The sequence below is a fragment of the Enterobacter quasihormaechei genome (genome assembly GCF_004331385.1).
GTDB classification, from domain to species: Bacteria; Pseudomonadota; Gammaproteobacteria; order Enterobacterales; family Enterobacteriaceae; genus Enterobacter; species Enterobacter quasihormaechei.
Window position 1 is genome coordinate 56073 of record NZ_SJON01000008.1, and the last position, 57671, is coordinate 113743.

The 57671-nt window shown below is 58.3% G+C and carries 47 protein-coding genes (2 of these 47 cut by a window edge); 15 read left to right on the top strand and 32 right to left on the bottom strand.

The features are described 5' to 3' along the window. A protein-coding gene (gene pckA, locus E0L16_RS12325; RefSeq protein ID WP_131637022.1) for a phosphoenolpyruvate carboxykinase (ATP) crosses the window boundary here: on the top strand, positions 1-1253 show its 3' portion. 367 nt of this gene lie to the left of the window's left edge; the window shows 1253 of its 1620 coding nt (coding positions 368-1620); the start codon falls outside the window, past its left edge; it ends in the stop codon at positions 1251-1253. Between the two features lie 108 nt (positions 1254-1361). Here pckA and envZ read toward each other — a convergent pair whose 3' ends face one another. Both envZ and ompR read right to left on the bottom strand, forming a co-directional pair. Then, the gene (gene envZ / locus E0L16_RS12330) at positions 1362-2708 is read right to left on the bottom strand and encodes a two-component system sensor histidine kinase EnvZ (RefSeq protein WP_003861615.1); all 1347 of its coding nucleotides are present in this window, start codon (positions 2706-2708) and stop codon (positions 1362-1364) included. Then, a complete protein-coding gene (gene ompR / locus E0L16_RS12335; RefSeq protein WP_001157751.1) occupies positions 2705-3424 on the bottom strand; it encodes an osmolarity response regulator transcription factor OmpR in 720 nt (239 codons plus the stop codon). Before ompR ends, envZ begins: the two co-directional genes overlap by 4 nt. Positions 3425-3652: 228 nt before the next feature. Between ompR and greB the strand changes: the two genes are divergently transcribed. From greB to feoC, 5 genes are all read left to right on the top strand, one after another. Next, a complete protein-coding gene (greB, locus tag E0L16_RS12340) occupies positions 3653-4126 on the top strand; it encodes a transcription elongation factor GreB (RefSeq protein WP_014072116.1) in 474 nt (157 codons plus the stop codon). An 87-nt stretch (positions 4127-4213) separates the two neighbouring features. After that, positions 4214-6544, top strand: a complete 2331-nt coding sequence (locus tag E0L16_RS12345) for a Tex family protein (protein ID WP_131637069.1) — start codon at positions 4214-4216, stop codon at positions 6542-6544. A gap of 319 nt (positions 6545-6863) precedes the next feature. Next, positions 6864-7091, top strand: coding sequence for a ferrous iron transporter A (gene feoA / locus E0L16_RS12350; RefSeq protein WP_006812243.1), 228 nt, complete (start codon positions 6864-6866; stop codon positions 7089-7091). A 30-nt stretch (positions 7092-7121) separates the two neighbouring features. Next, the gene (feoB, locus tag E0L16_RS12355; protein WP_131637023.1) at positions 7122-9440 is read left to right on the top strand and encodes a Fe(2+) transporter permease subunit FeoB; all 2319 of its coding nucleotides are present in this window, start codon (positions 7122-7124) and stop codon (positions 9438-9440) included. A gap of 11 nt (positions 9441-9451) precedes the next feature. After that, positions 9452-9688: a [Fe-S]-dependent transcriptional repressor FeoC gene (gene feoC, locus E0L16_RS12360; protein ID WP_107534079.1), complete on the top strand. Its 237-nt coding sequence runs from the start codon at positions 9452-9454 to the stop codon at positions 9686-9688. Here feoC and bioH read toward each other — a convergent pair. Beyond that, complete coding sequence (gene bioH / locus E0L16_RS12365; RefSeq protein WP_131637024.1) at positions 9663-10445, bottom strand: pimeloyl-ACP methyl ester esterase BioH; 783 nt, start codon at positions 10443-10445, stop codon at positions 9663-9665. The two genes, feoC and bioH, sit on opposite strands and share 26 nt — an antisense overlap. Positions 10446-10481: 36 nt before the next feature. Here bioH and gntX point away from each other — a divergent pair, with 36 nt between their 5' ends. The 3 genes from gntX (at position 10482) to gntT (ending at position 13479) form a co-directional block, all read left to right on the top strand. After that, positions 10482-11162: a DNA utilization protein GntX gene (gene gntX / locus E0L16_RS12370; RefSeq protein WP_131637025.1), complete on the top strand. Its 681-nt coding sequence runs from the start codon at positions 10482-10484 to the stop codon at positions 11160-11162. Positions 11163-11223: 61 nt separating this feature from the next. Continuing rightward, positions 11224-11799, top strand: coding sequence for a Fe-S biogenesis protein NfuA (nfuA, locus tag E0L16_RS12375; protein ID WP_063449522.1), 576 nt, complete (start codon positions 11224-11226; stop codon positions 11797-11799). A gap of 363 nt (positions 11800-12162) precedes the next feature. Beyond that, on the top strand, positions 12163-13479 hold the full coding sequence (gntT, locus tag E0L16_RS12385; protein WP_063449523.1) for a gluconate transporter: 1317 nt from the start codon (positions 12163-12165) through the stop codon (positions 13477-13479). 87 nt (positions 13480-13566) lie between these two features. Here the strand turns inward: gntT and malQ are convergent, their stop codons facing one another. Both malQ and malP read right to left on the bottom strand, forming a co-directional pair. Then, positions 13567-15645, bottom strand: a complete 2079-nt coding sequence (gene malQ / locus E0L16_RS12390) for a 4-alpha-glucanotransferase (protein ID WP_131637027.1) — start codon at positions 15643-15645, stop codon at positions 13567-13569. A 9-nt stretch (positions 15646-15654) separates the two neighbouring features. Beyond that, positions 15655-18048, bottom strand: a complete 2394-nt coding sequence (malP, locus tag E0L16_RS12395; protein ID WP_063865395.1) for a maltodextrin phosphorylase — start codon at positions 18046-18048, stop codon at positions 15655-15657. 573 nt (positions 18049-18621) lie between these two features. Here malP and malT point away from each other — a divergent pair. Beyond that, on the top strand, positions 18622-21327 hold the full coding sequence (malT, locus tag E0L16_RS12400; protein WP_131637028.1) for an HTH-type transcriptional regulator MalT: 2706 nt from the start codon (positions 18622-18624) through the stop codon (positions 21325-21327). An 81-nt stretch (positions 21328-21408) separates the two neighbouring features. Here malT and E0L16_RS12405 read toward each other — a convergent pair whose 3' ends face one another. The 3 genes from E0L16_RS12405 to glpE are packed head-to-tail and all read right to left on the bottom strand — an operon-like array spanning position 21409 to position 23394. Continuing rightward, positions 21409-22167, bottom strand: a complete 759-nt coding sequence (locus tag E0L16_RS12405) for a DeoR/GlpR family transcriptional regulator (protein ID WP_063865393.1) — start codon at positions 22165-22167, stop codon at positions 21409-21411. A gap of 16 nt (positions 22168-22183) precedes the next feature. Then, positions 22184-23014, bottom strand: coding sequence for a rhomboid family intramembrane serine protease GlpG (glpG, locus tag E0L16_RS12410; protein WP_107534085.1), 831 nt, complete (start codon positions 23012-23014; stop codon positions 22184-22186). 47 nt (positions 23015-23061) lie between these two features. Further along, complete coding sequence (glpE, locus tag E0L16_RS12415) at positions 23062-23394, bottom strand: thiosulfate sulfurtransferase GlpE (protein ID WP_063865391.1); 333 nt, start codon at positions 23392-23394, stop codon at positions 23062-23064. Positions 23395-23582: 188 nt separating this feature from the next. Here glpE and glpD point away from each other — a divergent pair, with 188 nt between their 5' ends. Further along, a complete protein-coding gene (gene glpD, locus E0L16_RS12420; RefSeq protein WP_131637029.1) occupies positions 23583-25091 on the top strand; it encodes a glycerol-3-phosphate dehydrogenase in 1509 nt (502 codons plus the stop codon). Positions 25092-25177: 86 nt separating this feature from the next. On the opposite strand, the gene glgP is transcribed toward glpD, so the two are convergent. The 6 genes from glgP to asd all read right to left on the bottom strand — a co-directional run bounded on the left by glgP (position 25178) and on the right by asd (position 35889). Then, positions 25178-27625 carry a glycogen phosphorylase gene (gene glgP, locus E0L16_RS12425; RefSeq protein ID WP_063865388.1) on the bottom strand — a complete coding sequence of 816 codons (2448 nt, stop codon included), beginning with the start codon at positions 27623-27625 and terminating at the stop codon, positions 25178-25180. An 18-nt stretch (positions 27626-27643) separates the two neighbouring features. Further along, entirely contained in the window at positions 27644-29077 is a 1434-nt protein-coding gene (gene glgA / locus E0L16_RS12430; RefSeq protein WP_063865387.1) for a glycogen synthase GlgA, read from the bottom strand. After that, positions 29077-30372, bottom strand: coding sequence for a glucose-1-phosphate adenylyltransferase (glgC, locus tag E0L16_RS12435; RefSeq protein WP_063449532.1), 1296 nt, complete (start codon positions 30370-30372; stop codon positions 29077-29079). The genes glgA and glgC overlap by 1 nt, the downstream gene beginning before the upstream one ends. 17 nt (positions 30373-30389) lie before the next feature. Then, positions 30390-32363: a glycogen debranching protein GlgX gene (glgX, locus tag E0L16_RS12440; RefSeq protein WP_131637030.1), complete on the bottom strand. Its 1974-nt coding sequence runs from the start codon at positions 32361-32363 to the stop codon at positions 30390-30392. Next, positions 32360-34546: a 1,4-alpha-glucan branching enzyme gene (gene glgB, locus E0L16_RS12445; protein ID WP_131637031.1), complete on the bottom strand. Its 2187-nt coding sequence runs from the start codon at positions 34544-34546 to the stop codon at positions 32360-32362. Before glgB ends, glgX begins: the two co-directional genes overlap by 4 nt. Before the next feature lie 239 nt (positions 34547-34785). After that, a complete protein-coding gene (asd, locus tag E0L16_RS12450; RefSeq protein WP_107534097.1) occupies positions 34786-35889 on the bottom strand; it encodes an aspartate-semialdehyde dehydrogenase in 1104 nt (367 codons plus the stop codon). Positions 35890-36067: 178 nt separating this feature from the next. On the opposite strand from asd, the gene yhgN reads away from it, so the two are divergent. After that, positions 36068-36661: an NAAT family transporter YhgN gene (gene yhgN, locus E0L16_RS12455; protein WP_003861574.1), complete on the top strand. Its 594-nt coding sequence runs from the start codon at positions 36068-36070 to the stop codon at positions 36659-36661. Between the two features lie 105 nt (positions 36662-36766). Here the strand turns inward: yhgN and gntU are convergent, their stop codons facing one another. From gntU to E0L16_RS12480, 5 genes are all read right to left on the bottom strand, one after another. Then, positions 36767-38107 carry a gluconate transporter gene (gntU, locus tag E0L16_RS12460; RefSeq protein ID WP_023295539.1) on the bottom strand — a complete coding sequence of 447 codons (1341 nt, stop codon included), beginning with the start codon at positions 38105-38107 and terminating at the stop codon, positions 36767-36769. Positions 38108-38110: 3 nt separating this feature from the next. Then, complete coding sequence (gntK, locus tag E0L16_RS12465) at positions 38111-38638, bottom strand: gluconokinase (protein WP_003861569.1); 528 nt, start codon at positions 38636-38638, stop codon at positions 38111-38113. A gap of 126 nt (positions 38639-38764) precedes the next feature. Then, positions 38765-39760 (bottom strand): gluconate operon transcriptional repressor GntR, encoded by a 996-nt coding sequence (gene gntR, locus E0L16_RS12470; RefSeq protein WP_063865382.1) that lies wholly within the window; start codon positions 39758-39760, stop codon positions 38765-38767. A 91-nt stretch (positions 39761-39851) separates the two neighbouring features. Further along, positions 39852-40547, bottom strand: a complete 696-nt coding sequence (locus E0L16_RS12475) for a pirin family protein (protein WP_000639796.1) — start codon at positions 40545-40547, stop codon at positions 39852-39854. Positions 40548-40670: 123 nt separating this feature from the next. Beyond that, complete coding sequence (locus E0L16_RS12480; protein WP_131637032.1) at positions 40671-41708, bottom strand: oxidoreductase; 1038 nt, start codon at positions 41706-41708, stop codon at positions 40671-40673. Between the two features lie 256 nt (positions 41709-41964). Between E0L16_RS12480 and yhhY the strand changes: the two genes are divergently transcribed. Beyond that, complete coding sequence (gene yhhY / locus E0L16_RS12485; protein WP_107534103.1) at positions 41965-42453, top strand: N-acetyltransferase; 489 nt, start codon at positions 41965-41967, stop codon at positions 42451-42453. Positions 42454-42493: 40 nt separating this feature from the next. Here the strand turns inward: yhhY and ggt are convergent, their stop codons facing one another. Further along, a complete protein-coding gene (ggt, locus tag E0L16_RS12490; RefSeq protein ID WP_173937192.1) occupies positions 42494-44239 on the bottom strand; it encodes a gamma-glutamyltransferase in 1746 nt (581 codons plus the stop codon). A gap of 122 nt (positions 44240-44361) precedes the next feature. Between ggt and E0L16_RS12495 the strand changes: the two genes are divergently transcribed. Next, a complete protein-coding gene (locus E0L16_RS12495) occupies positions 44362-44733 on the top strand; it encodes a DUF2756 family protein (protein ID WP_063449537.1) in 372 nt (123 codons plus the stop codon). Here the strand turns inward: E0L16_RS12495 and ugpQ are convergent. The 10 genes from ugpQ to livK all read right to left on the bottom strand — a co-directional run bounded on the left by ugpQ (position 44723) and on the right by livK (position 54765). Continuing rightward, positions 44723-45463, bottom strand: a complete 741-nt coding sequence (gene ugpQ, locus E0L16_RS12500; protein WP_131637033.1) for a glycerophosphodiester phosphodiesterase — start codon at positions 45461-45463, stop codon at positions 44723-44725. The genes E0L16_RS12495 and ugpQ overlap by 11 nt on opposite strands. Continuing rightward, on the bottom strand, positions 45460-46530 hold the full coding sequence (locus tag E0L16_RS12505; protein WP_131637034.1) for a sn-glycerol-3-phosphate import ATP-binding protein UgpC: 1071 nt from the start codon (positions 46528-46530) through the stop codon (positions 45460-45462). The genes ugpQ and E0L16_RS12505 overlap by 4 nt, the downstream gene beginning before the upstream one ends. A 1-nt stretch (position 46531) precedes the next feature. Continuing rightward, positions 46532-47377, bottom strand: coding sequence for a sn-glycerol-3-phosphate ABC transporter permease UgpE (ugpE, locus tag E0L16_RS12510; RefSeq protein WP_131637035.1), 846 nt, complete (start codon positions 47375-47377; stop codon positions 46532-46534). Further along, entirely contained in the window at positions 47374-48261 is an 888-nt protein-coding gene (ugpA, locus tag E0L16_RS12515; protein ID WP_131637036.1) for a sn-glycerol-3-phosphate ABC transporter permease UgpA, read from the bottom strand. Before ugpA ends, ugpE begins: the two co-directional genes overlap by 4 nt. 106 nt (positions 48262-48367) lie before the next feature. Then, positions 48368-49684, bottom strand: coding sequence for a sn-glycerol-3-phosphate ABC transporter substrate-binding protein UgpB (gene ugpB / locus E0L16_RS12520; RefSeq protein WP_063449542.1), 1317 nt, complete (start codon positions 49682-49684; stop codon positions 48368-48370). A 245-nt stretch (positions 49685-49929) separates the two neighbouring features. Then, complete coding sequence (gene livF / locus E0L16_RS12525) at positions 49930-50643, bottom strand: high-affinity branched-chain amino acid ABC transporter ATP-binding protein LivF (protein WP_074177582.1); 714 nt, start codon at positions 50641-50643, stop codon at positions 49930-49932. Between the two features lies 1 nt (position 50644). Further along, positions 50645-51412 carry a high-affinity branched-chain amino acid ABC transporter ATP-binding protein LivG gene (gene livG / locus E0L16_RS12530; RefSeq protein WP_006812274.1) on the bottom strand — a complete coding sequence of 256 codons (768 nt, stop codon included), beginning with the start codon at positions 51410-51412 and terminating at the stop codon, positions 50645-50647. After that, entirely contained in the window at positions 51409-52686 is a 1278-nt protein-coding gene (locus E0L16_RS12535) for a high-affinity branched-chain amino acid ABC transporter permease LivM (protein ID WP_063865377.1), read from the bottom strand. Before E0L16_RS12535 ends, livG begins: the two co-directional genes overlap by 4 nt. After that, entirely contained in the window at positions 52683-53609 is a 927-nt protein-coding gene (gene livH, locus E0L16_RS12540) for a high-affinity branched-chain amino acid ABC transporter permease LivH (protein WP_131637037.1), read from the bottom strand. The genes E0L16_RS12535 and livH overlap by 4 nt, the downstream gene beginning before the upstream one ends. 46 nt (positions 53610-53655) lie before the next feature. Further along, on the bottom strand, positions 53656-54765 hold the full coding sequence (gene livK / locus E0L16_RS12545) for a high-affinity branched-chain amino acid ABC transporter substrate-binding protein LivK (protein ID WP_131637038.1): 1110 nt from the start codon (positions 54763-54765) through the stop codon (positions 53656-53658). A gap of 424 nt (positions 54766-55189) precedes the next feature. On the opposite strand from livK, the gene panM reads away from it, so the two are divergent. Further along, on the top strand, positions 55190-55573 hold the full coding sequence (gene panM, locus E0L16_RS12555; RefSeq protein ID WP_063449547.1) for an aspartate 1-decarboxylase autocleavage activator PanM: 384 nt from the start codon (positions 55190-55192) through the stop codon (positions 55571-55573). Between the two features lie 38 nt (positions 55574-55611). Here panM and E0L16_RS12560 read toward each other — a convergent pair whose 3' ends face one another. Both E0L16_RS12560 and E0L16_RS12565 read right to left on the bottom strand, forming a co-directional pair. Continuing rightward, a complete protein-coding gene (locus E0L16_RS12560) occupies positions 55612-57150 on the bottom strand; it encodes a 2-isopropylmalate synthase (protein WP_112792213.1) in 1539 nt (512 codons plus the stop codon). Next, on the bottom strand, positions 57147-57671 hold the 3' end of the coding sequence (locus E0L16_RS12565) for an MFS transporter (RefSeq protein WP_107534115.1). It continues 747 nt past the right edge of the window; the window shows 525 of its 1272 coding nt (coding positions 748-1272); its start codon lies beyond the right edge, outside the window; the stop codon is at positions 57147-57149. Before E0L16_RS12565 ends, E0L16_RS12560 begins: the two co-directional genes overlap by 4 nt.

Below are 57671 nucleotides of genomic sequence, written 5' to 3' on the forward strand. Positions count from 1 at the left end.
TCTGCGGCGCTAACGCCGACACCCGTCTCTCCGTTCGGTTTATCACTGAAGTGGCCTGGCAGGCGCATTTCGTGAAGAACATGTTCATTCGTCCGACCGATGAAGAACTGCAAAACTTCACCCCTGACTTTATCGTGATGAACGGCGCGAAATGCACCAACCCGCAGTGGAAAGAGCAGGGTCTGAACTCCGAAAACTTCATCGCCTTCAACCTGACCGAGCGTATCCAGCTGATCGGCGGTACCTGGTACGGCGGCGAAATGAAGAAAGGGATGTTCTCGGTCATGAACTACCTGCTGCCGCTGCGCGGTATCGCCTCCATGCACTGCTCGGCGAACGTCGGTGAAAAAGGTGACGTGGCGGTGTTCTTCGGCCTTTCCGGCACCGGTAAAACGACGCTGTCCACCGATCCAAAACGTCGTCTGATTGGCGACGACGAGCACGGCTGGGACGACGACGGCGTGTTTAACTTTGAAGGCGGCTGCTACGCGAAGACCATTCGCCTGTCTGAAGAGGCAGAGCCGGATATCTACCACGCGATTCGTCGCGATGCGCTGCTGGAAAACGTCACCGTGCGTGCCGATGGCTCTGTCGACTTCGACGATGCGTCCAAAACCGAAAACACCCGCGTGTCTTACCCGATTTACCACATCGACAACATCGTGAAGCCGGTGTCGAAGGCGGGCCACGCCACGAAGGTGATTTTCCTGACCGCGGACGCGTTCGGCGTGCTGCCGCCAGTTTCCCGCCTGACCGCCAGCCAGACGCAGTACCACTTCCTCTCTGGCTTTACCGCTAAGCTGGCGGGTACCGAGCGCGGCGTGACCGAGCCAACTCCAACCTTCTCCGCCTGCTTCGGCGCGGCGTTCCTGTCGCTGCACCCGACGCAGTACGCGGAAGTGCTGGTGAAACGCATGCAGGCGTCCGGCGCGCAGGCCTATCTGGTGAACACCGGCTGGAACGGTACCGGCAAGCGTATCTCCATCAAAGATACCCGCGCCATCATCGACGCCATCCTGGACGGTTCGCTGGACAACGCCGAGACCTTTACGCTGCCGATGTTCGATCTGGCGATCCCAACCGAGCTGCCGGGCGTGGATACGCGTATCCTTGACCCGCGCAACACCTACGGTTCACCGGAACAGTGGCGCGAGAAGGCAGAATCGCTGGCGAAACTGTTTATCGAAAACTTTGAGAAGTATACCGATACCCCGGCAGGTGAAGCGCTGGTGAGTGCGGGTCCGAAGCTGTAGTCCTTGAGAGGGTCGGGGTGAGGGCATCAGGCCGCAGAGACTGAACCTTGTCGGGTGGCGGCTTCGCCTTACCCGACCTACGAAAAGGGTGGCTAAAGCCACCCTTTTTTAACTCTCTTTTACCTGCCCCCGTAAAACCGGCACCGGTAACCATGCGCGAATACTCAATCCACCCCGTTCGCTGGTGCCAATTTCCAGCAGTCCGTTATGGTTATCAACAATACGTTGCACAATCGCCAGGCCTAAGCCCGTGCCGCTGGTGCTGCGCGCGCTGTCGCCGCGCACGAACGGCTGGAACAGGTGCTTACGCTGCTCAGGCTTGATGCCCGGACCATCGTCTTCCACCTGGAACCAGGCGCGGTTGAGTTCCGTACCGCTGCTGACTTTGATCCAGCCGTTGCCGTAGCGCGCCGCGTTGACCACCATATTCGCCACCGCGCGTTTGATGGAAAGCGGGTGCATACGTACCTGAATCTCACCCGCCTGAAGGTCGGTCGCAATTTCACGTTCATAGCCGCTTTCCGCGGCGACCACTTCTCCCAGCACCGCGTTCAGATCCGCCATCTCCATCGGCATTTCCTGCCCGGTGCGCAGATAATCGATAAACTGCTCGATGATGGCGTTACACTCTTCTATATCTTTATTAATAGATTCAGCGAGATAACCGTCCTGCTCGCCCATCATCTCTGTCGCCAGCCGGATGCGCGTCAGCGGGGTGCGAAGGTCATGGCTGACCCCGGCCATCAGCAGCGTACGGTCGTCCGCCAGCTGTTTAACGCCTGCCGCCATGTGGTTAAACGCACGCGTCACCGAGCGCACTTCCGACGCGCCATACTCGCGCAGCGGCGGTGGGATAATCCCTTTACCGACCTGCAACGCCGCATGCTCCAGGTCGACCAGCGGTCGGTTCTGGATACGAATAAACAGCCACGCGCCGCCGATGGCCAGCAGCATGATCGCCAGGGTGTAACGGAACAGCGGCGAGAAGTCGCCCTGATGGATTTCAGTGAGCGGAACACGCACCCAGATGTTGGGTGACAGCCAGGTTTTCAGCCAGACAACCGGCGAGCTTTTATTGACCTCAACGCGCACTTCCGTCGGGCCGCCAAGCTGCTGCGCCATCTGCTGGCTGAGGAATTCATAATGCTGCGCCCAGCGCAGGCCAGCGTCTTCCGCCGCTTCGTTGGAGTAGAGCGAAATACCCAGCTCACGGTAGATTTCCCGACGGAACGCCGGGGGAACAACCAACTGCGTGCCGTCCTCCAGTTGCAGTTTGTCGGTCATCAGCATACGCACTTCGTATGCCAGCACCTTATTAAACTGCTGAAGGCTCGGCAGGATCGCAAAGTTCAGCACCACCAGGTAGGTCGTCACCAGGCTGACGAACAGCAGGGTGACGATCAATAACAGCGTGCGGGCAAACGAACTTCGCGGCGAGAAGCGCATTCGCCTCATGCTTTAGAGCCGTCCGGGACAAACACGTAGCCCAGACCCCACACGGTCTGAATGTAACGAGGATGCGCCGGATCTTCTTCCACCATGCGGCGTAGACGAGAGATCTGCACGTCGATAGAACGCTCCATCGCCGAGTATTCACGACCACGCGCCAGATTCATCAGCTTGTCACGGGAGAGCGGCTCACGCGGGTGGCTGACCAGCGCTTTCAGCACCGCGAACTCGCCGCTGGTGAGCGGCATTGGCTCATCTTCACGGAACATCTCTCGGGTGCCGAGGTTCAGCTTGAACTTACCGAATGCAATGACTGCCTCTTCCTGAGACGGCGCGCCCGGCAGCTCGTTCGCCTGACGACGCAGCACGGCGCGAATACGCGCCAGCAGTTCACGCGGGTTGAACGGCTTAGGAATGTAGTCATCAGCGCCAATCTCAAGGCCGACGATACGGTCAACTTCTTCACCCTTCGCCGTCACCATGATGATCGGCATCGGGTTGCTCTGGCTGCGCAGGCGGCGGCAGATAGAGAGCCCGTCTTCGCCAGGCAGCATCAGGTCCAACACCATCAGGTGGAAGGATTCACGCGTCAGCAGACGATCCATCTGTTCCGCGTTCGCGACGCTACGAACCTGGAAGCCCTGCTCAGTCAGATAACGTTCCAGCAGCGCACGCAGGCGCATGTCGTCATCCACGACCAGAATTTTGTAGTTCTCTTGCATTGTGTGTACTCCCAAAGGTTCGGATAGGCCTGGAACAGCGTATTCTAAAAAAGTGCACGTGTTCGACCAGCAAATTCTGGTATAAATTCTAGACGAAATTGTTACAAAGCATATTTAACAGCAGCTTATCTGTTCATTTCATCACATAAATCATTATTAATCTTGTCTGTTACACTGTGCGCTACGTATTGTGCGCAAAGACAGTTAACCGGCATTAAAGGCTGCACCATGAAAACGCCTCTGATCACCCGTGAAGGGTACGAAAAACTCAAAAAAGAGATGGATTACCTGTGGCGCGAAGAGCGTCCGGAAGTGACCAAAAAAGTTACCTGGGCGGCAAGCCTGGGCGATCGCAGCGAGAATGCGGACTACCAGTACAATAAAAAGCGTCTGCGCGAAATCGATCGCCGGGTACGCTACCTGACGAAGTGCCTCGAGAATCTCAAAATCGTCGATTACTCCCCGCAGCAGGAAGGTAAAGTCTTCTTCGGCGCCTGGGTGGAGATCGAAAACGACGACGGCAACACCCTGCGTTTTCGCATCGTCGGTTACGATGAAATTTTCGGTCGTAAGGATTACATCTCTATCGACTCCCCGATGGCCCGAGCCCTGCTGAAAAAAGAGGTGGGCGATTTAGCCGTTGTCCAGACGCCCGCGGGTGAAGCAAGCTGGTACGTCAACGAAATCGAGTATGTTAAATAGTCCGAGAGCGCCCTCCCCGGCTGGCATTTTTTGGTGTCAGCCCGTATAACTATCCCCCTGATTTTCGATCCACAAGATGAACTGACCATGATGAAAGAGTCGCTCTGCCGCATTATTGCGGGTGATATTCAGGCCAGAGCCGAACAGGTAGAAGCTGCCGTTCGCCTGCTTGATGAAGGGAACACCGTGCCGTTTATTGCACGTTATCGTAAGGAAGTCACCGGCGGTCTGGATGACACGCAGCTGCGTAACCTGGAGACGCGTCTGGGCTATCTGCGCGAACTGGAAGACCGACGTCAGGCGATCCTCAAATCTATCGGCGAGCAGGGCAAGCTGACCAGTGACCTGGAAAAAGCCATTAACGGCACCCTGAGCAAAACCGAACTTGAAGATCTCTATCTGCCGTACAAACCAAAGCGCCGCACGCGCGGGCAGATTGCGATCGAGGCTGGCCTTGAGCCGCTGGCCGACCTGCTGTGGAACGAGCCGTCTCACGACCCGGAAACCGAAGCCGCCAAATTTATCGACGCCGACAAAGGCGTAGCGGACACCAAAGCCGCGCTGGACGGCGCTCGCTACATTCTGATGGAGCGTTTTGCCGAAGACGCGGCGCTGCTCGCCAAAGTGCGTGATTACCTGTGGAAGAACGCGCATATCGTCTCCACCGTGGTGACCGGCAAAGAGGAAGAAGGCGCGAAATTCCGCGACTATTTCGATCACCACGAACCGATTTCTACCGCGCCGTCCCACCGCGCGCTGGCGATGTTCCGCGGCCGTAACGAAGGCGTGCTGCAACTCTCCCTGAATGCCGATCCGCAGTTTGACGAGCCGCCAAAAGAGAGCCACTGCGAGCAGATCATTATCGATCATCTCGGCCTGCGCCTGAACAACGCCCCGGCGGACAGCTGGCGCAAAGGCGTGGTGAGCTGGACCTGGCGCATTAAGGTGCTGATGCACCTCGAAACCGAGCTGATGGGCACCGTGCGCGAGCGCGCCGAAGACGAAGCGATCAACGTCTTCGCCCGTAACCTGCACGACCTGCTGATGGCCGCCCCCGCTGGCCTGCGCGCTACCATGGGGCTCGATCCGGGTCTGCGTACCGGCGTGAAGGTGGCGGTCGTTGACGGCACCGGCAAGCTGGTCGCCACCGACACCATTTACCCGCACACCGGCCAGGCGGCTAAGGCGGCGACGGTCGTGGCCGCGCTGTGTGAAAAATATAACGTCGAGCTGGTCGCCATCGGTAACGGTACGGCATCCCGCGAAACCGAGCGTTTCTACCTTGACGTGCAGAAGCAGTTCCCGAAAGTGACGGCGCAGAAGGTGATTGTCAGCGAGGCGGGGGCATCGGTCTATTCCGCCTCAGAGCTGGCGGCGCAGGAGTTCCCGGACCTGGACGTTTCCCTGCGCGGCGCGGTCTCTATCGCCCGTCGTTTGCAGGATCCGCTGGCGGAACTGGTGAAGATCGACCCGAAATCCATTGGCGTGGGCCAGTATCAGCACGACGTGAGCCAGACGCAGCTGGCGCGCAAGCTGGATGCGGTGGTGGAAGACTGCGTTAACGCCGTCGGCGTGGACCTGAACACCGCTTCCGTACCCCTGCTGACCCGCGTGGCAGGCCTGACCCGCATGATGGCGCAGAATATCGTCGCCTGGCGCGATGAGAACGGTCAGTTCCAGAACCGCCAGCAGTTGCTGAAGGTGAGCCGCCTCGGGCCGAAAGCGTTTGAGCAGTGCGCGGGCTTCCTGCGCATCAACCACGGCGATAACCCGCTGGATGCCTCCACCGTTCACCCGGAAGCGTACCCGGTCGTTGAGCGTATTCTGGCCGCCACCCAGCAGGCGCTGAAAGACCTGATGGGCGACAGCAGCGCGCTGCGTAACCTGAAGGCGGTGGATTTCACCGACGAACAGTTCGGCGTGCCGACGGTGACCGACATCATCAAAGAGCTGGAAAAACCGGGCCGCGATCCGCGTCCTGAGTTCAAAACCGCGACCTTTGCTGACGGCGTGGAAACCATGAATGACCTGCTCCCGGGCATGGTGCTGGAAGGTGCGGTGACCAACGTGACCAACTTCGGCGCGTTTGTGGATATCGGCGTGCATCAGGATGGTCTGGTGCATATCTCTTCCCTCGCCGATAAGTTCGTTGAAGATCCGCACACCGTGGTCAAAGCGGGCGACATCGTGAAGGTGAAAGTGCTGGAAGTGGATCTCCAGCGCAAGCGTATCGCCCTGACCATGCGTCTGGACGAGCAGCCGGGCGACACCAGCGCGCGCCGTGGCGGTAATGGCGGTGGCCGTGAACAGCAGCGCCCGGCAGCGAAAGCCGCGAAGCCACGCGGACGCGACGCACAGCCGGCGGGCAACAGCGCGATGATGGATGCGCTGGCAGCGGCAATGGGTAAGAAACGCTAAATCTGTAATTGCCCGGTGGCGCTACGCTTACCGGGCCTACGATTTTGTAGGCCGGGCAAATGCAGTGCCGCCCGGCAAGCAGGCCGCAGGAAATTAAAATAAATATGGTGTATCCATATTTAAACCACTATTTATCACTCCGTTAACAAAATACATTTATTCTTCCCTTTCGGTACTTCCGCAAATATTGAGCAAGGTCAATCCGACCGCAAAATAATACGCTTAACAACATCCCGTCACATTTTTATTATTGCTGATAAAAACTATTCTCATTATCATCGCAGTGTAGATTATTTAACCTCTCGTGGAATCAGGCGCTATGCAATTCACTCCAGACAGTGCGTGGAAAATTATCGGTTTTACCCGTGAGATAAGCCCGGCCTATCGGCAGAAGCTGCTGTCACTGGGTATGCTACCCGGCTCATCATTCCAGGTGGTGCGCGTCGCGCCGTTGGGCGACCCCATTCATATCGAAACCCGACGCGTTAATCTGGTTCTGCGAAAAAAAGATCTCGCATTAATTGAAGTTGAATCTTTATCCCGTTAACAAGCCAGCGGTTTCAGTGAGTCTACTACAATGAAAAAATTAACTATTGGCTTAATTGGCAATCCTAATTCCGGCAAGACAACCTTATTTAATCAGCTAACCGGCGCGCGCCAGCGCGTGGGAAATTGGGCAGGCGTAACGGTTGAACGCAAAGAAGGCCAGTTCACCACGACGGATAACCAGGTCACGCTGGTTGATTTACCGGGAACTTATTCCCTCACTACGATTTCCTCCCAGACCTCTCTCGATGAGCAAATTGCATGCCACTATATTCTGAGCGGCGACGCGGATATGCTCATCAACGTGGTGGATGCTTCCAACCTCGAGCGCAATCTGTATCTCACGTTACAGCTGCTGGAGCTGGGTATTCCCTGCATCGTGGCGCTCAACATGCTCGACATCGCGGAAAAGCAAAAGCTGCGCATCGACGTCGACGCCCTCTCCGCCCGTCTGGGCTGCCCGGTGGTACCGCTGGTTTCTACCCGCGCGCGCGGCATTGACGCCCTGAAGCTGGCGATTGACCGCCACGCGGGCAATGCCGACGTCGAGCTGGTGCACTACGCCCAGCCGCTGCTGCGCGAAGCCAGACAGCTGGCGCAGGAGATGGACAACACCATGCCCGCCAGACAGCGCCTGTGGCTTGGCCTGCAAATGCTGGAAGGCGATATCTACAGCCGCGCCTACGCAGGCGATGCGGCGGATAAGCTGGACGTTGCGCTGGCTCGCCTGAGCGACGAGCTGGATGACCCGGCCCTGCACATTGCCGATGCGCGCTATCAGGCCATCGCCGCGTTCTGTGACGTGGTCAGTAATGCCTTAACCGCTGAACCGAGCCGCTTCACCGCCGCCGTGGATAAGATTGTGCTCAACCGCTTCCTCGGTTTGCCGATCTTTCTACTGGTGATGTACGTGATGTTCCTGCTCGCCATTAACATCGGCGGCGCATTACAACCTATCTTTGATGGCGGCTCTGTCGCTATCTTCGTGCACGGTATTCAGTGGCTGGGCTATACCCTCCACTTCCCGGAATGGCTGACTATCTTCCTTGCGCAGGGGATCGGCGGCGGGATCAACACCGTCCTCCCGCTGGTGCCGCAAATCGGCATGATGTACCTGTTCCTCTCCTTCCTGGAGGATTCCGGCTACATGGCGCGCGCGGCCTTCGTGATGGACCGCCTGATGCAGGCGCTGGGGCTGCCGGGCAAATCGTTCGTGCCGCTGATTGTCGGCTTCGGCTGTAACGTGCCGTCCGTGATGGGCGCGCGTACGCTGGATGCACCGCGCGAACGCCTGATGACCATCATGATGGCGCCGTTCATGTCCTGCGGCGCGCGTCTGGCGATCTTCGCGGTCTTTGCCGCGGCGTTCTTTGGTCAGGAAGGGGCGCTTGCCGTCTTCTCCCTGTATGTGCTGGGTATTGTGATGGCGATCCTCACCGGCCTGATGCTGAAGCACACCATCATGCGCGGCGAAGCGTCGCCGTTCGTGATGGAGCTGCCGGTGTATCACGTTCCGCACCTGAAAAGTCTGGTCATTCAGACATGGCAGCGCCTCAAGGGCTTCGTTCTGCGCGCCGGTAAGGTGATTGTTATCGTCAGCATTTTCCTGAGCGCCCTGAACAGCTTCACCCTGAGCGGCCAGGCGGCGGACAACATTAACGATTCCGCCCTCGCCTCCGTCAGCCGGATCATTACGCCGGTCTTCAAACCGATTGGCGTTCAGGAAGACAACTGGCAGGCAACCGTGGGCCTGTTCACCGGCGCGATGGCGAAAGAGGTGGTGGTCGGCACCCTGAACACGCTCTACACCGCTGAGAATATCCAGGAAGAGGAGTTTAATCCGGCGGCGTTCCACCTCGGCGATGAACTGCTCGGCGCGGTGGAAGAGACCTGGCAGAGCCTGAAAGATACCTTCAGCCTGAGCGTGCTGGCGAACCCGATTGAAGCCAGCAAAGGCGACGGCGAAATGGCGACCGGAGCAATGGGCGTGATGGGCCAGAAATTTGGCAGCGCGTCAGCGGCCTACAGCTACCTGATCTTCGTCCTGCTCTATATTCCGTGCATCTCGGTGATGGGCGCCATTGCCCGCGAGTCCAGCCGCGGCTGGATGGGCTTCTCCATCATCTGGGGGCTGAACATTGCCTACTCGCTGGCGACCGTGTTTTATCAGACCGTCAATTACAGTCAGCATCCGCGCTACAGCCTGGTCTGCATTCTGGCGGTGATCCTGTTCAACGTGCTGGTGATTGGCCTGCTGCGCCGGGCGCGTAGCCGCGTTGACATTAATCTGCTGGCGACGCGCAAAACCCCAACCACCTGCTGTAGCAGCCCTGCGGGCGACTGTCACTGAGGAGGAAAGCGATGGCATCGTTGATTCAGGTCCGGGACTTACTGGCGTTGCAGGGGCGAATGGAGGCGAAGCAGCTCAGCCTCAGCCTGCATACGCCGCAGCCGATGATCGATGCCATGCTGGAAAGGCTGGAGGCCATGGGAAAAGTCGTGCGCATTCAGGAAGAGCCGGACGGTTGTCTGTCCGGCAGCTGTAAACATTGCCCGGAAGGTAAAGCCTGCCTCAGGGAGTGGTGGACGCTTCGCTAATAAAACCGGACAGCGCCGAACAAAACTCAGCAGGATGAGAGATGAAAGGCGCATGTGCCGCTTTGGCAACCACCCGTGACTGACTCTCCGGCCACAGCGCATCCAGCAGCGGAACCACCTTGCGCGGGACCAGCCCATCAAGATAGCCATAAATACGCAGATGCGGCACCGCCAGCGACGCCAGCGGCTCGCGCAGATCGACCGTTTTCAGGATTTCCAGCCCACCGTTAAGTACCTCAACGTCCGGCATCGGCAGGGAAAGCACCGCCTGCTTCAGCGTCCGTGCGTCCTGACGGGCGGTTTCTGTCCCCACGGTTTGTAGTGCCAGAAAACGCTCCACCGTCCGCTGGAAGTCTTCGCTCAGCTGGTGCTGGAAACCGGCGAGCACCTCGGGTTTAATGCCCGGCCACGCCTCGCGGGCGCTGAAGCAGGGTGATGAGGCCACGGTCACCAGCGCCTGCACCCGCTCAGGATGGCTCAGCGCAATCTGGCTTGCCACCAGCCCGCCCAGGCTCCAGCCGAGCCAGACGGCTTTTTGCGGCGCGGCATCCAGAACCTGCTTCGCCATGTCGTCGAGCGTCATCACACCATAGCCGCGACTGCGGCCATACCCCGGCAGATCGACCAGGTGCACCGTAAATTGCGAGGCCAGTTCCTCACTTATGCAACGCCACACTTCGGCGTTCAGTCCCCATCCGTGCAGCAGCACAAGATGACAATTTCCCGTTCCAACGGTCTGCCACCACAGCGTCTTCATCAGCTATCGTTCTCTTTTTTTACATGGAGGTTGCGTATGCTAACAGTGCCCGGCTTGTGCTGGCTATGCCGAATGCCGCTTGCGCTGAGTAAGTGGGGCGTCTGTTCCGTTTGTACGCGCGCGCTGGGCTGGCTGAAGGGCTGCCCGCAATGCGGCTTGCCTGCCGTCAGCCAGACGCTCCCCTGCGGGCGATGCCTGAAAAAAGCGCCGCCGTGGCACGCGCTGGTGGCGGTGGATGATTACGTTTTGCCGCTGAGCCGTCTGGTTCATCAGTTTAAGTTTTCCAGCCAGACCCGCCTGGCGAAGCCGCTGGCGCGTCTGCTATTACTGGCGGTCTTGCAGGCGCGGCGAACGCGGGGGTTGCCGAAGATCGACCTGATTATGAACGTGCCCCTCTTTCGGCGTCGCCACTGGCAGCGGGGATATAATCAAAGCGACCTGCTGTGCCGTCCGCTCGCCCGCTGGCTGGGTTGTCGGTACGCTGCCTGCGCGCTGAAGCGCGTACATGCCACTGCGGTTCAGCACCGCCTCAATGCCCGGCTGCGCAAAAGGAACCTGAAAAACGCCTTTCGCCTTGAATTGCCGGTCAACGGTCTCCATATCGCGATTGTGGATGATGTCGTCACCACGGGCAGTACCGTCGCTGAACTTTCCCGACTGCTTTTGCAAAGCGGCGCCGCGTCAGTTCAGGTATGGTGTCTGTGCCGTACCTTGTAGCCCTTCTCCAATGGGCGTATGATTATACCCAGGTAATTTAGTCAACTATTAGGCCAAAGCTATGATCCGTATTTCCGATTCTGCACAAGCGCACTTTGCCAAACTGCTGGCAAATCAGGAAGAAGGGACGCAGATCCGCGTGTTTGTGATCAATCCAGGCACTCCGAATGCAGAATGTGGTGTCTCTTATTGTCCTCCGGATGCCGTGGAAGCAACTGACACTGCCCTTAAATTTGAACAGCTCACCGCGTACGTTGATGAGCTGAGCGCGCCGTATCTTGAAGATGCGGAGATTGATTTCGTTACCGACCAGCTGGGCTCTCAGCTGACGCTGAAAGCGCCAAACGCGAAGATGCGTAAAGTCTCTGACGATGCTCCGCTGATGGAGCGCGTGGAATATCTGCTGCAATCGCAGATCAACCCACAGCTGGCTGGCCACGGTGGACGTGTTTCCCTGATGGAAATCACCGAAGAGGGTCTGGCGATCCTGCAATTCGGCGGCGGCTGTAACGGCTGCTCCATGGTCGATGTAACCCTGAAAGAAGGGATCGAGAAGCAGCTGCTGAACGAATTCCCTGAACTGAAAGGCGTGCGCGATCTGACCGAGCACCAGCGCGGCGAGCACTCTTACTACTAATTCAGTACCCGTCTGTATTGCCCGGTGGCGCTGCGCTTACCGGGCCTACAAACACAGTCTGCAAGGCTCGTAGGCCGGGTAAGGCGAAGCCGCCACCCGGCTTTTGTTTTCCCGCCGATCTCACTCCATATGTTGACCTGCATCTCATAATTCACATTTTGCCTCCCTGGGTGATTCTCAATCACAGCATGTTACCCGTATCATTCCCATGGGCACTCAACACCCCTATAACAGCCGACTAAACTTAACGTTTTCGCAGGCATCAGTATGAGTGCCGTTAACGCTCTGTTCCCAGTTGGGACAACCGGAATTTGTCGTTGAAACAATGACGTTACCCATAACAATTCAAAGGCCAGGTCAATCATGCCATTAGTCATCGTCGCTATCGGTGTTGTGTTATTACTGCTCTTGATGATCCGCTTCAAAATGAACGGATTTATCGCTCTGGTTCTGGTGGCACTTGCAGTCGGTCTGATGCAGGGAATGCCGCTGGTTAAAGTTATCAGCTCCATCAAAGCCGGTGTCGGCGGTACGCTCGGCAGCCTGGCGCTGATCATGGGCTTCGGCGCCATGCTGGGTAAAATGCTCGCGGACTGCGGTGGCGCGCAGCGTATTGCCACCACGCTTATCGATAAATTTGGCAAGCAGCATATCCAGTGGGCGGTGGTATTAACCGGTTTTACCGTCGGTTTCGCGCTGTTCTATGAAGTGGGCTTCGTGCTGATGCTGCCGCTGGTGTTCACCATCGCCGCTGCCGCCAACATCCCGCTGCTGTTCGTGGGCGTGCCGATGGCTGCGGCGCTGTCCGTCACTCACGGCTTCCTGCCGCCGCACCCGGGCCCAACCGCTATCGCCACCATCTTTCACGCCGATATGGGTAAAACCCTGCTGTTCGGTACGATTCTGGCGATCCCAACGGTTATCCTGGCGGGCCCTGTTTATGCGCGCTTCCTGAAAGGCATTGATAAGCCCATCCCGGAAGGCCTGTACAGCGCCAAAACCTTCTCAGAAGAAGAGATGCCGGGCTTTGGCGTCAGCGTCTGGACCTCACTGGTGCCGGTGATCCTGATGGCGATGCGTGCCGTAGCAGAGATGGTTCTGCCGAAAGGTCACGCGTTCCTGTCCGTTGCAGAGTTCCTGGGCGACCCGGTAATGGCAACGCTGATTGCGGTATTGATTGCGATGTTCACCTTCGGTCTTAACCGCGGTCGCTCCATGGATCAGATCAACGATACGCTGACCTCTTCCATCAAAATCATCGCCATGATGCTGCTGATCATCGGCGGCGGCGGCGCGTTCAAGCAGGTGCTGGTCGACAGCGGCGTGGATAAATACATCGCTGCCATGATGCACGAAACCAACGTCTCCCCGCTGCTGATGGCGTGGTCTATCGCCGCCGTTCTGCGTATTGCGCTGGGTTCTGCAACCGTTGCGGCGATCACCGCGGGCGGCATCGTTGCACCGCTGATTGCCACGACGGGCGTCAGCCCTGAGCTGATGGTTATCGCGGTCGGTTCCGGTAGCGTGATTTTCTCCCACGTGAACGATCCGGGCTTCTGGCTGTTCAAGGAGTACTTCAACCTGACCATCGGTGAAACCATTAAGTCCTGGTCCGCGCTGGAGACTATTATTTCGGTGTGTGGCCTGGTCGGGGTGCTGCTGTTGAATATGGTGGTTTAATGCCAAAAGTCGGGTGGCGGCTACGCCTTACCCGACCTACATGAGCACGACCTGATAACAAAAAACCCGCCACTGGCGGGTTTTTTATCACTTCTTCCCGGCTGCTTTTCGCCGCTTATCCAAATCCTTAATAAGCCTGTTCACGCCGTCATCCGCAAACATCTTCTCAAGCGTAGTGGAGAGCTTGCGACGCCAGTTTTTGTACTGATAGCTGGTGCCGGGAACGTTCACCGGCTCCGCCATATCAATCCAGTCTTCGGGTTGCAGGCCGAGCAACGCGCTGTTGCTGTCGGCAATATAGCGCTTTAAGCCACGGTTAAGCGTTGGCGTCATCGACATCAGCGACGCCTTATGCCCGGCGCGCTTCGGCAGACAGCCATGCTTATGCAGCGCGTCCAGCAGCCCCTGCTTCGCCAGCTCGCGGTCCTGATACAGTCCATGCAGAACCTCTTCATCTGGATAGAGGCCCAGCGTTTTGCCGAGGGTCAGATCGCCGCTTTCCCAGTAGCCTCTGAGCGTAGGAAGATCATGCGTCGTCGCGACTGCCATTGACTGTTCAGGGTACGCTTTCGGCGCGCGGAAGGTTTTCTCATGGTCGTTTTCAAAATAGAGCACTTTGTAGGAATAAACCCCGCTGTCGCGGAGCTTGCTGACAATTTCCACCGGTACGGTACCGAGATCTTCACCGATCACCATGCACTGATGACGTTTACTCTCCAGGGCCAGGATCGACAGCAGATCGTCCACAGGATACTGCACGTACGCCCCGTGATCGGCCGTTTCACCGTACGGGATCCACCACAGGCGCAGCACGGACATCACGTGGTCGATGCGCAGCGCCCCGCAGTTCTGCATGTTCGCGCGCAGCAGGTCGATAAACGGCTCGTAGGCACGCGCCGCCATCACGTGCGGATCCATCGGCGGCAGGCCCCAGTTCTGGCCGAGCGGGCCCAGGATATCCGGCGGCGCACCCACGGAAGCCTTCAGGCAGTAAAGCTCACGGTCACACCAGGTTTCCGCGCCGCCTTCCGCCACGCCGACGGCCAAATCGCGATACAGCCCGATCGGCATGTTATAGCCCTGGCTCACCTGCCAGCAGGCGGCAAACTGGCTGTACGCCAGCCACTGCAACCAGAGATAGAAATCCACCTCGTCGGCATGCGTCTTACAGAACGCTTTCACTTCCGGGGTATCCACGGACTGATACGCTTCCGGCCACACCGGCCAGCCCCAGCGCATCTCGTCCTCTTGCACCTGATACGCGTGCAGCGCATCAAACGCCGCCTGCCAGTACAGGCTTTCACCTTCCTGCATCACGAACTGGCGGAAGGCTGCCATCTGCGCGTCGTCACGCTTCGCAAAGCCCTTCCATGCCAGACGCAGCGCCGCGATTTTCAGCGCGGTCACGGTGGCATAGTCCACCCACTCCGCATCGCGAGCCTGTTGCAGCATCTGCTGCGTGGTGTCCAGCTTCCACCAGGCCTGCGCCTCTTTGCTGTTTTTGAAATCGTCTAACGCGTTAACGTCGATGTAAATCACGTTCAGCCAGCGGCGGGAAGACGGGCTGTACGGGCTCGCGCTTTCCGGGTTAGCCGGATAGAGGGCGTGGATCGGGTTGAGGCCGATAAACGCCCCGCCGCGCTCCCCCACGGATACCAGCATATTCTTCAGGTCGCCAAAATCGCCGATGCCCCAGTTGCTGTCGGAACGCAGGGTGTAAAGCTGTACGCAGGCGCCCCACAGCTTTTTGCCTTCGAGCAGCGCCTGCGGCTCATAGCAGCGCTTCGGCGCGACGATCACCCGACAGTGGAAGCGGCTGTCATTCTGGGTGAGCGTCAGGCTGTGGTAGCCCTCCGGCAGCTTCGCCGGAAGGTTGAACGTTTTGCCGCCGGTGGCGTGGCCTTTGTGCTGGTGCCCCTCTTCGGTAGTGAGCAGCCAGCTGAATTCGCCGCGCCCTTCCACCGTCAGCGGCATCTTTTTGCCTGCGGTAAAGACCTTCACGTTCGGCACTGGCGTACCCGACGCTTTCGCCTCGGTTTTATGCATGGCATCCAGCAAACGTCTTTTGGTGTCCGCACCAATAGACTGCGGTTTGCCGTGCGCATTGATGTAACTGAGGCTAATTCCCGCCGCCTGCGCGGCACTGTCCAGACGTTTACTCTCCATCGCGCTTCCTTAGCGTTTTGCCTGCCAGATACGGGCCTGATAATCACGGATTGAGCGGTCAGAGCTGAACATGCCGCAGCGCGCGGTGTTCAGGATACACGCACGGGTCCAGGCGTCCTGGTCGCGGTACAGCACGTCGACCTGCTTCTGCGCTTCAACATAAGCCGTGAAGTCAGCCATCACCAGATACGGGTCGCCGCCCTGTTTGTCCATGCTGTGCAGCATCTGGTCAAACGCGTGCTTGTCGCCGTCGCTGTACTTACCGCTTTCCAGCTCTTTCAGCACCGCATCCAGCACTTTGTCTTTTTTACGCCATTTCACCGGGTCGTACCCTTTGGCTTTGATGGCTTTCACTTCTTCAACAGTATGGCCGAAGATAAAGATGTTCTCTTCACCGACCTTCTCCGCAATTTCGACGTTCGCGCCGTCCAGCGTGCCGACGGTCAGCGCGCCGTTCAGGGCCAGCTTCATGTTGCCTGTACCGGACGCTTCTTTACCGGCGGTCGAGATCTGCTCGGAGATATCCGCCGCCGGGATCAGCATTTCAGCCGCAGAGACGCAGTAGTCCGGCAGGAACACCACCTTCAGCTTGTCGCCCACCTTCGGATCGCTGTTGATCGCCGCCGCTACTTTATTAATGGCGAGGATAATGTTTTTCGCCAGGTAGTAACCCGGCGCCGCTTTCGCACCGAACAGGAACACGCGCGGCACGCGGTCGGCCTGCGGGTTCTCGCGGATCTCTTTGTACAGCGCCAGAATGTGCAGCAGGTTCAGGTGCTGACGCTTGTACTCGTGCAGACGTTTGATCTGAATATCGAAAATCGCGTTCGGGTTGATTTCAATCCCGGTGCGCATTTTCACGAACGCCGCCAGGCGAACTTTGTTCTCCAGCTTGATCGCGCGGTACTGCTCGCGGAACTTCGCGTCGTCGGCATATTTTTCCAGGTTGATGAGCTGGTCCAGGTCGTTGGCCCACTCTTTCTTCAGGGTCTTATCCAGCAGGCCGGCCAGCAGCGGGTTGCACTGCTTGATCCAGCGGCGCGGCGTGATGCCGTTGGTCACGTTGTGGAATTTGGTCGGCCACAGCTGGTGGTATTCCGGGAACAGGTCTTTCACCACCAGGTCAGAGTGCAGCGCCGCCACGCCGTTGACCGCAAAACCGCTGACTACGCACATGTTCGCCATGCGCACCTGCTTGTCGTGCACCACGGCCAGCTTCGCCCAGACGGCCTTATCGCCCGGCCAGGTTTTCTCCACCAGCGTTTTGAACTGGTCGTTAATCTTATTGATGATCTGCATATGGCGCGGCAGCAGCGTTTTCACCAGCTTCTCATCCCAGCACTCCAGCGCTTCCGGCATCAGGGTGTGGTTGGTGTAGGCGAAGGTGCGGCTGGTGATGGCCCAGGCGTCGTCCCAGCTCAGCTGATGCTCGTCAATCAGCACGCGCAGCAGTTCCGGGATGGCAATGGTCGGGTGCGTGTCGTTGAGCTGAATGACTTCGAAGTCCGGCAGCTGCGCCAGCTTGCGGCCCGCCAGGTGATGGCGACGCAGAATGTCCGCCACGGAGCAGGCGCACTGGAAGTACTGCTGCATCAGGCGCAGCTTTTTACCCGCCAGATGGTTGTCGTTCGGGTAGAGCACTTTCGTCAGCTTCTCGGCGTCGATACCCTGCTGCTCGGCGCGCAGGAAATCACCGTCGTTGAATTTGGTCAGGTTGAACGGATGCGTGTGCTTCGCCTGCCACAGGCGCAGCGGCTGCGCCACGCCGTTACGGTAGCCGAGCACCGGCAGGTCCCAGGCTTCACCGGTAATGGTGAACGCCGGCTCCCAGAGCCCTTGCTTCGTCACTTTCCCACCAATCCCGACCTGCACGTCCAGCTGCGCGTTGTGGCGGAACCACGGATAGGTATTACGGTGCCAGTCGTCCGGCGCTTCCATCTGGTGGCCGTCAGCGAACGACTGACGGAACAGGCCGTACTGGTAGTTCAGACCATAGCCAATCGCCGACTGGCCAACCGTTGCCATGGAATCCAGGAAGCAGGCGGCCAGACGTCCCAGTCCGCCGTTACCCAGCGCCGGGTCCGTCTCTTCTTCCAGCAAATCGGTCAGGTTGATGTCGTGTTCTTTCAGCACGTCACCCACTTCCTGATACCAGCCAAGGTTCAGCAGATTGTTGCCTGTCAGACGGCCAATCAGGAACTCCATCGAAATGTAGTTGACGTGACGCTGGCCCTTAACAGGCTTCGTCACGGGCTGAGCGTCCAGCTGCTCCGCGAGCGCCCCGCTCACCGCCTGCCACCACTGGTGAGGCGTCATCTCGTTTGCAGCATGAAGGCCAAAACGCTGCCACTGACGCGTCAGGGCAGCCTGAAATTGAGCTTTGTTGAAAGTAGGCTGTGACATAGGGAATCGGCATCCTGTAGAGAGAAAACACATTTGGCGCTAGTGTGCCTGGCTCACTGCGCCTCTTCCTCCTCCTGTCGGGGATTAGGCAGGGAGGAGTAGCGGGGATGAGCATAAAAGTGTGATCGAGGCCACTGTGTGAGTGCGCGCTTCGCAAAAAAAAGATATACCGGAAGCGTGTCAAAGAAGTGAAATACCGTTTCGGAGGAAATTAATTATCGCTTAAATGATTACTTACGAAGAATATGATTTCCGGGCGCCCGGAATATTCAGCACCACTATTAAGCCCACGCAACCTTTGCCAAAGTTTATTAACTTCAGCGTCATTATCTCCTCCTGAAACCAGTTTCAGCGCAACCGTACACCTTGCAGACAAGCCAGCAGCAGCGCGGCATCCAGCCATTTAACAAAAGTTCCAACATAGATGAGAATGTTTTGTGACAGAGTGCAAATTCAGAGCCTCCAAACCCAGACATAACTTGCAATAGTTCCTGTATTGGCCGAACTTATAGGTATTAATTACGAAGCGCAAAAAAAATAAATTTTCTCGTTCCCCACAGTGAAGTGAAAACTATGTTGATTCCGTCCAAATTAAGTCGCCCGGTTCGTCTTGACCATACTGTGGTCCGCGAGCGCCTGCTGGCTAAACTTTCCGGTGCGCATAATTTCCGACTGGCGCTGGTTACGAGTCCTGCGGGTTATGGAAAAACAACGCTCATTTCACAGTGGGCGGCAGGCAAAAGCGATCTTGGCTGGTACTCCCTGGATGAAGGGGATAACCAGCAGGAGCGTTTTGCCAGCTATTTAATTGCCGCTATTCAGCAGGCAACCAACGGGCACTGCGTCACCAGCGAGGTGATGGTGCAAAAGCGCCAGTACGCCAGCCTGTCCTCTCTTTTCTCACAGCTGTTTATCGAGCTGGCCGAATGGCATCGCCCGCTGTACGTGGTGATTGATGATTATCATCTGATCACGAACCCGGTCATTCACGAGTCGATGCGTTTCTTCCTGCGCCATCAGCCGGAAAACCTGACGCTGGTGGTCCTGTCGCGCAACCTTCCGCAGCTGGGCATTGCTAACCTGCGCGTGCGCGATCAACTGCTGGAAATCGGCAGCCAGCAGCTGGCCTTTACCCATCAGGAAGCGAAACAGTTCTTTGACTGCCGTCTGACGTCTCCGATCGAGGCGTCTGAAAGCAGCCGCCTGTGTGATGACGTTGCAGGCTGGGCCACGGCGCTTCAGCTGATTGCCCTCTCCGCGCGGCAAAACAACAGCCCGACGCACCAGTCGGCACGCCGCCTGGCGGGCATCAACGCCAGCCACCTGTCGGATTATCTGGTGGATGAGGTACTCGACAGCGTTGACCTTTCCACCCGCCATTTCCTGCTGAAAAGCTCCCTGCTGCGTTCGATGAACGATGCGCTGATCGTGCGCGTCACCGGCATCGAAAACGGGCAGCTTCAGCTCGAAGAGATTGAACGTCAGGGTTTGTTCCTGACGCGCATGGACGATCCCGGCGAATGGTTTAGCTACCATCCGCTGTTTGGCAGCTTCCTGCGCCAGCGCTGTCAGTGGGAGCTGGCCGCAGAGCTGCCTGACATTCACCGCGCCGCCGCCGAAAGCTGGATGGCGCAAGGTTTCCCGAGCGAGGCTATTCACCACGCGCTGGCCGCCGGGGATGCCGGTATGCTGCGCGATATTCTGCTCAATCACGCGTGGGGACTGTTCAACCACAGCGAACTGTCGCTGCTGGAAGAGTCGTTAAAAGCGCTGCCGTGGGAGAGCCTGCTGGAGAATCCGCGTCTGGTGCTGCTCCAGGCCTGGCTGATGCAGAGCCAGCATCGCTACAGCGAAGTGAACACCCTGCTGGCGCGCGCCGAGCAGGAGATGGAAAGCGAGATGGATACCATCCTGCACGGCGAGTTTAACGCCCTGCGCGCGCAGGTAGCGATTAACGACGGCGACCCGGATGAGGCCGAACGGCTGGCGATGGTCGCGCTGGATGAGCTGTCGCTGGCGAATTTTTACAGCCGCATTGTGGCCACCTCAGTGCACGGCGAAGTGCTGCACTGCAAGGGCGACCTCACGCGTTCGCTTTCGCTCATGCAGCAAACCGAACAGATGGCGCGCCGCCACGATGTCTGGCATTACGCCCTGTGGAGCCTGATCCAGCAAAGCGAGATTTTATTTGCTCAGGGGTTCCTGCAAGCTGCCTGGGAAAACCAGGAGAAAGCGTTCCAGCTGATCCGTGAACAGCATCTGGAACAGCTGCCGATGCACGAGTTCCTGTTGCGTATTCGCGCTCAGCTGCTGTGGGCATGGTCGCGTCTGGATGAAGCAGAAAGCTGCGCCCGCCAGGGGCTGAACGTGCTTTCGAGCTTCCAGCCTCAACAGCAACTCCAGTGTCTGGCCCTGCTGGTACAGTGCTCGCTGGCGCGCGGTGACCTGGATAATGCCCGCAACCACCTTAATCGCCTGGAAAACCTGCTCGGCAACGGGCAGTACCATAGCGACTGGGTGTCCAACGCCGATAAGGTTCGGGTAATTTACTGGCAGATGACCGGCGATAAAAAGTCCGCCGCCCACTGGCTGCGTCAGACGCCTAAGCCAGAATTTGCCAATAACCACTTCCTGCAAAGCCAGTGGCGCAATATTGCCCGCGTGCAGATCCTGCTGGGTGACTTCGAGCCTGCCGAGATCGTGCTGGAAGAGTTAAATGAAAACGCCCGCAGCCTGCGTCTGATGAGCGATTTGAACCGCAACCTGCTGCTGTTAAACCAGCTTTACTGGCAGGCGGGACGTAAAAACGATGCCCAGCGCGTGCTGCTGGAAGCGTTGCAGCTGGCGAACCGCACCGGGTTTATCAGCCACTTTGTGATTGAAGGTGAAGTGATGGCCCAGCAGTTGCGCCAGCTGATTCAGCTCAACACGCTGCCGGAACTCGACCAGCATCGCGCCCAGCGCATTCTGCGCGAGATCAACCAGCATCACCGCCACAAGTTTGCGCACTTCGATGAGAACTTCGTGGAGCGTCTGCTGAACCATCCGGAAGTGCCGGAACTTATCCGCACCAGCCCGCTCACCCAGCGTGAATGGCAGGTGCTGGGGCTGATCTACTCCGGTTACAGCAATGACCAGATAGCCGGTGAGCTGGCCGTCGCGGCGACCACCATCAAAACGCACATTCGTAATCTGTATCAGAAGCTGGGCGTGGCGCACCGTCAGGACGCGGTACAGCATGCGCAGCAGCTATTGAAGATGATGGGGTACGGTGTGTAATTTATTGCCCGGCGGCGCTACGCTTGCACGGGCCTACGGGTTTTGTAGGTCGGGTAAGCGCCGCGCCACCCGACAAAACGGCTAGCACAGCTCTAACTGCACATTATTATCCTTAATCACCTGCATCACCCCCGCCGGCGGCATTACGTCGGTATAGACCGCATTCACCAGGCCAATGCTGCCCATGTTCACCATCGCGTTACGGCCAAACTTCGAGTGGTCCACCACCAGCATCACGTGGCGCGAGTTCTCAATAATCGCGCGCTTGGTGCGCACCTCGTGATAATCAAACTCCAGCAGCGAGCCGTCAGTGTCGATGCCGCTGATCCCCAGAATGCCGAAATCGAGGCGGAACTGGGAGATAAAATCGAGCGTCGCTTCACCGATAATGCCCCCGTCGCGGCTGCGTAGCTCGCCGCCCGCGAGAATGATGCGGAAATCATCTTTCTGCATCAGGGTGTTGGCCACGTTCAGGTTGTTAGTGACCACGCGCAGGTTCTCGTGATCCAGCAGCGCGTGGGCGACCGCTTCCGGCGTGGTGCCGATATCAATAAACAGCGTCGCGCCGTTCGGGATCTGGCTCGCTACCTTACGGGCGATACGCTCTTTCTCTGCCGTTTGCGTCGCCTTACGGTCATGCCACGAGGTGTTCACCGAGCTGGACGGCAGGGCGGCGCCGCCGTGATGCCGCAGAATACGGTTCTGATCGGCAAGGTCATTCAGGTCACGGCGGATGGTTTGCGGGCTAACGGCAAACTGCTCCACCAGCTCTTCCGTACTGACGTATCCCTGTTTTTTGACCAGTTCGATAATGGCGTCATGACGTTGTGTTTGTTTCATCAATTATCCCTGAGAATTATGTTCGTTTTCGCGCATGGAGCGTATCGGCAAGCGCCATCGCCAGCCCGACCGCCAGGCCGGTAACGTGCGCACCATTGGCGATAGACATACCAAACAGATCAAACCATCCGGCAATAAGCCATATTAACGCAAAGGTTATTAATCCACGTTGTAAATAGATGCCGCTTTCAGGGTCGCGCTCGCCTCTGAGCCAGGCGTAGCCCATCAGGGCGTAAACCACGCCGGATAACCCGCCAAACCACGGGCCGCTGAATTTATGCTGCACATAGCCGCTCAACAGGGCGCTGATCACCGTGATGACAATCAGCTTGCCGCTGCCGAGTCGCTTCTCCACCGCCCCGCCGAGATACCACCACCACAGCAGGTTAAAGAGGATATGCATCACCGAGAAGTGCATCAGCGCATGCGTGAAGTAGCGCCAGACGTCAAATTGCAGGGAGGGATCGTACGGCCATGCCAGGGCAATCATCACGCTCTGGTCGCCCACCACGCTCATAATGATAAAGACGATGATGCAGGCCGCCATCAGCAGCAGGGTAAACGGCCCTGCGCGCTCGCGGAGGGTGGCGAGAAAAGGAAAACGTTGATAGTGCAGGCCACTGCCCGTCTGTCCGGACTGCCAGCTTGCCGCCAGATAGCGCGGGTCGCCCGGGTTTTCCAGAAAACGCGCCAGCTCGGCGTTCACGCGCTCGGCCTGGCTTTCGTCCGCCAGCCAGACGTCCGTCTGCGTATGCTGCTGAATAGTCAGGATTATGCCCTGCGTCGCCATATAGTCGACAAACGCCTGGGCGACGCGTGGGTTGCTAAAAGAGGTGATCATCAACATGGGCAGCGGTCGCTTATTTCCACACAAAAGGGGACAGTATAGCGGGATCAGCGCTCAAACGCGTATTCTACTTCTGCCGGGAAATGACGGTGCCAGGCATCAAAGCCGCCGTCGACGCTGTACACCGCATCGTAGCCCTGCTGGATCAGATACTGCGCTGCGCCTTTACTGCTGTTGCCGTGGTAACACATCACCATCACCGGGGTTTCGAAGTCGTTATCGCGCATAAACGCGCCCAGCGTGTCGTTGGTCAAATGGAACGCGCCCGGCGTGTGGCCCATGGCAAAGCTCTGCGGATCGCGGATGTCCACCAGCACCGCGGTTTTCTGGTGCATCTTCTGATGGGCTTCTTCTACGTTAATACATTCAAACTGATCCATGGTGTTCTCTTTACAGTGGTCAACGACAAGATTTTACCCCGTAGTGTACGTCCTGGCGGCGGGTAAACGCCATTATGTTATCCATATCACTCTAAATTGTTTTTTTGATGTTACCAAAAGCGCGTTCCTTTGCTATTATGAGCGATATCGAACATTTCTGAGCTTTAACGAAAGTGCATGAGGGTGTTATGGAAACCAAAGATCTGATTGTGATAGGCGGTGGCATCAACGGTGCCGGTATTGCGGTTGATGCCGCAGGACGCGGTTTATCCGTGCTGATGCTGGAAGCTAACGATCTCGCCTGCGCGACGTCGTCCGCCAGCTCCAAGCTGATCCACGGTGGCCTGCGCTACCTGGAACACTACGAATTCCGCCTGGTCAGCGAAGCGCTGGCCGAACGCGAAGTGCTGCTGAAAATGGCCCCGCATCTGGCGATCCCGATGCGCTTCCGCCTGCCTCACCGCCCGCACCTGCGCCCGGCGTGGATGATCCGCATCGGCCTGTTTATGTACGATCATCTCGGCAAACGCACCAGCCTGCCGGGTTCGAACGGTTTGCGTTTTGGCTCAGAATCGGTCCTTAAGCCTGAAATCGTGCGCGGTTTCGAATATTCCGACTGCTGGGTGGACGATGCACGTCTGGTGCTGGCTAACGCCCAGATGGTCGAGAAGAAAGGCGGCGAGGTGAAAACCCGCACCCGCGCGACCGCCGCCCGCCGCGAAAACGGCCTGTGGATTGTGGAAGCAGAAGACGTGGATACCGGCGAGAAGTTCAGCTGGAAAGCACGCGGCCTGGTGAACGCCACCGGCCCGTGGGTGAAGCAGTTCTTCGACGATGGAATGCACCTGCCTTCACCGTACGGCATTCGCCTGATCAAGGGCAGCCACATTGTGGTGCCGCGCGTACATACTCAGAAGCAGGCCTACATCCTGCAAAACGAAGATAAACGCATCGTGTTTGTGATCCCGTGGATGGACGAGTTCTCCATCATCGGCACCACCGACGTGGAGTACAAAGGCGATCCGAAAAACGTTGAGATCGACGAGAGTGAAGTCAGCTACCTGCTGAAGGTGTACAACGCGCACTTTAAGAAACAGCTGGCGTGCGATGACGTGGTCTGGACCTACTCCGGCGTGCGTCCGCTGTGCGATGACGAATCTGACTCACCGCAGGCCATCACCCGCGATTATACGCTCGATATTCACGACGTAGACGGTCAGGCGCCGCTGCTGTCAGTGTTTGGCGGCAAGCTTACCACCTACCGCAAGCTGGCCGAGCACGCGCTGGAAAAACTGGCGCCGTACTATAAAGGCATCGGCCCCGCGTGGACCAAAGAGGCGGTACTGCCGGGCGGGGATATCGGCGACAACCGCGACGATTACGCCGCGAAGCTGCGTCGCCGCTTCCCGTTCATCACCGAAGGGATGGCGCGCCACTATGCCCGCACCTACGGCAGCAATACCGAGCTGTTCCTCGGCGACGCGAAAGAGATTGGCGACCTGGGCGAACATTTCGGTCATGAGCTGTATGAAGCGGAGCTGCGCTACCTGGTTGAACACGAGTGGGTGCGTCGCCTGGACGATGCCATCTGGCGTCGTACTAAAGAAGGGATGTGGCTGAATGCCGAGCAGCAGTCTCGCGTCGCGCAGTGGCTGGCGCAACATGCGGGAAAGCGTGAATTGTCGCTGGCGTCGTAAATGAAAAAAGCCGGGTGGCGGCTCCGCCTTACCCGGCCTACTCGATCCTGTAGGCCCGGTAAGCGAAGCGCCACCGGGCTAAATTTTTACAACCGCACCGGATCAATATGCCAGATGTTCTCGGCATACTCCTTGATGGTTCTGTCTGACGAGAAGTACCCCATGTTGGCGATGTTGTGCATCGCGGCGCTGGTCCACTTCTCCTGCTGACGGTACAGCTCGTCTACCCTGTCCTGACAGTCCACGTAGCTGCGGTAATCCGCCAGCACCTGATAGTGATCGCCGAAGTTAATCAGCGAGTCCACCAGGTCACGATAGCGTCCAGGCTCCTCAGGATTGAACACCCCGGTGGCAATTTGCGTCAGCACCTGGCGTAGCTCTTCATCCTCTTCGTAATATTCGCGCGGCGAGTAGCCCTGCTTGCGAAGCGCCTCCACTTCTTCCGCCGTATTGCCGAAGATAAAGATATTCTCCTCCCCCACATGCTCAAGCATCTCGACGTTTGCGCCGTCCAGCGTGCCGATGGTCAGCGCGCCGTTCAGGGCAAACTTCATGTTGCTGGTGCCGGACGCTTCCGTCCCCGCCGTGGAAATCTGCTCGGAGAGATCCGCCGCCGGAATGATCAGCTGCGCCAGGCTCACGCTGTAGTTCGGGATGAATACCACCTTCAGCTTGTCGCCAATGTCCGGATCGTGGTTGACCACCTTCGCCACATCGTTGATGAGGTGAATAATGTGCTTCGCCATGTAGTACGCGGACGCCGCTTTGCCGGCAAAGATTTTCACGCGCGGCACCCATTCCGCCGTCGGGTCAGCCTTAATGCGGTTGTAGTGGGTGATCACGTGCAGCACGTTCATCAGCTGACGCTTGTACTCGTGGATACGCTTGATCTGCACGTCAAACAACGCTTTCGGGTTCGCCACCACGTTGAGGTGCATAGCCAGCCACACCGCCAGACGTTTCTTGTTCAGCAGCTTGGCTTCCCGTACGGCTTTGTTCACCGTCGGGAAATCAATGTGTTGCTCAAGCTCACTCAGCTGGCTCAAATCGGTGCGCCAGGTGCGGCCAATGTTTTCATCCAGCACGTCGGAGAGCGGCTGGTTCGCCAGCGCCAGCCAGCGGCGCGGCGTGACGCCGTTGGTCACGTTGCAGAAACGCGTCGGGAAGATCTTCGCGAAGTCCGCAAACAGCGACTGCACCATCAGGTTCGAGTGCAGCTCTGACACGCCGTTCACCTTGTGGCTGATCACCACCGCCAGCCAGGCCATGCGTACGCGGCGACCGTTGGATTCATCAATGATCGACGCGCGGCTCAGCAGGCCGGTATCGTTCGGGTACTGCTCCTGCAAGGTCTTGAGGAAGTAGTCGTTGATCTCGAAGATGATTTGCAGATGGCGCGGCAGAATTTTACCGAGCATGTCCACCGGCCACGTCTCCAGCGCTTCACTCATCAGCGTATGGTTGGTGTACGAGAACACCTGACAGGTCACCTCAAACGCGTCGTCCCAGCTGAACTTATGCTCGTCAATCAGCAGACGCATCAGCTCGGGGATCGACAGCACCGGATGGGTGTCGTTGAGGTGAATCGCGGTCTTCTCCGCCAGGTTGGCGTAGGTTTTGTGCAGCTGATAGTGACGGCTGAGAATATCCTGAATCGTTGCCGAGACGAGGAAATACTCCTGACGCAGGCGCAGCTCGCGGCCCGAATAGGTGGAGTCATCCGGGTAAAGCACGCGGGAGACGTTCTCGGAGTGGTTTTTATCTTCCACCGCCGCGAAGTAGTCGCCCTGGTTGAATTTACCCAGGTTGATCTCGCTGCTGGCCTGCGCGTTCCACAGGCGCAGCGTGTTGGTCGCATCGGTGTCGTAGCCGGGGATGATCTGGTCATAGGCCACGGCGAGGATCTCCTCGGTTTCCACCCAGCGGGATTTTTTCCCTTCCTGCTGAATACGCCCGCCAAAACGCACCTTGTAGCGCGTGTTGTGGCGCTTGAACTCCCACGGGTTACCGTATTCCAGCCAGTAGTCCGGGGACTCTTTCTGACGGCCATCGACGATGTTCTGCTTGAACATGCCGTAGTCGTAGCGAATACCGTAGCCGCGCCCCGGCAGCGCCAGCGTTGCCAGCGAGTCAAGGAAGCACGCGGCAAGACGCCCCAGACCACCGTTACCCAGCCCCGGGTCGTTCTCTTCGTCAATCAGCTCTTCTAAATCCAGACCCATCTCTTCCAGCGCGTTTTTGACGTCGTCATAAATCCCGAGCGACAGCAGCGCGTTGGAGAGGGTGCGACCTATCAAAAACTCCATCGACAGGTAATACACCTGTCGCGTCTCCTGCGAAAGCTGGGCGCGGTTGGAGCGCAGCCAGCGTTCGACCATACGGTCACGCACCGCAAACAGCGTGGCGTTCAGCCATTCGTGCTTGTTGGCTATAACGGGGTCTTTCCCAATGGTAAACATCAGCTTATAGGCGATGGAGTGCTTTAACGCCTCAACGCTGAGCGTGGGGGAAGAGTAGCTAAATGGAGCGTTCATATCTGTCACTTCGCCTCGTTACATCAAGCGTTGATAAAGGTCGCGGTAAGACTGCGCCGCAACGTGCCAGCCAAAGTCCATGGACATCGCCTGACGTTGGACGTAACGCCACAGGGATGGACGGGACCACAAGACGAACGCACGCCGGATCGCCCGAAGCAGCGACCAGGCATTACTGTCCTCAAAGACAAACCCGCTAGCGATACCGTCCGCCAGGTTTTCCAGAGAGCTGTCAGACACCGTATCCGCCAGCCCGCCCGTGCGCCGCACCAGCGGCAACGTGCCGTATTTCAGGCCATAGAGCTGCGTCAGGCCGCAGGGCTCGAAACGGCTCGGCACCAGAATCACGTCCGCGCCGCCCATGATGCGGTGCGAAAAGGCTTCGTGATAACCGATCTGCACGCCCACCTGCCCCGGGTGTTCCGCCGCGGCCGCCAGGAAACCTTCCTGTAATACCGGGTCGCCCGCACCAAGCAGCGCCAGCTGGCCGCCCTGCTCCAGTAATCCAGGCAGCGCCTCCAGCACCAGATCCAGCCCTTTCTGGCTGGTCAGGCGGCTGACCACCGCAAACAGCGGCACCTTGTCGTTGACCTTCAGCCCCATCGCAATCTGTAGCTGGCGCTTGTTTTCCGCTTTGTCTTCCACCGAGTCGCGACCATAGCGCGCCGCCAGCAGGAGGTCCGTTTCCGGATTCCAGATCTGTTCATCCACGCCGTTCAGAATGCCCGACAGGCGGCCTTCACGGTGGCGCTGTTGCAGCAGACCTTCCATACCGTAACCGAACTCCGGCTGGGTAATTTCACGCGCGTAGGTTGGGCTGACCGCCGTAATGTGGTCGGCGTAGTACAGCCCCGCCTTCAGGAACGAAATCTGTCCGTTAAACTCCAGCCCGTGCATGTTAAAGAACGACCATGGCAGATCGATGTCATTCATGTGATGGGCGTAATACATGCCCTGATACGCCAGGTTGTGCACGGTAAACACCGATTTGGCCGGATGCCCCTTCGCCGCCAGATACGCGGGTGCCAGCCCCGCATGCCAGTCGTGCGCGTGCACCACGTTCGGACGCCAGAACGGATCCAGCCCGACGGCCATCTCCGCCCCCACCCAGCCGAGCAGGGCAAAGCGCAGCACGTTATCGGTATAGGCGTACAGGTTGGTATCATGATACGGGCTGCCGGGACGGTCGTATAAATGCGGCGCATCGATCAGGTAAATGCCTACCCCATTGTAATGTCCAAACAGCAGGGTGATACGTCCCGCGAAGGTCTCGCGACGGGAAACAACCTTTGCATCAGGAATACCGCGCCGGATATCCGGAAAAGCGGGCAACAACACGCGGGTATCTACCCCTCCGGCAATTTGCGCCGCCGGTAGTGCACCAAGAACATCCGCCAGTCCGCCCGTTTTTAACAACGGGAACATCTCAGAACATACGTGTAAAACCTGCATCATCGCTCCTGTTTGATTTGCAGCTTCCGCAACATTTCCCGTGTTACTAACACGATCCCCTCTTCCGAACGGTAGAAACGACGCGCATCTTCTTCCGCGTTTTCCCCAATCACCATCCCTTCGGGAATGACGCAGGCGCGGTCAATGACGCAGCGACGCAGACGACATGAGCGCCCTACCCAGACGTCCGGCAGCAGGACTGCCGAATCGATATTACAGAATGAGTTTATACGCACGCGCGGGAACAGCACGGACTGCACCACCACCGAACCGGAGATAATGCACCCGCCAGAGACCAGCGAGTTCAGCGTCATACCGTGGCTGCCGGAGCGGTCCTGCACGAACTTCGCCGGCGGCAGCGATTCCATATGGGTGCGTATTGGCCAGTTCTGGTCGTACATATCCAGCTCAGGCGTGACGGACGCCAGATCGAGGTTGGCTTTCCAGTACGCTTCCAGGGTTCCCACATCGCGCCAGTAGGGTTCCGCATTCGGATCGGACTGCACGCAGGACAGCGGGAACGGATGTGCATACGCCATGCCAGCTTTGGTAATTTTCGGGATAATGTCTTTGCCGAAATCGTGGCTGGAGTTTTCGTCTGTGTCGTCTTCTTCCAGCAGCTCATAAAGATAGTCAGCATCAAAGACATAGATCCCCATGCTGGCGAGCGATTTGGTGTCATCCCCCGGCATGGTTGGCGGGTTCGCCGGCTTTTCAACAAAATCGATAATCTTGTCGTCCGCATCCACGTGCATCACGCCGAACGCGGTTGCTTCCGCAACGGGCACCGGCAGACACGCCACGGTGCAGCGCGCCCCTTTTTCGACATGGTCGATCAGCATGTGGGAGTAATCTTGCTTGTAGATGTGGTCCCCCGCGAGGATCACGACGTATTCCGCGTTGTAGCGGCGAATGATGTCGAGGTTTTGGGTCACCGCATCCGCCGTGCCGCGGTACCAGTTTTCCCCGTGTACGCGCTGCTGCGCGGGAAGCAGATCGACAAACTCGTTCATCTCTTCGCTGAAGAATGACCAGCCGCGCTGAATGTGCTGCACCAGCGTGTGCGACTGATACTGCGTAATGACGCCAATGCGGCGAATGCCTGAGTTCAGGCAGTTGGAGAGTGCAAAATCGATAATACGGAACTTACCACCAAAGTGAACCGCCGGCTTGGCGCGCTTGATGGTCAAATCTTTCAGACGGGTACCACGCCCGCCCGCAAGTATCAGGGCAACTGTTTTTAATGGTAGCTGGCGCGCCAACATTAACGGATCGTTCTTCTCTAATCTAACCATGACTAACTCCTTTTTTATCATCTTTGGAATACGCACACTCCGTGCGCAGGCCCGTGCCAGACAGCCATAACAACCGGATTATCCGCTCCGGCAAAGGGAGGAATGGCTCGCCATTCCCCGTCAGGTAAAACAATCTCTGCGACGTCATCCGTCGCGTTCAGCGTCACCAGCCACGCATCCGAAAGCAGGATTTGCAGACAGGGTATGCCGTGTTGCCACTCTTGCGCGCTTAACGGTTGCGCGTCTTTATTCAGCCAGCGAACGTTGCCGTCGCCCTCTTCCCACCAGCTGTCGGCGGTGAGCGCGGGGATGCGCTGGCGAAGATGGATCAGCGCCGCGGTGAAATGAGTCAACCCGCTGTTCGCTTCTCCCCAGTCGAGCCAGGTCAGGGTGTTGTCCTGGCAATAGGCGTTGTTGTTGCCGTGCTGGCTGTGACCGTGCTCGTCGCCTGCCAGCAGCATTGGCGTGCCCTGCGATAACAAAAGCGTCGTCAGCAGCGCATGAACGCTGGCGCGTCGCCGCTCGATCACGTCCAGACTTCCGCCTAACCCTTCTATACCATGGTTAAAGCTATGGTTATTGTTAGTCCCATCGCGATTCTCCTCGCCGTTTGCCTCATTGTGTTTCTGATTGAAACAAACGCAGTCGCGCAGCGTGAAACCGTCGTGTGCCGTCACCAGGTTAATGGTGGCCGACGGACGTTTTCCGTCGCGCTTAAAGAGATCGCTCGAGCCGGCAAAGCGTCCGGCGAACTCTCCGAGCGACAGATCGCGCGCCAGCCAGAAGCGCCGCACGGCGTCGCGGAAGTGATCGTTCCACTCGGCAAACAGCGGCGGGAAGTTCCCCACCTGATAACCGCCTTCACCAATGTCCCAGGGTTCCGCAATCAGCTTCACCGTTGAGAGCACCGGGCAGTTTTTTATCGCCTCAAACAGCGGCGCCTGCTGGCTAAATGCCGGAGTGCGCCCCATCACCGGCGCCAGGTCGAAACGAAAACCGTCCACATGGAACGTCTCAACCCAGTATTTCAGGCATTCGTACGCGTAATGCGTAACGGCCGGATGGCTGAGGTTGAGGGTGTTACCGCACCCGGTCCAGTTTTCATAATCGCCGTCGTCCCTGATCCAATAATAGCTACGGTTATCGATTCCGCGCTGTGAGAGCGTCGGACCGTCAAGATCGCTTTCCGCACTGTGGTTCAGCACCACGTCCAGAATGACCTCAATGCCCGCCGCGTGAAGCGCCTTCACCGCATCACGAAACTCGTCCCGCGCTTTCTCCGGATGCACCGCGTAGCGCGGGTCGAGCGCGAACATCGCCAGCGGGTTGTAGCCCCAGTAGTTGCTTAACCCAAGACGCTGAAGACGCGGCTCGCTGGCGAAATGCGCCACCGGCAGCAGCTCCAGCGCGGTGATCCCTAACTGCTTCAGGTAAGCGACCATTGTCGGATGCCCCAGCGCTTTGTAGGTGCCACGCATCTCTTTGGGGATCGACGGGTGCAGATACGTCAGCCCTTTGACGTGGGCTTCATAGATGACGGTATTCCCCCACGGCGTACGCGGCGGGGCATCATCTTCCCAGTCGTAGAGATCGTGCACCACCACGCTTTTGGGCGCGACGGGCGCGCTGTCGCGGTGGTCAGGTTCGCCGTAGCCGACGTGGAACAGCGGGTCGTCTTTAAATTCACCGTCCACGCGGTGCGCGCACGGGTCAATCAGCAGCTTTGCCGGGTTAAACCAGTGCCCCTGAGATGGCTCCCACGGGCCGTGTACGCGAAAACCGTAGTGCATTCCCGGACGCCCGCCGGACAGGTAACCGTGCCAGGTATCCCCCGTGCGGGACGGTAAATCGTAACGGTGCTCGTTACCTTCCCCGTCAAACACACAGAGTTCCACCCGCTCCGCATGGGCAGAAAAGAGCGTGAAGTTCACCCCCTTTCCGTCAAAACTCGCCCCGAGCGGTTCGGGTTTACCTGCCGAGAGCTGCGTCATTCGCCCTCCCGCACCAGCCAGATGGTGCTCAGCGGCGGCAGCGTCAGGCTCAGGGAGTTCGGACGACCGTGGCTTTCAATCGCATCGCTCTGCACCAGCCCGCCGTTACCGGCGTTACTGCCGTGGTAATGCATGGAGTCGGTGTTAAGAATTTCGCGCCATTTACCCGGCTGGTTAATGCCGAAGCGGTAGTGTTCGCGCGGCACTGGCGTGAAGTTGCTGGCGACGATGATCTCGTTACCCGCTTGGTCACGACGGACAAAGACAAACACCGAGCGCGCGTGGTCGTCCACCACCAGCCACTCAAAGCCGTACGGATCGAAATCCAGCTCGTGCAGCGCTTTGTGGTGGCGGTAGGTCAGGTTCAGGTCGCGCACCAGACGCTGTACGCCGTGGTGCCAGTTGTCCGCGCCTTCCAGCAGGTGCCAGTCAAGGCTGGTGTCGTGGTTCCATTCGCGCCCCTGCGCAAATTCGTTGCCCATAAACAGCAGCTTTTTGCCGGGGAAGGCAAACATCCAGCCGTAATAGGCGCGCAGGTTGGCAAACTTCTGCCACGGGTCCCCCGGCATGCGGTCGAGAATAGATTTCTTGCCGTGCACCACTTCATCGTGCGACAGCGGCAGCATGAAGTTTTCGGTGTAGTTGTAGAGCAGCCCGAAGGTGAGCTTATCGTGGTGATACTGACGATAAACCGGGTCGAGCTTCATGTAGTCGAGCGTGTCGTGCATCCAGCCGAGGTTCCACTTGTACCAGAAGCCCAGGCCGCCCATTGACGGTGGACGGGAAACGCCCGGAAAGTCCGTGGACTCTTCCGCCATGGTCACGGCGCCTTCCACCTGCTCGCCGATGATGCGGTTGGTGTTGCGCAGAAACTCAATCGCTTCGAGGTTTTCACGCCCGCCAAACTCGTTCGGGATCCACTCGCCCTCTTTGCGGCTGTAGTCGCGGTAGATCATCGACGCCACCGCATCGACGCGCAGGGCATCAATGCCGAAGCGTTCGATCCAGTACAGCGCATTCCCCACCAGGTAATTCGACACTTCACGGCGACCGTAGTTGTAGATCAGCGTGTTCCAGTCCTGGTGATAGCCTTCGCGCGGGTCGCTGTGCTCGTACAGCTTCGTGCCGTCGAACTCTGCCAGCGCAAAATCGTCCGACGGGAAGTGGCCTGGTACCCAGTCGAGGATGACGTTCAGCCCGGCGGCGTGCGCGGCATCAATGAAATAGCGGAAGTCATCGCGGGTGCCGAAGCGGCGCGTAGGCGCATACAGCCCGGTTGGCTGGTAGCCCCAGCTCCCGTCGAACGGGTGTTCGTTGATCGGCAGCAGCTCCAGATGGGTAAAGCCCATCCATTTGGCGTACGGTACCAGCTGGTCCGCCAGCTCGCGGTAGCTCAGCCAGAAGTTGTTGTCCGTGTGGCGACGCCAGGAGCCGAGATGCACCTCATAGACGGAGATCGGCGCATCAAAGCGGTTGGCCTGCTTGCGCTCCTCGCTCTGGACGACCTTTTCCGGCAGGCCGCAAATCAGCGAGGCGGTATTCGGGCGCAGTTCAGCCTCAAAGGCGTACGGGTCAGATTTAATGCGCAGCTTACCGCTGGCATCGATCATCTCGAATTTGTAGAGCTGGCCGTTATGCGCCCCGGGGATAAACAGCTCCCAGATGCCGGTTTCCCGGCGCAGGCGCATGGGGTGACGACGACCGTCCCAGTAGTTGAACTGCCCAACGACGGAGACGCGCTGGGCGTTTGGCGCCCATACGGCAAAGCGCGTGCCGGTGATACCGTCCATAGTATCCGCGTGGGCACCCAGCGTTTCGTAGGGGCGTAAATGGGTTCCTTCGGACAGCAGCCAGGCATCCATCTCTTTTAAGAGCGGCCCAAAGCTGTAGGGATCGTCAATCAGGTTTTGCTGACCGTGCCAGATAACGGCAAGCTGATAGCGAAAGGGGTTTTTACGGCGGGGCATGACGCCCGAGAAGAAGCCACGCGAGTCGAGGCATTCCAGATTACCCACCTTGCGGCCGGTTTTGGGTTCGATAACCCACACTTCTGTCGCATCCGGTAACAGCGCCCGAACTTCCAGTCCGGCCTCTGTACGGTGCATCCCTAGCACAGAAAAGGGATCGGCAAAATGACCCGCAATAAGCGCATTAATCACGTCTCTCGAAATACGATCGGACATGGTATTCATCCTGTTTTTTTATGTCGCCCTTTTTACGCGCTCCGGGACGACTTTTAATGTGACCTAAACGGTGCAGTTAATCCTCTCTGCTCCGCCCTACCCTCAGGTGAGAAATAAATCTTCCTTAAAGCATAGCCAACGTCGTGGTTCCTCCTGATAAAAAATAAGACATCTGCGTTTTACTCCATGTAGTACGCAAAAAAAGGGGGTGACAATCACCCCCCGTGTTTAACAAATTATTACGCCAGCTGGCGCAGCATGCGGCGCAGCGGCTCGGCGGCCCCCCACAGCAGCTGGTCGCCAACGGTGAACGCGGAGAGATACTCCGGTCCCATGTTCAGCTTGCGCAGGCGGCCAACCGGCGTGGTCAGCGTGCCGGTAACGGCCGCCGGGGTGAGCTCGCGCATGGTGATATCGCGATCGTTTGGCACCACTTTCGCCCACGGGTTGTGCGCGGCCAGCAGCTCTTCCACGGTCGGAATAGACACATCTTTTTTCAGTTTAATGGTGAAGGCCTGGCTGTGGCAGCGCAGCGCGCCGATACGCACGCACAGACCGTCAACCGGAATGGTGTTCGCGGTGGCGAGGATTTTGTTGGTCTCCGCCTGGCCCTTCCACTCTTCGCGGGTCTGGCCGTTATCCAGCTGTTTGTCGATCCAGGGGATCAGGCCACCGGCCAGCGGTACGCCAAAGTTATCCACCGGCAGCTCGCCGCTGCGGGTCAGCTGAGTGACTTTGCGCTCGATGTCGAGGATGGCGGATGCCGGGTCTGCCAGCTCGGCCGCGACGCTGTGGTGCAGCTGGCCCATCTGGGTCAGCAGCTCGCGCATGTGGCGCGCGCCGCCGCCGGACGCGGCCTGGTACGTTGCCACGGAGACCCACTCCACCAGATCCTGCGCGAACAGGCCGCCGAGGGACATCAGCATCAGGCTGACGGTGCAGTTGCCGCCAACAAAGGTTTTCACGCCGTTGTTCAGGCCGTCGGTGATGACGTCCTGGTTAACCGGGTCGAGAATAATGATGGCATCGTCTTTCATGCGCAGCGACGAGGCCGCGTCAATCCAGTAGCCCTGCCAGCCGCTTTCACGCAGCTTCGGATAGATTTCGTTGGTATAATCGCCGCCCTGGCAAGTCACAATAATGTCGAGTGCCTTCAGCGCTTCCAGATCGTAAGCATCCTGCAACGTGCCCGTGGTACCCCCAAAGGACGGTGCAGCCTGGCCGAGCTGGGAAGTGGAGAAGAAGACCGGGCGGATGGCGTCGAAATCGCGCTCTTCAACCATGCGTTGCATGAGTACAGAGCCGACCATACCGCGCCAGCCGATAAAACCAACGTTTTTCATAGCATTTTTTTCCTGCAAGGGGTGTGTGCTGATTGTGCAAGCCAGTATTGAACTGGGATATGCTTCACATTACAAAATGCTGCCAAAGTCGCAAGCGAAATTAATCGATGATTGCCCGGCAATCAGAAAAAGTGCTAATCATCGCAATGACCACAATAAGTATCAGGGATAATTTAAGATGAGTGAAATCATTTCCGCAGCGGTTTTATTGATCCTGATTATGGATCCGCTCGGTAATCTGCCGATCTTCATGTCGGTGCTGAAGCACACCGAGCCGAAGCGCCGCCGGGCGATCATGATCCGCGAGCTGCTCATCGCCCTGCTGGTGATGTTTATCTTCCTGTTCGCCGGGGAAAAAATCCTCGCTTTCCTGAACTTACGCGCCGAAACGGTCTCCATTTCCGGCGGGATAATTTTGTTCCTGATCGCCATTAAGATGATTTTCCCGAGCGCGGAAGGCAGCAGCAGCGGCCTGCCCGCGGGTGAAGAGCCGTTTATCGTGCCGCTGGCGATCCCGCTGGTCGCGGGACCAACGATTCTGGCAACGCTGATGCTGCTGTCGCATCAGTATCCGAATCAGATGAGCCATCTGGTGATTGCCCTGCTCATCGCCTGGGGCGGGACGTTTATTATCCTGTTGCAGTCGTCGCTGTTCCTGCGCCTGCTGGGTGAGAAAGGGGTGAACGCGCTGGAGCGTCTGATGGGGCTGATTCTGGTGATGATGGCGACGCAGATGTTCCTGGACGGAATACGGGCGTGGATGAAAGGTTGAGGATGTAAAAAAGCCGGGTGGCGCTTACGCTTACCCGGCCTACGGGACCTGAGGTTTTTGTAGGTCGGGTAAGCGTAAGCGCCACCCGACACACATACAGCCTCGTTAGCTCAGGAGCGTAAACGCAATCATCCCGACAATCGCACCCGTGGTGCCGAGGATGGTTTCCATCAGCGTCCAGGTTTTCAGGGTTTGCGCTTCGGTGGCGCCGGTAAATTTACCGAACAGCCAGAAGCCGGCGTCGTTTACGTGTGAAACCACAATCGAGCCGCCCGCGATACAGATAGAGAGCGCCGCCATCTGCGCGCCGGAGTAGTTCAGTTGTTCAATCACCGGCATCACCAGGCCCACGGCGGTTAAGCATGCCACGGTCGCGGAGCCCTGAATGATACGCACCGCTGCGGCCAGCACGAAGCAGGTGACCGCAATCGGCAGTCCCATTCCGGTCAACGCTTCGCCCAGTGCCGGACCCACACCGGAGTCCACCAGCACCTGTTTGAACACGCCACCGGCACCGATCACCAGCAGAATGATACCCGCCGGTTGCAGCGCAGCGCCGCAAATCTCCATCACGCGGTCTTTCGGCATGCCCTGACGCATCGCCAGGCCGTAAATCGCCACCAGACACGCCACCAGGATCGCCGTGAACGGGTGACCAATAAACTCGAACCATTCGTACGCGGTTGAACCCACCGGCACAAAGCGCGCCGCGATGGTTTTCAGACCCACCAGCACCAGCGGCAGCAGGATCAGCGAAAGACTAAAGCCGAAGGACGGCATTTTGCCTTCGCCCAGGTGCGGCTCGGAGATGTCGTCCGGGATGTGCAGCTCAACGTAGCGGCTGATGAAGTTGCCCCACAGCGGACCGGCGATAATCATGCCCGGGATCGCAGCGCACAGGCCAATCAGGATCATCCAGCCAAAGTCCGCGTGCATCTGGGAGGCCAGCAGCATCGGGGCAGGCCCGGGCAGCAGAAACGCCGCGGCCGCCGCCACGCCCGCAAACAGCGGAATGACCAGCTTCACGAGGTTCGTACCGGTATGGCGCGCCATTGAAAACGCCACGCTAATCAGCAGCACAACCGCCACTTCAAAGAACAGCGGCAGCGCGCAAATCAGACCGGCCAGACCAATCGCGTAGTGCGCACGGCTGTGTCCGAAGGATTTCAGCATCTTGACGGCAATCTGGTCGACCGCGCCCGTCTCGTGCAGGATCTTGCCAAACATCGCGCCCAGCGCTACCACAATGGCCAGGAAGCCCAGCGTGCCGCCCATCCCTTTTTCCATCGTCGCCGCGATTTTGTCGAGCGGCATACCGGAAAAAAGACCTGCACCAATAGAAACCACCATCAAAGCAACGAAGGCATGCATACGCGCCTTCATCACTAAAAACAGCAGCAGCAATACGGAACCCACTGCTGTCAGAACTAGCGTTAATGTACTCAAAACTTACTGCCTTTTATTAATAACCTCGATGGTGCTGGCTACAACACCTTCCAGCGGCTGATCGATATCAACCACTAAGACATCCTGCTCGTCAGCACCCGGCTCCTGCAACGCCTCGAACTGCGTGACCAGCATCTGGGTTTTGAAGAAGTGGCCTTTACGCGCCTTCAGACGGCTTTCAATCACCCCGAAATCGCCTTTCAGGTAGATGAAAGAGAGGTTCGGATTGCCGTCGCGCAGCAGGTCGCGATAGGTTTTTTTCAGCGCGGAGCAGACGATCAGGGAGACTTTGTTGGTGCGCTGCATCGCGAACGCGGCGTCATTCAGCGCCTGCAACCACGGTTTGCGGTCGTCGTCGTTCAGCGGCTCGCCGGAAGCCATTTTCATGATGTTGCTGCGCGGATGGAGGAAGTCACCATCAAGAAACGCAGCCTGGAGTTGATGCGCCACTTCGCTCGCCACGGCAGATTTACCGCTACCGGACACGCCCATCAGGACGTAAACGTGGTGATCGTGATTAGTCGTGCTCAAAGGGTGTCCCTCAGTCAATTGTTACGGGTAACAGTTATCGGTAACATTGTCCTGCCGGGGCAAAAGAGAAGCAATATCCAAACGTGCGCGATGTGAATAAGTGTGAGCTACTTCAAATTTGTCGGATTAAATAGATCCACCCGGTGACAAGGTGAAACCTAAATCTAACATTTTAGGGGTAACTGCCTCACCACGAATGCGCGCCAGCAGGCGTTCTGCACCAATGCGCCCCATGCGTTCGCGCGGGGTCAGGACGCTTGCCAGCCGCGGCTCCATCACCTGGCCGATGTCGTGACCGTGGAAGCCGGCAATCGCCATGTCATCAGGGATCTTCAGCCCCAGACGCTGACATTCAAACGCCGCGCCCACCGCAAGGTCATCGTTGGTACAGAAAATACCGTCCAGTTGCGGATACTCGCGTCGCGCCTGACGCATCAGCTCAATACCCGACGTATAAGATGAAGATTGCTCCACCATTACGCTGTACGGGGTTAAACCGGCGTCGAGCATCGCCTGCTCGTATCCCTTCTGTTTGATGATAGTACGTTCATCCAGTCGTGCACCCAGGTATGCGATATGGCGATGACCGCGGGCAATAATGGCCGCCGTCATCTGACGCGCCGCTTCAAAGTTATCGAACCCAACGGCAATGTCGAGGCACGGCGACTGGCTGTCCATCAGTTCCACCACCGGAATGCCCGCCACCTGAATCATTTTCAGCGTGCGCGGCGTGTGGGTACGTTCCGTTAAAATCAGCCCGTCGATGTTCCAGGAAAGCATCGATTCAAGACGTTCCTCTTCCAGTTCCGGCTTGTATCCGTAGTGAGCGAGCATGGTCTGATAGCCAAACGCATCGGTAACGCTTTCGATACCGCGCAGCACTTCGGCGAAAACCTGGTTGGTTAAGGAAGGAAGCAGGACGCCCACCGCACGACTGGTCGCATTGGAGAGAATATCGGGTGCGCGGTTGGGGATATAACCCAGTTCATCAAGGGCGGCGGCAATCTTGCCACGCAACGCCACGGAAACCTGTTCCGGGTTACGTAAAAAACGGCTGACCGTCATTTTGGTCACACCGACGCGATCGGCGACATCCTGAAGTACGGGGCGTTTCTTTTTCATCGTCCTGAGAAATCTTGAAGTGAGAGATTTGCTCAGTTTATCACGGACAAAGCTCAACCTTCCCCGTTTAAAGGGAAGGTTGAGAAATTATTTAGACCGGCGGCAGGTCAAACAGCAGGATTTCGCTTTCGCTGTCGGCATGCACGGAGAGCGCCTGCTCGTCCCAGATAGCCAGGCCATCGGCGGTTGTGGCTTTCGTGCCGTTAATAGACACTTCCCCTTTCACCACCTGGATCCAGACGCGGCGGTTGGCGGCAATCTGATGGACAGACTGTTCGTCTTTCGCCAGCGCCCAGCGGTACAGTTCCATATCCTGGTGCACCTTCAGAGAACCTTCACGCGCATCCGGGGACAGCACCAGCTGTTTGCCCTGTTTCGCGTCGAAGCGGCGCTGCTCGTAGCGTGGCGTGATGCCGGTCTCTTCTGGAATGATCCAGATTTGATACAGGTGCAGTTTTTCCGTTTTGCTCGGGTTGTACTCGGAGTGACGCACCCCGGTACCCGCGCTCATGATCTGGAACTCACCCGCCGGCACCTGCTCTTTGTTGCCCATGCTGTCCTGGTGCTCAACCGCCCCTTCCAGCACATAGGTCAGGATTTCCATGTCCTTGTGCGGGTGGGTACCGAAGCCCTGGCCTGCGTCAATCACGTCGTCGTTAATGACGCGGAGCGCGGAGAAGCCCATGAAGTTCGGGTCGTAATAGTCGGCAAACGAGAATGAATGCCATGAGTCCAGCCAGCCATGATTTGCGTGACCGCGTTCGTTTGCTTTGCGTAAGTAGATCATTGTTTTCACCCTCAGTTCGTTTCGATGGAGTAAGTGTGGACGCAAACCGTCCGGGATCATAGAGGGTGAAAATTGACTCCTCTGTTCAAAAATTATGAACAACCGCAGAGGAGCCGTTTTTGCTTATCTGGCGAGGGTTACCGTGGCAGGAGAAGCCTGTTCAAAGGCCCGTTCAAGGATTTCCAGGTTAGTGAGAACGTCAGATTCCTTGACGTAATTCGGCGTGCCGCTGGTGAGGGTTTCATACAGCGCATCGTAGACGCGGCCATAGTCGCCGGTTTCCGGTTTCAACTCTTCTCTGACCGTCACGCCCTCATCGTTCACGTACTCCAGCACGCCCACGGCATCGTCCGCCGCAAAGCCCGGTTCGCCCGGCATGATGTTGGCCTTCAGGCTGGTCTCCTGCTGGTCGATGCCGTACCGGATGAACGAGCCCTTCGTGCCGTGAACAATAAATTTCGGGTAGTCGATTTTCACCAGATGGCTGGTTTTAACGATGGCCTTAAGGTCGCCGTAAAACAGCTGCGCCTCGAAGGTATCGTCCGGATTGGCTTTATTGCGCAGGCTGCGGATATCGTACGCCACGTGGTCCGGGCGGCCAAACAGGGAGATGATCTGGTCCATGGTGTGTACGCCCAGACCGTAGAACGAGCCGTCCTGCGGCAGGCCGGGTTTGGTTTCTGCCACCGGACGGTAGTAATCGAAGTGGCTTTCGATCTCCACAATATCGCCGAGCTTGCCGCTTTCGATCGCCTTTTTCGCCGTCAGGAAGCAGCTGTCAAAGCGACGGTTCTGGTACGGGGTGACGGTAAGCGCCTTGCTTTTCGCCAGCGCGAACAGCGCCTTCGCTTCGGCAAGCGTCGGGGTGAACGGTTTTTCCACCAGCACGTTCTTGCCCGCTTCGAGCGCGCGTTTCGCGTAGTCGAAGTGGCTGTCGGCGTGAGTGCAGACGATCACCAGCTTTACCTGCGGATCGTTAAGCACTTCATCGAGATCGCTGGTGAAGTGAATGTGGGAATACTGCGGAGACTGCTCTTCCGGTTTCGCGCTGCGACGGTAGATATGGGCTACATGCCAGGTGTCTTTACGGTTGAGAACATACGGAAGGTGGTAACGCGTGGTGCTTTTGCCAAATCCAATAAATGCGCAATGTAGTGTCATGGCTCAGTCCTTTTTAAGGTTACTGGGTTTAACCATAACAAAAAAAAAGCCAGCGAGAAGCTGGCTAAAGTAATACTGGAAGCAATGTGAGCAATGTCGTGCTTTCAGGTTCCCGTAGGAGGTCTTCCTGAATGCAGAGCAATAATAATCATTCTCATTCGCACTTGTCCAACACTTTTTGCAAAAAATAGCGATTGACTCAGGTTTTAAAGTCAATGATGTTGGAAGGGACTTTTAACCGACTGAGGAACAAGGAATGAGTGAGATAGTGATACGCCACGCGGAACCGAAAGATTACGACGTCATTCGTCAGATCCACGCCCAGCCGGAGGTGTACCACAACACGCTACAGGTTCCTCATCCCTCAGAGCAGATGTGGCAGGAGCGGCTAACCGATCAGCCCGGCATTAAACAGCTGGTCGCCTGCATCGACGGGACTGTCGCCGGGCACCTGTGCATTGCCGTAGCCCAGCGCCCACGTCGCAGCCACGTTGCCGATTTCGGAATTTGTGTGGGTGCGCAGTGGCAAAACCGGGGCGTCGCCAGCGCCCTGATGCGTACCATGATCGATATGTGCGACAACTGGCTGCGCGTCGACCGCATTGAGTTAACGGTGTTTGTGGATAACGAACCGGCAATCGCGGTGTACAAAAAGCACGGATTCGAAATTGAAGGCACCGGCAAGCGCTACGGCCTGCGCAACGGTGAGTACGTGGATGCGTATTATATGGCGCGAATGAAGTAGTTTGTTGCCGGGTAAGGCGAAGCCGCCACCCGGCTAAACATCAATACCCCGCCGTTAAATCATCTACCGAACGCGGGTCCGACGCGCCAAACAGCGCCCCGTCCGGCCCGACCATAATGCTCTGGGTGCTGCCCATCGCCTCTTTCACCGCCACCTTTTGTCCGCGTTGCTCAAGCAGTTTTATCGTGTCCGGGCTAAAGCCCTTCTCGACGCGCAGTTCATCCGGCAGCCACTGATGATGGAAACGCGGCGCATTGGTCGCCTCGGCGACGTTCATGCCAAAATCGATGCTGTTCACCACCATCTGTAGCACGGTGGTAATGATGCGGCTCCCGCCAGGGCTGCCGGTCACCAGCCAGGTTTTACCGTCTTTCACCACGATGGTTGGCGACATGGACGACAGCGGGCGCTTCTTCGGCCCCACGGCGTTAGCATCCCCGCCGACCAGCCCGTACACGTTCGGCACGCCCGGCTTGGCCGAGAAATCATCCATCTCGTTATTCAGCAAAATGCCGCTGTTGCCCGCTACGATCCCGGTGCCGAAAGTGGTGTTCAGCGTATAGGTCACCGCCACCGCGTTACCGTCTTTATCCACCACCGAGAAATGCGTGGTCTGGTTACTTTCATACGGTGCCAGCTTGCCGGGGCGGATCTCGCTCGACGGCTTCGCCTTGTTGATGTCGATCTCGTCGGCAATCGATTTGGCATACGCTTTGTTGGTCAGCGCCTGCCACGGCACCTTCACGAAATCCGGATCGCCAAGGTATTCCGAGCGGTCGGCGTAGGCACGCTTTTCCGCTTCCGCCATCACCTGCATGGCGTCCGCGCTGCCGAAGCCGAACTTGTGCATATCAAAGTTTTCAAGAATGTTGAGGATCTGCACGATGTGAATGCCACCGGAGGACGGCGGCGGCATGGAGAAGACGTCGTACCCGCGATAGGTGCCGCTAATCGGCTCGCGCTCCACCGCCTTGTATTCTGCCAGGTCCGCTTTGGTAATGAGCCCGCCGTTCTTCTGCATCTCGTCGGCAATCTGATCGGCAATCGCCCCTTTATAGAAGGCGTCAGGACCGTTTTCCGCAATCAGCTCCAGGCTTCTGGCGAGGTTTTTCTGCACCAGCTTATCGCCCTTCTTCAGCGGCTCACCATCTTTCCAGAAAATCGCCTTGCTGTTTTCGTGATTCGGAATCACTTCACTGCCGTAGGTTTTGAGGTCGTCCGCCAGCGCGTCGTTCACCACAAAGCCGTCACGCGCCAGCTTGATAGCAGGCTGCACCACCTTGTTCAGCGGCAGCGTGCCGTATTTTTCCAGCGCCAGCGAGAAGCCCGCAACGGTGCCAGGCGTGCCGGACGCAAGGTGCGAGGTCAGGGATTTTTTGCTGTCCGGGTTGCCCTGATCGTCGAGGAACATATCGCGGGAGGCCTGATTCGGCGCCATCTCACGGAAGTCGATGGCCGTGGTTTTGCCGTCTTTGGTACGCAGCATCATAAAGCCGCCGCCGCCCAGGTTCCCGGCCTGCGGGTGCGTTACCGCCAGCGCGTACCCGACCGCGACCGCCGCGTCCACCGCGTTACCGCCCTGCTTAAGAATATCGACGCCTACCTGGGTTGCCAGCGCGTCAACCGAGGCCACCATGCCGTGCGTGGCCCGCACGGGGTGAAAAACATCCTCCTCCACGCCGTAAGAGACCGGAGGAGCGGCGGGCGGGTTGGCCGCCACGGTAAATGTGCCGCCTGCCATCAGCGCAGCGAGGGCGACCCAGCGCAAAAAGGTTGGTTTCATCATTATTGTTCTCCAGGTGAAGGGGTCCATATTCCCCGCTTAAGCCTGGTTCACAACTCTTAAAAAATCATCGTTATGCTGGTTTAGGGGTAAACTTAAGAGAAGCCTCAAAGGAGGAGATAACCATGAAACGATTCCTGATCCTGACCGCGCTGCTCCCGTTCGCCGCGCTCGCACAGCCCATTAACACCCTGAACAACCCGAACCAGCCGGGCTACGTCATTCCGAGCCAGCAGCGTATGCAGACGGAGATGATGAGCCAGCAACAACAGCAGAAAGGGATGCTCAACCAGCAGCTAAAGACGCAGACCCAGGTGCAGCAGCAACACCTGCAAAACCAGATGAACGCTAACACCCAGCGCGTGCAGCAGGGCCAGATGCGCGAGCAGCCGCTGCAAAACCCAAACGGCGGGATGTTAGGGGGCGGGATGTCGCAAAGCAGCGGTCAGCAGCATATGCTGCCGACCCAGCAGAACGGCAGCATGCTTAATAAATAAAGTCTGGCCCGATCTTGTCAATCGCATCGGTACAGATGCTGTCTACGCCCCAGCGCAGCAGTTCGGCTGCACGCTGGGGTTTGTTGACGGTGTAGACCAGGATATGCAGACCCGCGTCTTTCAGCATTTTGACCCGCGCCGCATCCAGCAGCTTATGGTTGAGGTGGATCGACACGCAGCCTAAGCGGCCCGTCAGTTCGCGCCAGTCCTCACGCCACTCGTCCAGCAGCAGCCCGCGCGGCAGTTCAGGCACAGCCGCCTGTGCGGCTTCCAGCGCGTCGATGTCAAACGAGGAGAGCAGCGGCGGCGTCATGCCTTCCCACAGCTCACGCGCGGCCAGCGCAATCACTTTGCCCGTCAGCGGCCCGGTGCCGGTGGTCGGTTTGATTTCGATGTTAGCCATCATGCCGTGTTGACGACACCGGTCCGCCACTTCCGCCAGTAGCGGCAGCGGCTCGCCTTTGAAATCACCGCTGAACCAGCTTCCGGCGTCCACCTTCAGCAGATCGCGCCACGGCAGTTCGCCCGCCACGCCCCAGCCGTTGCTGGTGCGTTCGAGGTTGTCGTCATGCAGCAGGAAAATTTCGCCGTCTTTCGACAGCTTGGCGTCAAACTCGATCATCGTGTGGCCGTAGCGTGCGCCAGCGTCAATCGCCGCCAGGGTGTTCTCCGGCGCCAGTTTACCGCCGCCACGGTGGGCGACGATGTGGGGGTAAGGCCAGTTGCTCATACTCGTTGTCCTGTTTCACCGTCAAATAAGTGCAGGTGATTTTCCGGCACATGCAGCCACAGCGTGCTGCCTGCCTTCGGGCGCTCCTGATGCGGCAGGCGCACCACCAGCTTTTGCTCGCCCCAGCGCCCGTGCGCCAGGTTATCGGCGCCCAGCATCTCCAGCGTGTCCATCACCAGCGGCACGCCGCCGTCCGCCTGAGACGTTAAGCCAATATGCTCCGGGCGGATGCCAAGCGTCATCTTACGCCCGGCGTACCCACGATAGTACCAGTTGATCGGTAACGCCATCCCGCTTTCCAGTTCAAAGTGGGTTCCCGCAGCATTGATCCGCCCGTCCAGCAGGTTCATCGCCGGGCTGCCGATAAAGCTCGCCACAAAACGGCTGGCCGGTTTTTCGTAGACCTCCACCGGCGTGCCAATCTGCTCGGCAATGCCTTTGTTCATCACCATCACGCGCTGGGCGAGGGTCATGGCTTCGACCTGATCGTGGGTGACATAGAGGGACGTGGTTTTCAGACGGCGATGCAGCTGCTGTAGCTCAAGGCGCATCTGCACGCGCAGCTTGGCGTCGAGATTCGAGAGCGGTTCGTCGAACAGGAATACCGCAGGGTCGCGCACGATGGCGCGCCCCATCGCCACGCGCTGGCGCTGGCCGCCGGAGAGCTCGCGCGGGCGGCGCTTAAGCAGGCCGTCAAGTTCCAGAATGCGCGCGGCTTCTTTTACGCGCTCGGCGATATGGCCTTTGCCCATCCCGCGAATTTTCAGCCCCCAGGCCATGTTCTCCTCCACGATCATGTGCGGATAGAGGGCATAGTTCTGGAACACCATCGCGATGCCGCGATCTTTTGGCTCCATCTCGGTGACGCGCTGGCGGTCAATCCAGATATCCCCGGACGTGACGCGCTCCAGCCCCGCCACCATGCGCAGCAGCGTGGACTTCCCGCAGCCGGACGGGCCGACCATCACGATAAATTCGCCGTCCGCCACGTCGAGCGTCAGCGGCTGAATGACCTGGGTTTTACCGTCCCAGCTTTTGGTAACTGCCTGAAGTTTTAAACCTGCCATCTTATTTCTCGCTATCGACCAGGCCGCGGACAAACGCGCGCTGCATGGCTAAAACAATGACTACGGGTGGGATTAGGGTGAGCAGCATCGCCGCCATCACCTGGTTCCAGAGGGTGGTGCCTTCACCGGTGGCGATCATGCCTTTGATGCCCGCCACGGCGGTGCCGAGGTTGACGTCCTGAACGATCAGCAGCGGCCACAGGTACTGGTTCCAGCCGTAGATAAAGGTGATCACAAACAGCGCCGCGAGGTTGGTTTTCGACAGCGGCAGCACGATGTCGCGGAAGAAGCGCATCGGGGAGGCACCGTCGATGCGTGCGGCCTCAATCAGCTCGTCCGGCAGGGTCATAAAGAACTGGCGGAACAGGAAGGTGGCGGTCGCCGAGGCCATCAGCGGCAGGGTTAAGCCCGCGTAGCTGTCCAGCATCTTCAGGTTGGCAATCACCTCCACCGTCGGGAAGATACGCACCTCCACCGGCAGCATCAGGGTGATGAAAATCATCCAGAAGAACAGGTTACGCAGCGGAAAGCGGAACCAGACGATGGCGAAGGCCGAGAGCATCGACACCGTGATTTTGCCCACCGTAATGCCGAACGCCATGATGAAGCTGTTGAGCATCATCAGCCAGAACGGCGCGCTGTTGGTGCCCACGCCCTGGGTCCAGATGGTCTTCATGTTTTCGAAAAGGTGCCCGCCCGGGATCAGCGTCATCGGCGTGTGGAACACCGCTTTGGTGTCCAGCGTGGCGGCGACAAAGGCCACGTACAGCGGGAACAGGATAACGAGAATGCCCAGGATCAGCAGGGTATGGCTGAAAATCGTCAGCCCGCGACGGTTCTCAATCATTGGTAGCGCACCTTACTTTCGACATAGCGGAACTGCACTACCGTGAGGATGATGACGAGGAACATCAGCACGACGGACTGCGCGGCAGAGGCCGAGAGATCGAGTCCGGCAAACCCTTCGCGGTAGATCTTGTAGATAAGCGTGGTGGTCGCCTGCACCGGACCGCCCGCAGTGGCGGCGTCGATCACCGGGAAGGTATCGAAGAAGGCGTACACCAGGTTAACCACCAGCAGGAAGAAGCTGACCGGGGCGATCAGCGGCAGCGACAGCCTGAAGAAGCGGCGCACCGGCCCTGCGCCGTCGATGGCGGCGGCCTCCACCAGCGAACGCGGAATGGATTGCAGCGCGGCGAAGAAGAACAGGAAGTTATAGCTGATCTGCTTCCACACCGAGGCGAACACCACGAGGAACATCGCCTGACCGCTGTTCTGGGCGTGGTTCCAGTCATAGCCGAATTCCGCCAGAAAATGGGTAATCAGCCCGCGGCCGGGGTTAAACAGGAAGATCCACAGCACGGCAGCCACGGCGGGGGCCACGGCGTAAGGCAGCAGCATCAGGGTCTGATACAGGCGGCTGCCGCGCACCACGTAATCCACCAGCGCGGCGAAAAACAGCGACGCGACAAGGCCGCTCACGGTCACCAGCGCGCTGAATTTGATCGTCGTCCAGAAGGAGTCCAGGTAGTAGCTGTCGTGGAACAGCGCCGTAAAGTTGTCCAGCCCAACAAACTGGCTGGAAAGCCCGAACGGATCGACGCTTTGTACCGAGTACCACAGCGCTTCGCCCGCAGGCCAGATGAAGAAGATAACGGTGATGATCAGCTGAGGCGCGACCAGCAGGTACGGCAGCCAGCGGGATCGGAACACCGGACGGGATGAGGACATGGAGATTTGATTCCTGAACAATGCCGGGTGGCGGCTGCGCCTTACCCTGCCTGGATGGGGCACGTCGTAGGCCCGGTAAGCGAAGCGCTACCGGGCGTTTCAGCGATTACGATTTCGTCGACTGCTCAAAGCGGCGCAGCAACTGATTGCCGCGCTCTACCGCAGAGTCCAGGGCCTGCTGCGGGGTTTTCTTCCCCGTCCACACGCTTTCCAGCTCTTCATCCACGATGGTGCGGATCTGCGGCATGTTGCCCAGACGCAGGCCTTTGGTGAACGGCAGCGGCGGCTTATTCAGCATCTGACGCGTCGCGATATCCGCGCCCGGGTTTTTGCTGTAGAAGCCCTGCTCGCGGGTCAGGTCGTAGGCGGCCTTGGTGATCGGCAGATAGCCGGTTTTCTGGTGCCATTCGGCCGCGTTTTCCGGCTTCGCCAGGAAGTCGAGGAACTCGGCCACGCCCTTATAGGTGCCGCTGTCTTTACCCTGCATCACCCACAGGCTGGCCCCGCCGATGATGGCGTTCTGCGGCGCGCCTTTTACGTCGGCGTCGTACGGCATCATGCCCACGCCGTAGTTGAATTTGGCGTAGTGACGGATATCCGCCAGCGAGCCGGAAGACGCGGTGGTAATGGCGCAGTCGCCGTTATAGAACTTCTCGGTGGATTCGTCTTTACGCCCGAAGTAGCTGAAGTCGCCCTTCTTGTTCAGATCCGCCAGCAGCGCGATGTGCTTCACCTGCTCCGGCTTGTTGAACTCCAGAACCGCGTCGGTGCCGTCGAAGCCGTTGTTTTTGGTGGCAACCGGCAGGCCGTGCCATGCGCTGAAGTTCTCAATCTGGATCCAGCCCTGCCAGCCGCTGGCGTAGCCGCACTTCATCCCCGCCGCTTTCAGCTTCGCGGTGTACTCGGCCAGATCCTGCCAGGTTTTTGGCGGCTGCTCCGGATCCAGGCCCGCTTTTTTGAAGGCATCTTTGTTGTAGTACAGCACCGGCGTGGAGCTGTTAAACGGCTGGGACAGCAGGTGGCCGGTTTTGGAATCGGTGTAGTAACCGGAGACGGTCGGCACGAACTGGGATTCGTCAAAGTTGATGCCCGCGTCTTTGAACACTTCGTAGACCGGTTTGATGGCTTTCGAGGCCATCATGGTCGCGGTGCCGACTTCATACACCTGCAACAGTGCAGGCGCGTTGCCGGTACGGAAGGCGGCGATGCCCGCGCTCAGGCTCTGCTCGTAGTTGCCTTTGTACACCGGCACAATTTTGTAATCCGGGTGGGTGTCATTGAAACGCTGCGCCAGGGAGTCAACCTCTTTACCCAACTCCCCTTCCATGGAATGCCAGAATGGAATGGTGGTCACGGCCATTGCGTTCGTCGCAAAAGCCAGACCGATTGCCAGACCCAAAGCCGTGTGTCGTAACGATGTCATTGTCATCTCTCTTATTATGCCGGATGCGCGATATCACGCGTTTTGTGCTCGCGAGGTAACATGACATGCTCGAATGACAGAAAAATAACTGTTTGTTTACAGATAAGTGACGGCCAGGCGTCAGGGGGATGATGGTTGTGTGAAGGGGTTAATATGAAAAAAGCCGGGTGGCGGCTGCGCCTTACCCGGCCTGGAGGGTATCCGTAGGCCCGCTAAGCGTAGCGCCACCGGGCACTACAGACGGCTCAGCCGCCCAGGTACGCGCTCCGCACCGCTTCGTTCGCCAGCAGCGCGTCGCCGGTATCCTCGAGCACCACGCGACCATTCTCCAGCACGTAGCCGCGATCGGCGAGCTTCAGCGCCTGGTTGGCGTTCTGCTCGACGAGGAAGATGGTCATCCCCTCTTTGCGCAGTTGCTCAATGGTGTCGAAAATCTGCTGGATGATGATCGGCGCAAGACCGAGCGACGGTTCGTCCAGCAGCAGCAGGCGCGGCTGGCTCATCAGCGCGCGGCCAATCGCCAGCATCTGCTGTTCACCGCCGGACATGGTGCCCGCACGCTGGATGCGGCGCTCCCACAGGCGCGGGAAGAGTTCGTACACCCATTTGATACGGGTGTGATACTGGTCGCGATCAGCAAAAAAGCCGCCCATCGCCAGGTTCTCTTCCACCGTCATGCGCGAGAAGACGCGGCGCCCTTCCGGGACAATCGCCACCGCTTCACGCATAATTCTGGCGGTCTGCCAGTCGGTAATGTCTTTGCCATCAAACACAATCCGTCCGCTGGTGGCGCGCGGGTCGCCGCACAGGGTGCCGAGCAGCGTGGTTTTTCCCGCGCCGTTGGCGCCAATCAGGGTGACGATTTCACCCTGATTGATGTGCAGGCTGACGTCGTGCAGCGCCTGGATCTTGCCGTAATGCGCATTGACCTTGTCGAACGTTAACATCGCTTTTTCCATCTTATGCCTCACCAAGGTATGCGCGGATCACGTCCGGGTTGTTGCGGATCTCTTCCGGCGTGCCGTTTGCCAGCGGCGTGCCCTGGTTTACCACGTAGATACGGTCCGAAATGCCCATCACCAGCTTCATGTCGTGCTCAATCAGCAGGATGGTGGTGTCGTGATGATCGCGCAGCTCGGCAATCAGCTCGTCCAGCTCTTTGGTCTCTTTCGGGTTGAGGCCCGCCGCCGGTTCGTCGAGCATCAGGATCTCCGGCTGGGTCACCATGCAGCGCACGATCTCCAGCCGACGCTGGTCGCCATAAGCCAGGTTGCTCGCCTGCCGGTTGGCGTGCTGGAGCAGGCCGATACGGTCGAGCCAGGTGGCGGCGCGATCGAGCGCCTCCTCCTGTGTGCGGCGGAAGGCCGGGGTTTTCAGCAGGCCAGAGAACAGGCCGGTTTTGAGCTGCTGATGCTGTGCCACCAGCAGGTTCTCAATCACCGTCATCTCGCGGAACAGCCGCACGTGCTGGAAGGTACGCACCACGCCCATGCGGGCAATCTGCTGGCCCGGCAGCCCTTCCAGGTGCTGGTCGCGCAGCATGATGGTGCCGCCCGTCGGCTTGTAGAAACCGGTCAGGCAGTTGAAGACCGTGGTTTTCCCCGCGCCGTTCGGGCCAATCAGGGAGACGATCTCTTTTTTATGCAGATCCAGGTTCACGTTGTTGACCGCCAGCAGGCCGCCAAAACGCATCATCAGACCGTTAACGGATAATAATGGCTGACTCATGCCTGCTCTCCTTTCGCTTCCGCACGCTTAAGCTTCAGCTGTGGACGCGTCATCGGCAGGAGGCCCTGCGGACGCCAGATCATCATCAGCACCATCAAACCACCCAGCATCAGCATGCTGTATTCGTTAAAGTCGCGCATCAGCTCGCGGGAGACCACCAGCAGGATGGCCGCAAGGATCACGGCGAACTGCGAGCCCATCCCGCCGAGCACCACGATCGCCAGCACAAAGGCCGATTCGGCAAAGGTGAACGACTCGGGGCTGACGAAGCCCTGGCGCGCGGCGAACAGCGTGCCGGCGAAACCGGCAAACGCGGCGCTGATGGTGAACGCGGTCAGCTTGATGCGGGTCGGGTTCAGGCCCAGAGAGCGGCAGGCGATCTCATCTTCGCGCAGCGCTTCCCACGCGCGGCCCAGCGGCATGCGCAGCAGGCGGTTGATCACGAACAGGGTAATGACTACCAGCAGCAGCGCCACCAGGTAGAGCCAGATCACGCGGTCGGACGGGTCATATTTGATGCCAAAGAAGTTGCTGAAGGTATCCCAGCCGCCTTCGCGGGCGGTACGGCTGAACTCCAGGCCGAAGAAGGTCGGCTTCGGGATCTGGCTAATGCCGTTCGGCCCGCCGGTCACTTCGGTATTGTTGAGCAGCAGGATACGGACGATTTCGCCGAAGCCTAAGGTCACAATCGCCAGGTAGTCACCGCGCAGGCGCAGCACCGGGAAGCCGAGCAGGAAGCCTGCGGCGGCAGAGACCAGCCCCGCCAGCGGCAGACAGGTCCAGAAGCCGAGGCCGTAATAGTGGTTCAGCAGCGCGAAGGTGTACGCGCCGATAGCGTAGAAACCGCCGTAGCCCAGCACCAGCAGGCCGGACAGCCCCACCACCACGTTCAGACCGAGGCCGAGGATCACGTAAATCATGGTCAGGGTGGCGATGTCCACCGTACCGCGCGACACCATAAACGGCCACGCCACGGCAGCCACCAGCAGCGCCACGAGGAACAGCTTCTGCTTTACCGTGGTACCGTCGATTGCCGGCAGAACGAACTTCGGCCCGGAGACGTTTTTCAGCGTCTTCTGGAACAGCGGACGCAGCAGCTGGAACAGAAACACCACGGCGGTGCCGATAAACACCCACTGCCAGCGGATGTCGGGGGCGGTATCGACCACCAGTTTCGTGCCGTCCAGCCCTAACTGGACGCCCATAAAGACGCCCGCCAGTACGAAGAACATGGCGGCAGAGAGCAACGCCATAGCAAAATGCATCGGTTTCATACTTTCTCTACCTCCGGACGGCCCAGAATACCGGTAGGCATCACCAGCAGAACCAGAATCAGCAGGGCAAACGACACCACGTCTTTATATTCGGTGCTCAGGTACGCCGAGGAGAGCGCCTCCGCCACGCCCAGGATCAGGCCGCCGATCATCGCGCCCGGAATGCTGCCGATGCCGCCCAGTACCGCCGCGGTGAAGGCTTTCATCCCGGCCATAAAGCCGATGTACGGGTTAATTACGCCGTAGAACTGGCCGAGCAGAACCCCCGCCACCGCCGCCATTGCGGCGCCAATCACGAAGGTCAGAGCGATGACGCGGTCGGTGTTGATGCCGAGCAGACTCGCCATCTTCAGATCTTCCGCGCAGGCGCGGCAGGCGCGTCCCATGCGGGAGTAGCGGATGAAAACGGTCAGGGCCAGCATCGCCAGGAAAGTGACAACCCAGATGACCAGCTGCATGGTGGTGACAGAGGCAGAGAAGTTTTCGCTGGCCCCCACAATCCACTGGCCGTTAAACAGGCTTGGCAGCGCCACGTCACGCGAGCCTTCGGTCAGGCTGAGGTAGTTTTGCAGGAAGATCGACATACCAATCGCGGAAATCAGCGCAATCAGGCGCTTGGAGCTCCGCACCGGCCGGTAGGCCACGCGCTCAATGCTCCAGCCGTAAGCGCTGGCGATCACAATCGCGCCGACAAACCCGGCGGCCACCAGCAGCCAGCTGCTGTCGATGCCCATCATCATCAGCGCGGCGATGATCATAAAGGAGACGTAGCTACCGATCATGTACACCTCGCCGTGGGCGAAGTTGATCATGCCGATAATGCCGTAAACCATCGTATAGCCGATGGCGATCAGCGCGTAGGTGCTTCCCAGCGTGACGCCGTTAAACATCTGCTGCAAAAAGTAGAGAAACTGCTCGGACATATGCAAACCTTTTTATACCCGCCCGGAGAGCCGGGCGGTGGGATAATTATTTGGCGACCGAGGAAGACCCGTCGGCGTGCCACTTAAAGACACCAAATTCAAATCCCTTCAGATCGCCTTTCTCATCCCAGTTCAGCGGCCCAATCACGGTGTTCGCCCCGTGTGCTTTTAAATCTTTCACCAGATCCAGCGGTTCTTTGCTGCCGGTACGGTCCATTGCCGTTGCCAGAGACTGCAAGGCCGCGTAGGTGATCCAGACGTACGGACCGCTCGGATCTTTCTTCTGCGCCTTGAGCGCATCCACGATAGCCTTGTTGGCCGGATCCTGGTCATAGCGTTTTGGCATGGTGACCAGCATGCCTTCGGCAGAATCCCCCGCGATGTTGGACAGAGAGGCATTGCCCACCCCCTCTGGCCCCATAAACTGGGTTTTCAGGCCGGTGGCGCGCGCCTGGCGCAGCATCTGGCCCATTTCCGGGTAGTAGCCGCCGTAGTAGACGAAGTCGATATTCTCTTTTTGCAGGCGGGCGATCAGCGCGGAGAAGTCTTTTTCACCGGCGGTAATGCCGTCGAAGAAGACGATGTTCGCGCCGCCTTTTTTCAGGCCGTCCTGCACGGAGCGCGCCAGACCTTCGCCGTACTGCTGCTTGTCATGAATGATGGCGATACGCTGTGGCTTAACGGTCTCGAGGATGTATTTGGCGGCGGTCGGTCCCTGAGAAGAGTCCAGGCCGGCGGTACGCATGATGTGCTGATAGCCGCGCTGGGTCAGCTCCGGGTTGGTGGCGCCCGGGGTGATCATCAGAATGCCTTCGTCCTCGTAGATGTCGGACGCGGGCTGCGTGGAGGACGAGCAGAGGTGGCCAATGACATACTGGATGCCATCGTTAACGATTTTGTTGGCGACCGCGACGGCCTGTTTCGGATCGCAGGCGTCGTCATATTCCACGCCCACCAGCTTGTCGCCTTTGATGCCGCCCTTAGCGTTGATGTCTTTTATGGCCTGGCGCGCACCGTTGAACTCCATGTCACCCCACTGGGCAACAGGACCGGACATCGCACCCACTACCGCAACTTTAATGTCCTCCGCCATAGCGATATGCGAGATCGACAGTGCGACCATCCCCGCGATTAACGTCTTCGCGTTCCTTTTCATCTCAGAATCCCCATTCGTGAAGTGATGTTTATATTTTGTTTTATTATGGTTAAAAAGCATTCTGTACTTTTAATGAACAACGCTATTTTTACCAGTGCCTTTAAGGGTTTAGCGCGGTTTTTTATCAAAAACCAGACTAATATCTCTATTTTTCAGGAGATTAAGGAAAGATAATATTCTGAATTCAGGCAGAGATAAACAAATAAAAGCGCGTTTTGCAGCATAAAATAACGGTACAATGCGCGGAATAAATCACTGCCCTTCAGGTTAAAATCCTGCTTATTTTTCAATCCATGTGTTTTCGAACTGCCCATGTCGCCGCTAAAAAACGAATCACCTGGCAAACGGGAATAAAAAGAGAACGCGCCTGAGCAAATAAATTGAGTACACTGGCCCTACTTTTTTTGATTTGGACAAGCAGCTAATGAAACTGACTATCGTTCGTCTGGTGACCTTTAGCGAACAGGATCATATCGACCTGGGCAAGATCTGGCCGGAATATTCCCCTTCGTCGTTGGCCGTCGATGAGAACCACCGCATTTATGCCGCGCGCTTTAACGAGCGCCTGCTGGCCGCCGTTCGCGTAACGCTGAGCGGCACCGAAGGCGCGCTGGACTCGCTTCGCGTGCGCGACGTGACCCGCCGCCGTGGGGTCGGGCAGTATTTAATTGAAGAGGTGATCCGCGAAAACCCGAGCGTGACCTCCTGGTGGATGGCCGACGTGGGCGTGGAGGATCGCGGCGTGATGGCGGCGTTTATGCAGGCGTTAGGGTTTACGGCGCAGGCGAACGGGTGGGAGAAGCGCTAAAAACTCGCGCCGCATGAAGCTTGTGCGGCGCAAGTGTGTTACAGCGGCACGCTGATCACGCTCACCGGCAGCGAGCGCAACAGCTGCCCCCAGGCACGGTGGCGGCTTTTCTCTTCACTAATATCCAGCCCGATACCGTATACCAGTTCGCCCTGCCACGTTCCCCAGACATAGCTCATCACCTGTGATGCTCCCAGCCGATGGCTATCCCACTGGGGGTGAAATTCTGCGGGCGTACCGCCGGGATGCGCTTCGCTGATACTGTCACAGGTCGCAAAAAACGCGTGAAATTGCTGGTGCAGAAACGCGTGCTCCAGCTCCTGGTTACTGGCGTCCGCCAGCGTCTGTATGTGCTGCTGAAAGCGAATAAGCAGCGGGCGCGGCGGGCGAATGCCGTAGTAATAATCCAGCAGGTAGCCTAGTCCTCCTTTGCCCGACTGACCATTGATGCGGATGATCCCTTCGTAGCTACGGCCAATATCGTGCGGGTCGAGGGGTAAATAGGGCACATCCCAACGGGTGCGGTATTTTTGCAGCTCCATTGATTTGCGGATCGCATCCTGATGCGAACCGGAAAAGGCGGTGAATACCAGGCTTCCGGCGTAGGGATGGCGCGGCGGCACCGTCATTCCCGTCGCCGACTCATAGACATTCACCACCTGCGGAAGCTGGCTGAAATCAATCAGCGGATCGACGCCCTGCACCAACAGGTTTAACCCCAGCGTGACCAGATCGACATTGCCGGTACGTTCGCCGTTGCCAAACAGAGTGCCTTCTACACGTTCAGCGCCCGCAAGCAACGCCATTTCCGCTGCCGCCACCGCGCAACCGCGATCGTTATGAGGATGCACGCAAAGCGTCACCTTCTGGCGGTGGCGAAGCTTACCTGAGATCCATTCAATCTGGTCGGCATAGACGTTTGGCGAAGCCAGCTCGACGGTAGCAGGCAGGTTGATGATCACCTCCCGCCCCGTCTTCCCCACCCACAGGTCGATAACCGCGTTGCAAATCTCCAGCGCAAAATCCATCTCGGTGGCAGTAAAACTCTCCGGGGAGTACTCCAGCACCCAATTTTGCTCCACCTTTGCCATCTCCTCCAGCAGCCAGCGCACGCCCTGTAGCGCCAGTTCGATCACCCCAGCGCGGCTGAGATTAAAGACCTGCTCGCGCTGCTGTAACGACGTAGAGTTATAGAGATGCACCACCGCCTCTTTTACCCCACTCAGGGCGGCAACGGTGTCGGCGATAAGGTTTTCTCGCGCCTGCGTCAGCACCTGGATGCGTACGTCATCGGGGATCAACCCGTCGTCTATCAGGGTTCGTACAAACTGGTAGTCGGTTTCCGAGGCGGCGGGAAAACCTACTTCAATCTCTTTGTAGCCCATCGCTACCAACTGCTGATAAAGTGCCCGCTTTTGCTGAGGGTTCATTGGCTCCGGCAGCGCCTGGTTGCCGTCGCGCAGATCAACGCTACACCAGCGTGGTGCGTGGAGCAGCGCGCGTGTCGGCCACTGGCGGTTCGGCAGTTCAGGCTGCGGCATCGGGCAATATTTACCACCAGTCACATGCGCGCTCATGCTGCGTTCTCCTGCTTTTTCTCCACCTTCGGGAAAAACCAGAGCGCAATAACCGCACACGCCGCTGAGGCGAGCCAGACGCTGCTCCAGCTAAAGTGCGTTTGCATCCAAGGGATAGCGATCGGAGTGATAAACATCACCACGAACACGCTGGTGTTGCCCATTGCCAGCGCTGTTCCGGCGCGTTTTGCCCCCGCCATTGATGCCAGCTCGGTATAGGCCACGCCATGCCAGGCTGAGACCACCACGCCGGAGAGGATAAATAGCGCCGCCAGTAAGGCAAGGGTTGCTCCCTGATGCGGCAGAGTCGGCCAGATGCCTACCAGCACGCTCAGCAGCACAAAAGCCAGAATGCTTATCAGCGTGCAGCTTTTGAGATAACGCTTACGGTTTTTATTTTTGTCCGTCCAGCGTCCGCTCCAGATACGCGACACCATCGCCCCAACCTGGATAACCGCCAGGCACACGGACACTACGGCCACGTCGATATGGGCGAAGTCGTGCAGGAAGACCGATCCGAA

Coding starts and splice junctions, on each gene's coding strand:
- envZ (WP_003861615.1), bottom strand. CDS start 2,708: ATGAGGCGAATGCGCTTCTCGCCGCGAAGTTCGTTTGCCCGCACGCTG.
- ompR (WP_001157751.1), bottom strand. CDS start 3,424: ATGCAAGAGAACTACAAAATTCTGGTCGTGGATGACGACATGCGCCTG.
- greB (WP_014072116.1), top strand. CDS start 3,653: ATGAAAACGCCTCTGATCACCCGTGAAGGGTACGAAAAACTCAAAAAA.
- E0L16_RS12345 (WP_131637069.1), top strand. CDS start 4,214: ATGATGAAAGAGTCGCTCTGCCGCATTATTGCGGGTGATATTCAGGCC.
- feoA (WP_006812243.1), top strand. CDS start 6,864: ATGCAATTCACTCCAGACAGTGCGTGGAAAATTATCGGTTTTACCCGT.
- feoB (WP_131637023.1), top strand. CDS start 7,122: ATGAAAAAATTAACTATTGGCTTAATTGGCAATCCTAATTCCGGCAAG.
- feoC (WP_107534079.1), top strand. CDS start 9,452: ATGGCATCGTTGATTCAGGTCCGGGACTTACTGGCGTTGCAGGGGCGA.
- bioH (WP_131637024.1), bottom strand. CDS start 10,445: ATGAAGACGCTGTGGTGGCAGACCGTTGGAACGGGAAATTGTCATCTT.
- gntX (WP_131637025.1), top strand. CDS start 10,482: ATGCTAACAGTGCCCGGCTTGTGCTGGCTATGCCGAATGCCGCTTGCG.
- nfuA (WP_063449522.1), top strand. CDS start 11,224: ATGATCCGTATTTCCGATTCTGCACAAGCGCACTTTGCCAAACTGCTG.
- gntT (WP_063449523.1), top strand. CDS start 12,163: ATGCCATTAGTCATCGTCGCTATCGGTGTTGTGTTATTACTGCTCTTG.
- malQ (WP_131637027.1), bottom strand. CDS start 15,645: ATGGAGAGTAAACGTCTGGACAGTGCCGCGCAGGCGGCGGGAATTAGC.
- malP (WP_063865395.1), bottom strand. CDS start 18,048: ATGTCACAGCCTACTTTCAACAAAGCTCAATTTCAGGCTGCCCTGACG.
- malT (WP_131637028.1), top strand. CDS start 18,622: ATGTTGATTCCGTCCAAATTAAGTCGCCCGGTTCGTCTTGACCATACT.
- E0L16_RS12405 (WP_063865393.1), bottom strand. CDS start 22,167: ATGAAACAAACACAACGTCATGACGCCATTATCGAACTGGTCAAAAAA.
- glpG (WP_107534085.1), bottom strand. CDS start 23,014: ATGTTGATGATCACCTCTTTTAGCAACCCACGCGTCGCCCAGGCGTTT.
- glpE (WP_063865391.1), bottom strand. CDS start 23,394: ATGGATCAGTTTGAATGTATTAACGTAGAAGAAGCCCATCAGAAGATG.
- glpD (WP_131637029.1), top strand. CDS start 23,583: ATGGAAACCAAAGATCTGATTGTGATAGGCGGTGGCATCAACGGTGCC.
- glgP (WP_063865388.1), bottom strand. CDS start 27,625: ATGAACGCTCCATTTAGCTACTCTTCCCCCACGCTCAGCGTTGAGGCG.
- glgA (WP_063865387.1), bottom strand. CDS start 29,077: ATGCAGGTTTTACACGTATGTTCTGAGATGTTCCCGTTGTTAAAAACG.
- glgC (WP_063449532.1), bottom strand. CDS start 30,372: ATGGTTAGATTAGAGAAGAACGATCCGTTAATGTTGGCGCGCCAGCTA.
- glgX (WP_131637030.1), bottom strand. CDS start 32,363: ATGACGCAGCTCTCGGCAGGTAAACCCGAACCGCTCGGGGCGAGTTTT.
- glgB (WP_131637031.1), bottom strand. CDS start 34,546: ATGTCCGATCGTATTTCGAGAGACGTGATTAATGCGCTTATTGCGGGT.
- asd (WP_107534097.1), bottom strand. CDS start 35,889: ATGAAAAACGTTGGTTTTATCGGCTGGCGCGGTATGGTCGGCTCTGTA.
- yhgN (WP_003861574.1), top strand. CDS start 36,068: ATGAGTGAAATCATTTCCGCAGCGGTTTTATTGATCCTGATTATGGAT.
- gntR (WP_063865382.1), bottom strand. CDS start 39,760: ATGAAAAAGAAACGCCCCGTACTTCAGGATGTCGCCGATCGCGTCGGT.
- E0L16_RS12475 (WP_000639796.1), bottom strand. CDS start 40,547: ATGATCTACTTACGCAAAGCAAACGAACGCGGTCACGCAAATCATGGC.
- E0L16_RS12480 (WP_131637032.1), bottom strand. CDS start 41,708: ATGACACTACATTGCGCATTTATTGGATTTGGCAAAAGCACCACGCGT.
- yhhY (WP_107534103.1), top strand. CDS start 41,965: ATGAGTGAGATAGTGATACGCCACGCGGAACCGAAAGATTACGACGTC.
- ggt (WP_173937192.1), bottom strand. CDS start 44,239: ATGATGAAACCAACCTTTTTGCGCTGGGTCGCCCTCGCTGCGCTGATG.
- E0L16_RS12495 (WP_063449537.1), top strand. CDS start 44,362: ATGAAACGATTCCTGATCCTGACCGCGCTGCTCCCGTTCGCCGCGCTC.
- ugpQ (WP_131637033.1), bottom strand. CDS start 45,463: ATGAGCAACTGGCCTTACCCCCACATCGTCGCCCACCGTGGCGGCGGT.
- E0L16_RS12505 (WP_131637034.1), bottom strand. CDS start 46,530: ATGGCAGGTTTAAAACTTCAGGCAGTTACCAAAAGCTGGGACGGTAAA.
- ugpE (WP_131637035.1), bottom strand. CDS start 47,377: ATGATTGAGAACCGTCGCGGGCTGACGATTTTCAGCCATACCCTGCTG.
- ugpA (WP_131637036.1), bottom strand. CDS start 48,261: ATGTCCTCATCCCGTCCGGTGTTCCGATCCCGCTGGCTGCCGTACCTG.
- ugpB (WP_063449542.1), bottom strand. CDS start 49,684: ATGACATCGTTACGACACACGGCTTTGGGTCTGGCAATCGGTCTGGCT.
- livF (WP_074177582.1), bottom strand. CDS start 50,643: ATGGAAAAAGCGATGTTAACGTTCGACAAGGTCAATGCGCATTACGGC.
- livG (WP_006812274.1), bottom strand. CDS start 51,412: ATGAGTCAGCCATTATTATCCGTTAACGGTCTGATGATGCGTTTTGGC.
- E0L16_RS12535 (WP_063865377.1), bottom strand. CDS start 52,686: ATGAAACCGATGCATTTTGCTATGGCGTTGCTCTCTGCCGCCATGTTC.
- livH (WP_131637037.1), bottom strand. CDS start 53,609: ATGTCCGAGCAGTTTCTCTACTTTTTGCAGCAGATGTTTAACGGCGTC.
- livK (WP_131637038.1), bottom strand. CDS start 54,765: ATGAAAAGGAACGCGAAGACGTTAATCGCGGGGATGGTCGCACTGTCG.
- panM (WP_063449547.1), top strand. CDS start 55,190: ATGAAACTGACTATCGTTCGTCTGGTGACCTTTAGCGAACAGGATCAT.
- E0L16_RS12560 (WP_112792213.1), bottom strand. CDS start 57,150: ATGAGCGCGCATGTGACTGGTGGTAAATATTGCCCGATGCCGCAGCCT.